We start from the raw sequence: 57671 nt of genomic DNA on the forward strand, positions 1-57671 counted from the left end.
TTCAGCATAAATTTTAGCGCCACGAGCTTTAGCGTGTTCGTACTCTTCAAGCACCATGATGCCAGCCCCATCGCCTAGTACAAAACCATCACGGTTTTTATCCCAAGGGCGAGAAGCTTTTTGAGGCTCATCGTTACGAGTTGAGAGTGCCTTAGCTGCACCGAAACCCGCCATACCTAGAGGCGTAGATGCTTTTTCTGCACCACCAGCAACCATCGCTTCTGCATCGCCGTAAGCGATCATACGTGCCGCATGGCCAATATTGTGCAAACCTGTTGTACATGCTGTTGAAATCGCGATATTTGGACCACGTAGACCACGCATGATAGACAAGTTACCAGCTATCATATTTACGATAGTTGAAGGTACGAAGAATGGGCTAACTTTACGTGGGCCTTTCTCTAGAAGTGAGCAATGGCCACTTTCAATAAGTTCTAGACCGCCGATACCTGAACCAATAGCTACACCAACACGTGGAGCGTTTTCTTCAGTGATCGACAAACCAGAATCGTCTAATGCTTGAATACCCGCAGCAATACCGTACTGGATAAATAAATCCATCTTGCGAGCATCTTTTTTAGACATGTAATCTTCGCAATTAAAGTCTTTAACTAGACCTGCGAAACGAGTTGAAAAATTGGTTGTATCAAAGTGTTCAATATTAACAATACCACTTTGACCAGCTAGCAGGGCTTTCCAAGAAGATTCTACTGTGTTGCCCACTGGTGACAACATACCCATGCCAGTGACAACGACACGACGCTTGGACACGATCATATTCTCCGGGAATTGAAAAATTCTATGAGAGGTAAAGATGAGTGAGAAAAACTCAGGCGGTCAGATGACCGCCTGGGAAGAGACATTACTGAGCGCTGTTTACGTAGTCGATCGCAGCTTGAACAGTAGTGATTTTCTCTGCTTCTTCATCAGGAATCTCAGTGTCAAATTCTTCTTCTAGAGCCATAACTAGTTCTACAGTGTCTAGAGAATCCGCACCTAGATCTTCAACGAAAGAAGCTTCGTTTTTAACTTCTGCTTCGTCTACACCTAGCTGTTCAACAATGATTTTCTTTACGCGTTCTTCGATGTTGCTCATTTTTTCTTTTCCTTTACAGATTTCGCCTAATGCGATGATTCCGTAGTTTATTCTAACTAGGGAAAGTTGCAAGGGGGTCCTTGCTGGTCAAACCACAAATTTGGCGATTTTAACCGAAATTCACACCATTTTTGACATATATCATGCACAGATCTTGCGCATTTTTATGTCAATTTATGTACAAAGTTGGCCACATTTAAGACTCAGTTTCCAACTTAGCACAAAAATGGCATTAAACCATATACATGCCGCCATTTACGTGCAAAGTTTCGCCCGTAATGTAAGCACCTTCTGGTGAAGCCAAAAATGCAACTGCAGAAGCAATTTCACGTGGATCACCCAAACGACCAGCTGGTACTTGTGCAAGTGTAGCAGCACGTTGCTCATCGTTCAGTGCTTTTGTCATATCTGTTTCGATAAACCCTGGTGCAACTGTGTTCACAGTTACGCCACGAGAAGCAACTTCACGCGCCATAGACTTAGTAAAGCCAATTACGCCAGCTTTTGCAGCTGCGTAGTTCGCTTGTCCTGCGTTACCCATTGTGCCAACAACAGAACCTACGTTGATAATGCGACCATTGCGTTTTTTCATCATGCCACGTAGTACAGCTTTTGACATACGGAAGATAGAAGTCAGGTTGGTATCTAGAATATCTGACCATTCTTCATCTTTCATACGCATAAGTAGGTTGTCACGAGTGATACCAGCGTTGTTTACTAGAATATCGATAGCACCAAACTCATCGTTAATCGCTTTCAATACAGCTTCAACTGATTCAACATCTGTAACGTTAAGAGCAAAACCCTTACCGTTGCTACCAAGATATGCGCTGATCGCTTCTGCGCCACTTTCACTTGTTGCCGTGCCAATTACTGTGGCACCACGTTCAACAAATAGTTCAGCAATCGCTTTACCAATACCACGGCTTGCACCTGTAACTAGTGCAACTTTGCCTTCTAGACTCATGAATTGACTCATGTTTGGTTCCTATATTTACTTAGCTGCTTCCAGTGAAGCGATATCGTTCACTGCTGCTGCATCTAAGGTTTTTACAATACGTTTAGTTAGACCAGTTAGAACTTTGCCCGGTCCCATTTCTAGCAATTTCTCTACGCCCTGCTCGCTCATCTTCTCTACACCTTCAGTCCAACGTACTGGGCTGTAAAGTTGGCGAACAAGCGCATCTTTAATTTTCGCAGGATCAGTTTCTGCAATTACATCTACGTTATTGATAACAGGTAGTTGTGGAGCGTTGAATTCAATTTCAGCCAAAGCTTCTGCTAAACGCTCAGCTGCTGGCTTCATTAGCGCACAGTGTGAAGGAACAGAAACAGGTAACGGAAGTACTCGCTTAGCACCAGCCTCTTTACACAATGCACCTGCGCGTTCTACTGCATCTTTCTGACCTGCAATCACAACTTGACCAGGTGAATTAAAGTTTACTGGAGAAACTACATCGCCTTGAGCCGCTTCTTCACATGCTTTTGCAATAGCCTCGTCATCAAGACCGATGATAGCGTACATAGCACCAGTACCAGCCGGTACTGCTTCTTGCATCGCCTTACCACGAAGCTCAACTAAGCCAATCGCTTGTTTAAAGTCGATAACACCTGCACACACTAAAGCTGAGTATTCACCTAAGCTGTGACCTGCAAGAACTGCAGGTTGCTCTAAACCAAGCTCTTGCCATACACGCCAGATGGCTACAGAAGCAGCTAGTAATGCAGGCTGTGTACGAAATGTCTGGTTTAAATCTTCAACAGGACCGTTTTGAACCAACGCCCATAAATCATAGCCCAACGCTTCTGATGCTTCTGCAAAAGTTTGGTTAACCACATCATACTGCTGTGCTAGCTCAGCAAGCATACCGATAGCTTGAGAGCCTTGACCTGGAAATACGATAGCAAACTTGCTCATTGCTGTTTCCTCAAAATGATTAAGGCGTTATTTCAACGCCTTAAAGACTATAGTAACGATTAAATATTACGAAAATCGAACTGCTAAATTAAAATTTAACTAAAGCTGAGCCCCAGGTGAAACCGCCACCGAAAGCTTCTAAAAGTAAGTTTTGACCGCGCTTAATACGTCCGTCACGAACTGCTTCGTCTAGAGCAGTTGGAACCGTTGCCGCAGAAGTATTACCGTGTTTATCCAAGGTCAATACAACTTGGTCTAGCGACATAGACAGCTTCTTCGCCGTCGCTGAAATGATGCGATAGTTTGCTTGGTGCGGAACTAACCAATCCAATTCAGACTTGTGCATATTGTTGGCTTCTAAAGTGTCTTTAACCAGTTTAGACAGTTGAGTTACTGCAACTTTAAACACTTCGTTACCAGCCATATATAGCCACTTATCAGCATCCCCACCACGCTCAGGCACAGGCAGGCTTAGTAAGTCACCAAACTCACCATCCGAATAAATGTGAGTTGAAAGAATACCTGGCTCTTTACTTGCTCCAAGCACAACTGCACCCGCAGCATCGCCGAATAAAATAATGGTAGAGCGATCAGTAGGATCACAGCTTTTTGACAAAGCGTCAGCGCCAATCACTAGTGCATTTTTACACATACCAGTTTTGATATGTTGGTCAGCCACTGACAGTGCATAGATAAAGCCCGAACATGCCGCCGCCAAGTCAAATGCTGGGCAGCCTTTAATGCCTAACTTACCTTGCACCTGACACGCAGACGAAGGAAATGTATGGCTGCTACTTGTGGTTGCCACGATAATGAGATCGATGTCGTTTTTATCAATACCCGCCATTTCGATCGCATTCTGTGCTGCATAAAACGCCATATCCGCAACTGTTTCATCTTCAGCTGCAATGCGACGCTCGCGAATACCCGTACGAGTGACAATCCACTCATCGCTAGTATCTACCATTTTCTCTAAATCAGCGTTTGTACGCACTTGAGATGGCAGGTAGCTGCCAGTACCTAAAATTTTGCTATACATGAAGACTAATAATGCCTCTCGAGTAAAACCGCTTCCAAACGATCGCTTATACGGCTGGGTACTTGTCGTTTAACTTCATGCACCGCCTCTGAAATCGCGTTAACGACAGCGGGTACATCAGCACTTCCATGACTTTTTATTACAATGCCGCGCAATCCTAGCAAACTTGCGCCGTTATACTGGTCGGGGTTCAGTGTTTTTAGCTCCGTAAATAGTTCAGAAAACAGCTTTTTCGCAATCCAACCTTTTATAGATGAGCCTAAAAACTTATTTTTTAGCCTATCGATAAAAAGTTGTGCTGTTCCTTCACATGCTTTTAAGCAAACATTGCCAACGAAACCATCACATACAACAACATCTGCTGCATCAATTAATAATTGGTTCCCTTCAATGTAGCCGATAAAATTCACAGCGTGTGTTTGACTGAGCATTTCTGCACAACGTTTAACTAAATCATTACCTTTAATCTCTTCAGCGCCGATATTCAATATCGCTACGCGAGGAGGTCGACTTAGATGTTGTTCTGCTAATGCTGCACCCATCACTGCAAATTGAAATAAAGAATCAGCGTCACTAGACACATTCGCGCCTAAATCCAGCATCCATGTTTTGCCACCTGATGCAGTAGGCAAAGCTGAAACCAATGCTGGACGATCAATACCAGGCAAAAGTTTTAATCGAAAACGAGACAATGCCATTAACGCACCAGTGTTACCTGCACTAACACAGGCATCTGCTTGACCGTCTGCGACGAGGTCAATAGTCATACCCATGGAGGTACCGACACTGTGGCGAAGAGCCAATGAGGGTTTTTCTGAATTCGAAATGACGCGGTCACTATGTACGACACTCAAGCGAGCGTTCGGTTCGTAACCTAATAAAGAAAGTTGTTGGGCGATCTCAGTTTGATCACCGATGAGAGTCACTTTTAGCTCTGGGAAATGCGACAGTGCCTGCACGGCGGCAGGCACTGTTACGCGAGGACCGAAATCCCCGCCCATTGCATCAAGTGCAACGGTTAAATTTTGCAAAGGTCAACCTTACTTGTTGATAACCTTTTTACCACGGTAGTAACCTTCAGCAGTTACGTTGTGGCGTAGGTGAGTTTCACCTGAAGTCGCGTCTACAGATAGTGCAGCTGCAGTTAGCGCATCGTGTGAACGACGCATACCACGACGTGAACGTGTTTTACGGTTTTGTTGTACGGCCATTGACCCTACTCCTATGTTAATGGTCTCAAAGAATTACTTCTTCAAACTTTTTAAAACATCGAATGGATTCGGTTTATCTTCCAAAATCTCTTCTGGAATCTCACCAAACACCATATTGTCTGATTTAACGCTACAATCCGCATCTTCGTGCATTGCTACTTGAGGCAAACTTAAGATGAACTCGTCTTCAACAAGCTGAATCAGGTCTACTTCACCGTACTCATTAAGATCTACCAAATCGTAATCGTCGGGAATTTCTTCATCACTTTTTTTCCCAGTAATAGGAGAATAAGTGAATTCAACTTCACACTCGTGTGTGAAAACCTCATTACAGCGCTGACACTCTAAATCAACTTCGATGTTAGCTTTACCAGAGATAACAACTAGTTGCTGTTCATCAAGCCCAAATGACAATGAGACTTGTGCGTCGCGTTTTACGCTATCGACTGACTCCTCTAAGCGCTTCAAAAGACTCATTTGGATGATGCCATCGTAATCAAGTCGTTTTTGAGCCGCTTTGCCCGGATCAATCGTTCGCGGTATCTTTACCTTTTGCATAGGGCGCGAATATTATCTTCCAAAACAGATTTAGTCAAAGAAAAAGGTAAAAAATACAATTTTTTCCCTTTTCACGGAGAGAATTATGGTCAGCAGCATTGAATCCTATATGCTGCACATAAACTTAACGATAATTGTAAAGTAAAATGCAAAATTACCAACTAGTTTTAGCTTCCACTTCACCATTTCGTCAGCAGTTATTAAGCAAGCTGAGCATTCCATTTATCATTGCTCAGCCTGATTGTGATGAAACACCACTGCAAAACGAATCACCTGAAACATTAGTGCAAAGGCTTGCTGATCAAAAAGCTCGCTCTTGTATGATTGATAAACCGAGCTTGATCATTGGTTCTGATCAAGTTTGTGTTATTGAAGGAAAAATCGTTGGCAAACCGCATACAAAGCTGAAAGCAATTAAACAATTAATGAGTCAAAGTGGCAAAGCTATTACGTTTTATACAGGCCTTTCGCTTTACAACTCTCGTACTCAACAAAGTCAGATCACGCTTGATACATTCACCGTACATTTCCGACAGTTGACGCATTCAATGGTCGAGAAATATGTAGAGACAGAAATGCCTTTGAACTGCGCTGGTAGTTTTAAGAGTGAAGGTTTAGGTATCGCTTTATTTGAAAAGCTCGAAGGTGATGATCCGAATACACTCGTTGGACTGCCACTGATTAAGCTAACACGACTACTTGAAAACGAGGGCTTTCCTGTTTTGTAAACATCACCCATTTCACTAATTAAAAAGGCTTGTTCATCACAAGCCTTTATTCATTCAATTAGCATTTCGCATCTGAGCTAGTGCATTTTCTAACTTGCTATCTAGAGGCGCGTTCACCTCCATAAGTTCTTCCGTTGCTGGATGAACAAAACGTATGTTCGCAGCATGTAAGAATAGGCGGTCAATACCGAATTGAGCAGTGTAAGCATCAAATCGTCTGTCGCCGTAGCGGTCATCCCATGCAATAGGATGACCCATATATTGGGTATGAACGCGGATCTGGTGTGTACGCCCAGTAATAGGGCTCGCCTGAATCAAGGTTGCCTGCTCAAATTTTTCCAGGATCTTAAAGCGTGTCTCAGATGGCTTACCGTTGGAACTTACACGAACAATGCTGTTCACTTCGTTCTTTAATAAAGGCGCATTAACAGCTTTCCACTTACTTTCCCACTCCCCCATAACCAGAGCAAAATAGTATTTCTGTACTGTTTTTTCTCTAAATTGAGCTTGAAGGTGACGTAAAGCCGAGCGTTTTTTCGCTATTAACAAAATTCCCGATGTGTCACGGTCAATTCGATGCACCAGCTCTAAAAAACGTGCTTCTGGTCGAAGAGCTCGCAACGCTTCAATAGCGCCAAACTTCAATCCACTACCGCCATGCACCGCAGTACCAGAAGGTTTATTAAGAATGAGAAGATGTTCATCCTCATGGAGAATGCAACTTTCCAACTCCGCTACTTTATTTAGTTTCGTGCTCGGTGCAGCCGCTTCGTCAGCTTTTACTTCAACAGTAACAGGAGGTACTCGAACCACATCCCCCGCTTCCAGCTTATACTCAGCTTTCACTCGCTTTTTGTTTACGCGCACTTCACCCTTTCGCAAGATCCGGTAAACCATGCTTTTAGGAATTGATTTTAATTGGTTACGCAAAAAGTTATCTATGCGCTGACCAGCCATGTCTTCATCTATGTCGATGAACTGGACTTGAGTTCTGATTTCGTTCATGGTGGCTATTCTAACCGAATCTGCACGAATTCACATTTTCTTCGTGATTAAAAATCTCTTTTCGGATGCTTTTTTTTAATAACTGGTTGAAATAGACATCACAGTGCTCTTTGCTCCCGAAAATTGGGCAATTTGTTATTGATAAAATACAAACTTCTTGCCCATTTTGCTTAAATTTGACACGGACTAGGAAGCACTTTTGGACACGGCTAGAAATTTTTAAGCGCTTTCTAATAAAGCACATTGCTGTGACTAGCAGTCACTGCTATAGTTCACACCTGCAATAAGTGAACTGGTATGTTTCTATTTTATCGTTTACTTAAAGCAATGTATGAGTAGTAAACCTATAGCCGAATGCTGCATTGGCGTAAGACATTTTAGGTTTAGGTTTCTTGTTGCTCTACTCTTCGACTTTTCATGATGAGTATTTCCGCCTCTACGCGGATCACAGGCTGTTTCAGCTTGTGATGACTGACGTGCCCTCAGAGCATCCCCTCCAGCCGGGAGGCTGTAATGAATTAAGCCATGGGATCTGGCACCGTGAAATCGAACCAAATGCGACAAGAACAATAATCAAAACAAAGAAAAAATTACGAGATTTTTAAATGAAAAGAATGCTTATTAACGCAACTCAGAAAGAAGAGTTGCGTGTCGCTTTGGTCGACGGCCAGCGATTATTCGATCTTGATATCGAAAGTCCTGGACACGAATCGAAAAAAGCGAATATCTACAAAGGTCGTATCACACGTATTGAACCAAGTCTAGAAGCCGCTTTCGTTGATTACGGCGCTGAAAGACACGGTTTCCTTCCTCTTAAAGAAATTGCCCGCGAATACTTCCCAGAAGGTTATACCTACCAAGGTCGTCCAAGCATTAAAGAAGTGCTTAAAGAAGGCCAAGAAGTTATCGTTCAAATTGAAAAAGAGGAACGTGGTAGTAAAGGTGCAGCTCTAACTACATTCATTTCTCTTGCAGGTAGTTACTTGGTTCTTATGCCAAATAACCCTCGTGCTGGCGGTATTTCTCGCCGTATTGAAGGTGATGAGCGTACTGAGCTTAAAACTGCATTAAGTACATTAGAGCTACCGCAAGGTATGGGTCTGATTGTTCGTACTGCTGGTGTTGGCAAAAATGGTGAAGAGTTGGAATGGGATTTAAACGTTCTGCTAAACCATTGGGCCGCTATCAAACAAGCATCTGACGCGAATCCTGCGCCATTTCTAATCCACCAAGAAAGTAACGTTATCGTACGCGCGATTCGTGACTACTTGCGTCGTGATATCGGTGAAATCTTAATTGATAGCAACACTATCTATGAACGTGCCCTTGATCATATTCGTCTAGTGCGCCCTGATTTCGTAAACCGTGTTAAGAAATACGAAGGTGAAGTGCCTCTATTCAGTCACTTCCAAATCGAAAGCCAAATTGAATCTGCGTTCCAACGTGAAGTTCGTTTGCCTTCAGGTGGTTCAATTGTTATTGACCCAACAGAAGCACTAACCTCTATTGATATCAACTCAGCTCGCGCAACTAAAGGCGGCGATATCGAAGAAACTGCGTTAAATACCAACTTAGAAGCGGCAGATGAAATTGCACGCCAATTGCGTCTACGTGACCTAGGTGGTCTGGTTGTTATCGACTTCATTGATATGACGCCAGTTCGTCACCAACGTGAAGTAGAAAACCGTCTACGTGATGCGGTTCGCTTAGATCGTGCTCGTGTACAAATCGGTCGTATTTCTCGTTTTGGTCTATTGGAGATGTCTCGTCAACGTTTGAGTCCTTCTCTAGCTGAAGCAAGTCACCATATTTGTCCACGTTGTTCTGGTACAGGTGTAGTTCGTGATAACGAATCTCTAGCACTTTCTGTTCTTCGTTTAATCGAAGAAGAAGCGTTGAAAGACAACACGTCACAAGTTTTGGCCGTTGTACCTGTTTCTATCGCTTCATACCTATTGAACGAAAAACGTCGCTCGATTAACCACATTGAACGTATTCAAGAAGTTCGAATCACTATCGTTCCAAATTCAGACATGGAAACACCTCATTTTGAAGTAGTTCGTGTTCGTGAAGGTGAAGAACATGAGATTCTTTCTTACCTGATCCCTAGAAAACTTGAAGCGTTAAAAGAAGCTGAAGGTAAAGATACGAACGAACAAGATTTTCGTCCTAAACGTATCGAAGAGCCGGCTCTAAAAGGCTTTGCTTCACCTGCACAATCAGCGCCTGTTCCTGCTCCAGTTGCAAAACCAAAGCCTGAAGTAGCGGTAGAAACACCAGCAACTGAACAAAAACCTGGCTTAGTAAGCCGTTTCTTTAAAGCACTAGCAGGGATTTTCTCTACTTCTGAAGAAGAGAAGAAAGACCAAGCGAAAGAAGCAGTTGAAACGGATAACGAACGTCAAAAGCAACCTCAACGTCGTGAGCGTAATGACCGTCGTCGTAACAACAACTCTCGTGACAGAAACCGCCGTAAACCAAATGATAAGGCGAATGAAAAAGTTGAGAGTGAACAACAAGTTGTTGCTAGTGAAAACAAACTGCAAGAACGCAAACCTAAGCAAGAGCGTCGCAACAAACGCGATCGCAATGAAGCAAAATCAAACAAGCTTCAACAAGAAGGTCTGCAATTAGCAGCTGAAGCGCAGCAAGAAATTGCTGAAAAACCAGCAACTGAAGCTCAACAAACAAAAGCTGCTGCTGTTAAAGAACGACGTCAACGTCGTAAACTTAATAAGCAAGTACGTGTGAAAAATCAACAAACTGAAGAAACAGAGGTTGTTGATGAGTCTTTCACTGCAGACCTAGTTGCACCTGTTGTTGAAGAGCATAAGACAGAATTTGTTCAATCTGATGTAGATGCTGACAACGCAGAACAGCAAGATGAACAGAAACAACGCCGTAACCGTCGTTCGCCTCGCCATCTTCGTGCAAGTGGTCAGCGTCGTCGTCGTGGTCGTGATCGTCGCCCTAACCCATTCCGCCTACGTAAAGGTGGTGTAGCATCTCCAGAGATGGCAATGGGTAAAGTAATGCCACGTTATGACCTTGCTAAACCAGTTGTCAAAGCTCAGCCTCAAGTAGAAGCAGTAGTTGAACAAGCAGTTGTATCAACCCCAGTACTGGGCGGCTACGCATTCCCTGAAATGGCAATGGGTAAAGTGATTGTTCGTCGTGAAGTTACTGTTGCAGAATCTCCGGTTATTGAAGCACCAGCTGTGACGGTTGTTGAATCAATCATCGAGCCAAACATTGTTGAGGTAGCTGCTACAACACCAGTAGAAACGACCGTAGCTTCTTTCGAAGCTGTTCAACAGCCAGAAGTCGAAACTCCAGTTGCTGAAACTGTGGTAGAAGAAGTAACAGAGCAGGCGCCCGTTGTTGTAGCTCCAATCGTAGAGCCAGTAAAAGTAGCGAAAGTAGCTTCTCCAGCGAAAGGTCATGCATCGTCACCAATGACTAAAGCATCTGGTTCGCAAGAAGTGAGAGAAATTGCTGTCAACGCAGCTCCTTTCCGCACTGAACGCTATGCACTTATTGGTGCTGGTAGCCAAGTGGCACGTAGCCAAGCAGGTTCTGCAATGGCTAAACCTCAAAGTTAATAATACATACCTTTTTAAAAGCCACCTTCGGGTGGCTTTTTTATTATTCGCACCAACTCATTGATCACGATTATTGGTTCATTATTGAACTTCATCACACAATTCTGTAGCATCCGCCATTCATCTTTAACTTGATGCGTTCAGCCTTTGAATACACTTTTTGCCCTATGAAGTTTCATTCGGTACATCCCATTTCGATTCATTGAGCGTTCTAATTAAAGTCGGTTCATCTCATTAATCAGGAAAAACTCTCGAGTCATGTTTGAATTTCCCCAGTTTTCCAAACACTCTGTAAAAAATGACGTACTTTCAGGTCTTACTGTTTCTTTAGCTCTGGTACCAGAAGCCGTTGCGTTCGCTTTCGTCGCTGGTGTCGACCCTATGGTTGGCTTGTATGCAGCATTTATCGTTGGTCTTATCACTTCGATTTTCGGTGGTCGTCCTGGGATGATCTCAGGCGCAACAGGCGCTATGGCTGTGGTGATGGTAAGTCTAGTGTCTAGCCATGGTGTTCAGTATCTGTTTGCAGCTATATTGTTTACAGGGATTCTGCAAATTGCAGCAGGCCTATTTAAACTTGGTAAGTTTATTCGCATGGTGCCACATCCAGTGATGATTGGTTTCGTGAATGGTCTTGCGATTGTTATCTTCCTTGCGCAGCTTGGTCAATTCAAAGCTCCGGATATCAACGGCATGCTAACTTGGTTACCTAGCGATCAACTATTCCTGATGCTGGGTTTAGTTGCCTTAACTATGGCGATCATTCACTTTTTACCAAAGATTACGACTGCAGTACCTTCTTCACTCGCCGCTATTGTCACTGTAACTCTATTAGTACAAGGGCTAGGCTTAGAAACTCGCACTGTTGTTGACTTCTTACGTGCAATGTCTGGCAACGAAAGTGCAACCCTAGCTGGCAATCTTCCGACCTTTGCTTTCCCAGTCGTTCCAATGACTCTTGAGACGTTACAGATTATTCTTCCATACTCTGTCATTCTCGCGGCTATCGGCTTGATCGAATCGCTTTTGACCTTGACCGTCCTTGATGAAATGACTAATACCCGTGGTAAATCTAACCGAGAATGCATGGGACAAGGCTTAGCGAACATCACCTGTTCTGTGTTCGGAGCTATGGGTGGTTGTGCGATGATAGGTCAGTCGATGATCAACATTAATTCCGGTGGCCGTGGTCGCCTATCAGGTATTGTTGCAGCCGTGATGCTGTTGTTCTTCATTCTGTTTGCTGCTTCACTTATTGAGATGATCCCACTTGCTGCATTAGTCGGTGTGATGTTTATGGTTGTTATCGGCACATTTGAATGGGCAACGTTTAAACTCGCTCGTCGTGTACCTAAACAAGATTTCTTTGTTATTGTTTTAGTAACGGTTGTGACTGTCTTTACCGACTTAGCTATCGCTGTAGGTGTGGGAGTAGTCGCTTCTGCACTTATGTTTGCTTGGGAACATGCAAAGCATATCTACGCGAGTAGCCAACTTAATGAAGAAGGATCCAAAGTCTACAAAGTGAATGGTCCAATCTTCTTCGGCTCTGCGGCAAACTTTCTAGAGCTATTTGACGCACAAAATGATCCTCAAGATGTGATTGTCGACTTTGCACAATCACGCGTAGCAGACCACTCGGCAATAGAAGCGATTGAAACTCTAGCAGAGCGCTACGCTTCAGTCGGTAAAACGCTTCACTTACGTCATCTGAGCCAAGACTGTCGCGCTTTGTTAGACAAAGCAGGTAGCCTAGTCGAAATTAACGTGAAAGAAGACCCTAGCTACAAAGTGGCGACCGATGTGCTAGCAGGCTAATCGCCACAAATCTGAAAACATTTCTAAGCCTCTCTTTCGAGAGGCTTTTTCTTACCCATTCATTTGATATAGCCCAAGATTAATTGCATAGTGATATGCCAGTGAGCGTCTTGTTTGAAACAGACACCGCTATTCCCATTTTTCGTTGGATATTCTTATCATGACATGGATTTTGTTCACTCTTTTTGCTGCATTTATGCAGTCATGGCGCAATGCATTTCAAAGCCATCTGTCTGGTGATGTAAAAACGGCAGGTGTCACTCTAGCCCGTTTTATTTGGGCAAGCCCTATCGCTGCAATCTATTTAATCTCTCTATATGCAATAGAGCCTATTTCTCTGCCTGATTTTAATTCTCTCTTTATCACCTATATCGTGGGTGCAGCTACGATGCAGATCCTTGCTACCGCTCTGATGGTGAGACTATTTAAGTTCAACAACTATGCGGTAGGTGCAGGGCTAGCAAAGAGTGAAGCTTTGGTCGCTGCACTACTCGGCATGCTTTTCTTCGGCACTCATTTAACATTGTTAGGATGGGTTGGCGTATTTATCGGAGGAATCGGTGTCTTTTTGCTTAGCACCCAAGGCAGCTTTCGCCAGATATCTCTGCCTACTGTTCTATTGGGAATAAGCTGTGGCAGTGCTTTTGCTCTCACCTCACTCTGGGTTCGTGAAGCGAGCATCGCATTAGGGCTACCCTTCCCTTATGGAGCGGCTTGGGTATTGTTATTGGTCATATCGCTACAAACACTTATCCTTGTGGGATATTTGATTGTTAGGGATATCGATACTTTAAAATCCTTATTTGCACGCCCTAAAATCGTATTTTTAACGAGTTTAACAAGCTGCTTAGGCTCAATCGGCTGGTTTAGTGCGATGTCACTACAAGCTGTACCTTACGTTAAAACACTTGGTCAGGTAGAAATATTTTTTACCATGTTGATATCAGTTTTGTGGCTCAAACAGAAAGTCAGAATAAAAGATGGCTTTGGACTGGTTCTCGTTGCTCTAGCCGCAATTTTGGTAATGTGGACTTAATTCCTCACGTTAGTAGCTAGCAACTCCCACAGGCTAACAGATAACAATAAAAAAGCCCCACCGAAGTAGGGCTTTTCATTTCTTGATAAGGTTATCGTGCTAGCGAAAACCTATCTCATATTAAGCTTTTACTTTCTTGTCAGCTTTAGCTGCTGGAGCAACTTGGTCAGCTTTCTTCTTGATTACAGTAGTACCTTCGAAAGTTTCACCTTCAACGAAAGCTTTACCGTAATAAGAAGCGATAAGTACTTCTTTTAGCTCAGTGATTAGAGGGTAACGTGGGTTTGCACCAGTACATTGGTCATCAAACGCGTCAACCGCTAGTTCATCAACTTTTGCAAGGAAGTCAGCTTCGTTAACACCCGCAGCTTGGATAGACATTGGGATATCAAGATCTTTCTTAAGCTCATCCATCCATGCTAGTAGACGTTCAATCTTCTGAGCAGTACGGTCACCAGGTTGAACTAGACCCAAGTGCTCTGCAACTTCTGCGTAACGACGGCGTGCTTGTGGACGGTCGTATTGAGAGAAAGCAGTTTGCTTAGTTGGGTTATCGTTCGCGTTGTAACGTACAACGTTAGAGATAAGCAGTGCGTTCGCAAGACCGTGTGGTAAGTGGAACTCAGCACCAATCTTGTGAGCCATTGAGTGACATACACCCAAGAAAGCGTTCGCAAATGCTACACCAGCGATAGTTGCTGCGTTGTGTACTTTTTCACGAGCAATTGGGTCGTTTGCACCATTCTTGTAGCTTGATGGTAGGTACTCTTTTAGCATCTTAAGTGCTTGAAGAGCTTGACCATCAGAGTATTCGTTCGCAAGAACAGATACGTATGCTTCAAGAGCGTGAGTCACTGCATCGTAACCACCAAACGCTGTTAGAGACTTAGGCATGTTCATAACAAGGTTCGCATCAACGATAGCCATGTTAGGAGTTAGCTCGTAGTCAGCTAGTGGGTATTTAGCGCCAGTCTTGTCGTCAGTAACAACCGCGAATGGAGTAACTTCTGAACCAGTACCTGAAGTAGTAGTAATACATACCAACTCAGCTTTTTGACCCATTTTAGGGAACTTGTAGATACGTTTACGGATGTCCATAAAGCGCATTGCTAGTTCTTCAAAGTGAGTTTCTGGGTGCTCGTACATTACCCACATGATCTTCGCAGCATCCATTGGTGAACCACCACCTAGAGCTAGAATCACGTCTGGTTGGTAGCTAGCCATTTGTGCAGCACCTTTCTCTACTACAGATAGAGTTGGATCAGCTTCTACGTCAAAGAATGTTTGAACTTCCATGCCTTGAGCTTTAAGAAGTTGAACTACTTCGTCAGCGTAACCGTTGTTGAATAGGAAACGGTCAGTTACAAGGAATGCGCGTTTTTTACCTTCAAGGTCGCTAAGAGCGATTGGAAGGCTACCACGACGGAAGTAGATTGACTTAGGTAGTTTGTGCCACAACATGTTTTCAGCTCGCTTAGCAACAATTTTCTTGTTGATTAGGTGTTTTGGACCAACGTTTTCAGAGATAGAGTTACCACCCCATGAACCACAGCCTAACGTTAGAGATGGAGCTACGTTGAAGTTGTAAAGGTCACCGATACCACCGTGAGTAGTCGGAATGTTGATTAGGATACGTGCAGTCTTCATTTTGTCACCGAAGTAACGAATACGATCTGCGTTTACGTCTTGGTTAGTGTATAGACCAGACGTGTGACCGATACCACCGATTTCAACCATTGTTACTGCTTGTTCAACAGCGTCTTCAAAGCTGTCTGCTTTGAACATACCTAGACATGGAGATAGTTTCTCGTGTGCGAATTCATCGTCGTAAGAAACTTTGCCCAGACCTTCACCGATAAGAACTTTAGTATCAGCTGGAACTTTAACCCCTGCCATTTCTGCGATAGCTGAAGCAGGTTGACCAACGATTTTCGCGTTTAGCGCACCGTCGATAAGAATTGTTTTACGTACTTTGTCAGCGTCAGCTTTGCTTAGTACGTGAGCTTTATGAGAAGCAAAACGCTCTTTAACTTCTTCGTAAACGTCTTTATGAACGATTACAGCCTGTTCAGAAGCACATACTACGCCGTTATCGAAAGTTTTAGACATAAGTACAGATGCTACTGCACGTTTGATGTCTGCTGTTTCGTCGATAACAACTGGAACGTTACCTGCACCTACACCGATTGCTGGTTTACCAGAAGAGTAAGCTGCTTTAACCATGCCTGGACCACCAGTCGCAAGGATAAGAGCGATACCTTCGTGTTTCATAAGAGCATTTGAAAGCTCTACAGATGGTTGGTCGATCCAACCGATGATGTCTTTTGGTGCGCCAGCTGCTACTGCTGCATCTAGAACTAGTTTAGCTGCATCATTTGTAGAGTTCTTAGCACGTGGGTGTGGTGAGAAGATGATACCGTTACGAGTCTTCAATGAAATCAAAGATTTGAAGATTGCAGTAGATGTTGGGTTAGTTGTCGGTACGATACCGCAGATGATACCTACAGGCTCTGCGATCGTCATTGTGCCCATGCTGTCGTCTTCTTCTAGAACACCACAAGTTTTCTCATCTTTGTATTTGTTGTAGATGTATTCAGACGCGAAGTGGTTCTTGATTACTTTATCTTCAACAATACCCATGCCAGATTCCGCTACCGCTTGTTGCGCTAGAGGGATACGAGCTTGGTTAGCTGCTAGAGAAGCTGCTCGGAAGATTTTGTCTACTTGCTCTTGAGAGTAAGTAGCAAACTCAGCTTGAGCCGCTTTAACGCGAGCTACTAGAGCATCTAGTTCAGCCAGATTAGTTACAGGCATAGTGGATCTCCTAAAATAAAAATATAAAAATTAAAAAAACTCTTTATTAAGCATGTTGCATGTGTGTTTTTGGTACAACTTCAAAGACTTAGTATCAACGAACTTAGTAAATTGCTTTCATGGCTGAGTATAATATTTCACTGCGTGAAAAAAATTGACTCAGATCAGTTCTGAAAAACTAATTATCCCTTTATAGGTAGAAACCCTGAGAGACACCACCTAACCAATTGTATTTATTAAATAATACTTCCAAAAACCAACTGATTAAAAATACCGCATTCGAACTAAAAAACTAAAAAAAATACAACATCGTGTAAAAAAGTTTCATTTTTGTACAACATTACTACATGTAGACAAGTTTTCATGTGCTACTCATAGTATATCCATTTCACTTTTACTCTCCAGTAGATGAGCATTTTTTTATCAAACATATAGAAATGTTAATAAATCCCATCAACCAGCTAATTTATAAACACATATTTGAAACAACTAATTTTCAATTATCGACCATAATTAGTTTTTCTCACGTATAAGCGTGAGAAAACAGCAAATTTTTTCATTCGTGATTTTGCTATCTTTACCTTAGATTACGCGCAATCCATTTCAATCCTATGAAAAATAAGAGAACCTGACATGTCGTTCGAAATTGCTATTTTTCTCCAGTTCTTTCTGGGTTTAGTTGCAGCGGTTAACCCAGTAGGGATCATGCCGGTGTTTGTTTCACTCACTGGGCATATGACGCCAGAAGAAAAAAACAAGACCGCTGCTACCGCGAATATTGCTGTCGCTATCATTCTGATTACTGCTCTTTTGGGCGGACAAATGCTGTTAGACATGTTCAGCATTTCTCTGGATTCATTCCGTGTGGCGGGCGGTTTACTGCTTATGAGCATCGCCTTTTCGATGATGAGTGGTAAGTTAGGTGAAGATAAGCAAAACAAACAAGAAAAATCAGAATACATAAGCCGTGAGCAAATTGGTGTGGTGCCACTTGCAATGCCACTCATGGCCGGCCCCGGTGCAATCAGTTCGACCATCGTTTACGGCTCGCGCTACCCTGGATTAATGGATACCACAGGTATTGTCGTAACTATCGCTTTCTTCGCGTTGTGCTCATGGTTACTGTTCCGTTCAGCACCCTATATCGTGAAGTTGCTAGGCCAAACAGGTATCAACGTAATCACTCGTATTATGGGTTTGATCCTTGGTGCATTAGGTATTGAATTTATTACCAATGGCCTACGCAGCCTATTCCCAGGATTAGCTTAAACGCTAGCATAAGGCTATGATAGAGCGATAAAAACACTAGGTCGTTCTATCATGTCTCTCTCAAATGAAAATTTAAAACATCAGCTTTATGTCATCATCTTTGGTACTCATACCAAAGCTGGAAAAATTTTCGACATCGCCCTAATCATCGCCATATTTACCTCATTGACGATTCTCGTATTAGGTTCAATACCTAGCATTAGTGCCCAATGGAGTAACGAGCTTAGGCTTATCGAATACGGTTTTACCGCACTGTTCACCATTGAATATCTCACCCGACTCTATTGCTCCCCTAAGCCCTCTGCTTATGCAAAAAGTTTTTATGGAGTCATAGATCTTGTAGCAATACTGCCAACCTATCTCGTTATCTTATTCCCATCGGCATCGTTCATGGGTGTCATTCGAGCACTTCGAGTCATGCGTATTTTCCGTATCCTGAAATTGGTTCGTTACCTTCAAGATTCGAATATGCTGCTTAGATCACTATTAGGAGCTCGTCGGAAAATCATCATTTTCTTCAGCACAGTAGCGATATTGGTGACGATTTTGGGATCCTTTATCTATGTTATCGAAGGCCCAGAACACGGATTTACCAGTATTCCGCAAAGTATTTATTGGGCGATAGTGACTATCACAACGGTTGGTTATGGCGATGTCGTACCGCAAACAACCTTAGGTAAAGGTGTTGCGGCGTTAACCATGCTATTAGGTTATTCGATACTTGCTGTACCTACAGGTATTATCACCGCAGAGCTTCACCAAGAGATGAATGCACACAGAGCACTGGTTAAGTGCCCCAATTGCTCGCTGTCAGGACACGAATCAGACGCATTGTTTTGTAAACATTGTGGGAGTGAACTGGCAGACCCAGACAAACGTGTTGTTCCGGTCGAATCAGAGAAAATGTAATAGAACAGGCGCTTCTACTATCAAATTTGAAGCGTGGAATCAGGTTAATCAATAACGGTGATTGGTTTCTTACAATCACCGTTTTTTTAGGCGATGGCTAACTGTGCTCTCCAAAAACCTCATAACCACCTTCTGGGTAGTTACGTTTCGCCAAATACATCATTTGGTCAGCTCTTTGAATTAACGACTCTGCATCTAGCCCATCATCCGGATAGAAAGCGACACCAATACTCGGTGGAACGATAACATTCGTATCTCGAATCCCCTCTAAGACGTGTGGTTCAGATAAGGTTTTAACAAACTTATTAGCAATGACAGATGCATCTGCGCGAGACTTTAATCCCTTTACGATGACAGCGAACTCGTCGCCACCAAGCCTATAAATGTTATCTGAACTACGAATAACACCTTTAAGTCGCTGACCTACATTTTTGATGACAAGATCGCCTGCAGCGTGACCATATTTATCGTTCACATTTTTAAACTTGTTTAAATCCATATAAAACAAGCCATAGTGATGCTCTGCGTCTTCCATTTTATCAAGCTGATTATGAAACGATCGTCGGTTCGGGATCTCTGCGAGCTGATCGGTGTTGGCATAGAGGTATAGCTGAGAGTTGAGCTCTTTCTGCAATGTTATATCTTGATAGGTGCCAGCAACAGCCAAAGGCTTACGAGTACTATATGCCCGCTTGATGATTCGGCCTCGGACTAAAATCCATACCCAATGACCAAGTCGATGCCTCACCCTAATCTCAGTTTGAAAGAAACTCGCCTTTCCTTCCAATTTCGCCACCATATTTTGTTGGGCAACAACCCAGTCATCCGGATGACAAATAGGTTGCAAGCTTGCTCTCTTAACTGGGAAATCCGCCCATCTTTCATATCCCACCATCGCATAAGCAAAATCATTCAGAGTTAGACGGTCGCTGCTTAAATCCCATTCCCATGTACCGATGTTGGCAGCCCAAATCACATCAGAAAGACGTTTCTTCTCATCTTCTAGCTGTGCTTTGGTATTGCGCTGGTTGATCAGTAGCCTAAATAATGCTGCCAACGCCAAAGCTAATACTATTGATAATGCTGTAAAGATTAGTAATTGACGTTGATGAGTAGCGGTTAGCTGAGATGATTGCTCTTTTACCATATCATCAAGCCGATGTTGAAAGTGCCAAAGCCCCTCTTGAGCGGCTCGGTATTCTGAAATATCTCGGATAATCGAATAGAGGACGGGTTTACTTTGATAGGTTACGGGAATTGATGAGACTTCAACGGTTTTTAAGCTTCCATCTTTAAGGCGATGCTGAAAAATGAAGTAGTTTCTTTTCTCTTTTCGAGCAAGATGCATCTCTGCGCGTGTTGCTTCAGAGCTTAGTGTATTGATCTGCTGAATTTTCATCGACTCTAGCTCGGTTTGAGAATAGCCGTAAAACTCCGCTGCCGAAGCATTCGCTTTAACAATGCTGCCCGAGTTTGGGTGGATAAGTAGCATCACCATCTTATGTTCTTCAAACGCCTTGTTTCCATCTAATGCATAAGCACTCAACGACGAAAAAAGAACAAGCAACATAATGAAAAAGCGATTTTTTACACAAAGATAAAGAGACATAAACCTAATTTCAGCGATTAACAACCATGTGGAACGAACTATTCACCGAACACATAGTAATCATTCAGCAAAATGATTTTTTTGTATTATTTAGTTCTTCTATTTATGACTGACAATGCTAGCAACCCTATACATAATAAAAATAGGTGCTCACCTTTTGCGCTGTAGGATTAGTCTTTCGTTGCGTAGGTATTGAACTACAGGGATCGAGCATTCCCTGTAATGAGAGTTAAACGATGCAAGAAAAGCGCCCTAAGGCGCTTTTATAAATCTGAAACTTTCATTTCGAAGCGAATATTATTTCTCAGAAAGAATAATACGCAGTGTACGACGTAGTGGCTCAGCTGCACCCCAAAGAAGTTGGTCACCAACTGTGAATGCATTTAGGAAATCATCACCCATCGCCATTTTACGCAGACGGCCAACAGGAATAGACATAGTGCCCGTCACTTTAGCTGGTGACAGTTCTTTAGCAGTAATGTCTCGCTCGTTTGGAATCACTTTTACCCATTCGTTGTGCGACGCGATGATTTCTTCGATCTCATCCATTGGCACACTTTGTTTTAGTTTGATCGTTAACGCTTGAGAGTGACAACGCATCGCACCAATTCGAACACACGTACCGTCAATTAACACAGGAGAGTCTTGAGTACCTAAAATCTTGTTCGCTTCTACGCCGGCTTTCCATTCTTCTTTGCTTTGACCGTTATCGCGTTTCACATCGATCCAAGGAATCAAAGAACCCGCCAGAGGAACACCGAACTGATCTGTTGGGAATGAAGATGAACGCATTGTCTCAGCTACTTTCTTGTCAATATCAAGGATAGAGCTAGAAGGATTTGCTAGCTCAGAGCTCACAGAGTCATTAATAACACCCATTTGAGAAATAAGTTCACGCATGTTTTGCGCACCAGCACCAGAAGCGGCTTGGTAAGTCATTGCGCTCGTCCATTCAACGAGGCCTTTCTCAAACAGACCACCAAGACCCATTAGCATCAAGCTTACTGTACAGTTACCACCAACAAATGTGTTAGTACCCGCGTGGATACCGTGTTGGATTTGCTTCAAGTTCACAGGGTCGAGAGTAATAATTGAATCTGCAGTCATACGTAGAGTTGAAGCCGCATCGATCCAGTAGCCCTTCCAACCAGCTTGGCGAAGTGCAGGGTATACTTTCTCAGTATAGCTACCGCCTTGACATGTAATGATCGCATCAAGTTGTTTAAGACTATCGATATCGAAAGCATCTTGCAGCATTCCTGCATCTTTACCTAAATTTGGCGCAGGAACGCCAATCTGTGAGGTACTGTAGAATACTGGCTCAATTAGATTAAAATCACCTTCTTCAACCATACGTTGCATGAGTACCGAACCAACCATGCCACGCCAACCCACTAAACCTACTCTCATCGCACTAATTCTCCGTGTGTTCTTGATAAAAACAATCCACCATCTATAAGTGGTTCAAACAAAAATCTCAAGCGTTTCTTATAAAAATGATTGTATTGTTGATTCATGAAAAGAAGCACAACCAGATCAGCCTCGTTTTCATTATTAAATCTTATAAGTAATTTAACTTAACATATATTTTTAGCTTTAAAAGGTAAATTAGTAACAAAATATTCCTTATATCTTGAGATTTCATCAATGAAACTTTGAATATGAGTAAAAACACGCCATTAAGCCATATCACTTAGCGTACAAAAAATTAAAATGGGAAAGGGAAAATATATCTTAAAAACATAAAGTTAAATATTTAAAAGCATCAACATCAGTGAAACACCCTTAGCACGGGAACACATATCGACTAAGGAACTAAAATTTTACAGACGTTGAGACAATTGCACCAACCAAAGATTCAAAAACCTAACGAAAGTTGCCAAAAATCAACAAATAACAGCCATTAATAAATTGAAATAGCGATTGTTACTAGAGAAATCTCACCATAACTGAAATTGGCCGTTAAAAAGATGTCTGCTCCAACCAAAATTGAGCACTTTTAACCGTTTGGTCTAGACACTGCCCCAAGTCTTGGATTTCAGCTTCTGTAGGTACTTCTTCTTGCTTGAGTTTTGCTTCGATATCTATGGCAATGATTCTCAACTCATTCGCACCAATCGTTCCCGCAACACCTTTTAAACTATGCGCTGTCCTCATGGCTGCTCCTAAATCAGAAGCTATTTGCCCTCTGAGTTTTTCGCAATCTTCGTAGTGGTCTTCAATAAAGACCCGAAGTAACATTTTTACCGACTCTTTATCATCGTTCAAAGAACTTAACATTTGTTGAATATCGATTTTTGATTCAACTGGAAGTTCGGCGATAGGCAAATGATCACTGCTAACGAGTACTTCACTGCTCTCTTTTTTCGGTATTGCCGCATTCTTTTGGGCAGCATTGTGCTTTTGGTCAACATTGTGGTCAGCCGACATCGTTTGTTCATATTCAAGTTGAAATGCTTCTAGCATTCGTCTGCAACGTCTACGTTCAACCAGGACAAGCACCAACAAACTGGCAAATAGTCCTGTGCCGACAATAAACATCAGCAAGTTGATAAGACCAAACATGCCATAATACTTATGCTCTAGAGTATGCAGTTCACGATAAATTTCATGCTGCAATAGTCTGTCGACCAAGTTTCCACTTTCCGCATACTGGCTTAATAATTTGGAAACTTTGGCTAGGATAAGTTGCAAATGTTGTCTGTCGTCAGAGGGCATTGACTGAGAAGCCACCAATATTTTGTCTAACGACCGATAGATTTCCGGGCTTTGCTCGCCTTCAGTAAATAAGGCTTCAAAAAGGTATGCACCTAATTCTACGTAATACCGTCTAATTTCGGGTCTATTTTCATACTCGGCCCGCAAAGACTTGAGTTGCTCGACCATAGTCAAGATATCTAAGTCTGTGTTTAAAAACAGCTGACTCTTTTCTATGAATTTATCAACCACGTAAATAAGATGAGTAACATCAGGCTGAAGCCAAGATTCTTCATAATCGGCTTCCAATTGAACTCGTAACGAATAAATCAACTGGAGATTGAGAGACATATCATTGGTATGAGTAACACGATAAGGTGACTGAAAGTGGAGTGAGTTATGAAAAGCCATGATGTTGTTCCCCAGTTCAACAACATTGCCACTCATTTTTGCCGTTGCTCTGTATTGTGAAAAAATGACCAATAGACAAAACAACCAAACAGCCCCAATGGCCGCCAAAGCTTTATAAACAAATTTACCCTGCTGATGTTCTAAAACCATTCCTTGTCCCAGCATTCAATATTCATTAAATACAATCATATACCTTACACATCTATCTTGCGTAGGTCGTATCTCAAAACCAGCATTTAAATCTGAATAAAAAAGAGAGCTCATCTGGCTCTCTTTTGAAATTTCTAACTTTTACGTGTTAACTGGTCACGTAGATTAGGCGGAGTGCCTTTAATGGTCAGAGTATCAGTTTCTGGGTCATAGAATACACGCTCGCCCATCAATAAACTGTCAAAGCTGATGTTTAATCCACCACCCGCACCAACATATTTGGTCAGTTTTCGCATTGTCGAGCGGTCGCCAGGGAAACTTTCCTCTAACTCATAACCATGCTCACGAGTAAAGTCCATAAAACTGGTTCCGTCTTGAGCCGGAGGAAGCTCACCGGACAGTTCTTTAACCTGAACTTCTTCACCCGCTTTAATTTGTTCATTGCAGTAGTCATAAACTTGCTTCTTGTAGCTAATCGCTTCACTTTTTTCTAACTTGGAATCACTACAGAAATCCTCGACAGCTTGCATCAGTACTTTGTTCTGAACTTTTGTATCCAAACCCACTTCTGCCTGAAGGAAATCTAAAAAGAAATCTGAAACTTTACGTCCAACACGACCTTTGATGTAAGACAGGTAGCGATTTGACTCTTTATCCGTTTCATAACTTGAAAGATCAATACGTGCGACAATATCCATCTTATTGATATCCAGATAATCTGTCGCACTAATATCCAACCCTTCTGTCACCTTCAGACTTTGGTTCAAAGGTAAAATCCCAACTAGCAAGAAATCGGTCGCTAAAGACTGATATTCCGCCATTACCAAGATCCCTTCATCGGCAAATGGGTACTTTGACAGTTCATCTTTGAGACGTTGCGCACTGATTTGAGAAAAATCGTAAAACGAACGCTGACTTTGACGCATTTCTTGCAACCAGCTTTGAAAATCACTGTCAGACTTGAAAGAGCCAAAACCTTTCCCGGCTTTCGCGTTAAAAACGCGATGTAATTCGGATACTAGGTTTTCTGTTGATGTATCATTATCAAGAGATTGAGCGCGGAAGTTAACCGTTAACTCGTCGTTATTGTTTTTGCTAAGTTGATGCAAAATGACATTGGAAAGGTGCAGACTCATAGTGAAATAATCATCGTTCTGGTTTCAGTTGTAAGGCATAGTAGGTTATCATAAGCCGTTTTTACTATCATCATTAGAGTATTTATGCCTATAACATCGAAATACAGCGACGAAAAAGTTGAAACTATCTTGACTGAAATCGCTGCCGTTCTTGATAAACATAATGCGTCTCCTGAACTTTCCCTTATGATCGCGGGAAATGTTGCTACAAACGTTCTAAACCAAAACGTTGCAGCATCACAACGCAAAACTATCGCGGAAAAGTTTTCTCAAGCATTGATGTCTTCATTAGCAGACTGAATTTAAATATAAAAACGGATAAATAGAAAAGTACATGGTAGATAGCGGAAACACATACGGCGAACGCGTATCACGTCTAGTAGGCTGGGGGCATTGGTTTGCCTTCTTTAATATCATCGCAGCAATGCTGATTGGTACAAGATACATCGCACAATCGCCGTGGCCAGAAACTTTCTTAGGTCAGCTCTATCTAGCGCTTTCATGGGTGGGTCATTTTGGCTTCTTAGTGTTCGCTATCTACTTATTAACACTTTTCCCGCTAACGTTCTTGATTCCATCAAGATCACTATTCCGTTTTGTGTCCGTCTGTTTTGCTACGTTCGGACTCACCGTACTTCTTATTGACACCCAAGCTTACCAAACCATCAATCTGCATCTGACGCCAGTAGTATGGGAATTGCTATTTAGCGATGAAAGCAGTGCGGTAAGAACCGATTTACAACATTTGTTTGTGGTACTTCCACTCGTATTCCTGCTGCAACTGGGTTTATCCGAGTGGGTATGGCGCAAACAGCGTAGACTTAGCCACAAACGTATTGGTCGCCCTCTCGCTGCTGTATTTTTTGTTAGCTTCATCGCTAGTCACCTAATTTATGTCTGGTCTGATGCGTATTTCTACAGCCCTGTCACTAGCCAAAAATCGAATTTCCCACTGTCATACCCTATGACGGCGAAATCGTTTATGGAAAAACACGGTCTGTTAGACAGAGATGAATATCTCAAGCGTTTGGAAGAAAAGCAAAACAGTGTAGATTTGGTGAACTACCCTATCGAAGAGATCAAGTTTGGTCGTCGAGCTAATAATCTTAATATTTTGCTGGTCAGCGTAAATAATTTACGCGCAGACGTTTTAACCGCTGAAATGATGCCAAACACTTATAAGTTTGCAGCTGAAAACCTCAACTTCACGAATCATTACAGTTCAAGTAATGACATGTTTGGTTTATTTGGTCTTTTCTATGGTCTACCAAGCAGCTATGCAAGTAGTATTGAGGCTCAAGGCACCGCGCCAATCATGTTGGACGTGCTTGAATCGCAAAAATACCAATTTGGCTTATTCAGTGGGGTGAACTTCGAAGATCCTCTCTATCAAGAGACAATTTTCCGTAAGATTCCTATGTCTAAGGCTCCGTTTGATCCGGAAACAAGTAATGACGAACAAACTATCGCGCGTTGGTCATCTTGGGTTGAGCAAAAGAAACAGCCTTGGTTTAGCTACTTAGAACTTTCAACCGTTGATAACTTCGACCAATATGATGGAGCGGCATCAAACGGTTCAACCAGTGATAGACTACGTGAAGGTTATAACCACTCTGTCGCTTTAGCAGATACCGAGCTTCACTTACTCTTTACTAAACTGAGTGAGCTAGAACTATTGGATAACACAGTCGTGATTATTACTTCTAATCATGGTACTGAGTTTAATGAGACAAAAACAAACAGTTGGGGTGCGAACAGCAACTACAGTCGTTATCAACTGCAAGTTCCTATGATCGTACATTGGCCAGGAAGAGTGGCAGGCGTATATAACCACCGCTCAAGCCATTTAGATTTGTCTGTCACTATCATGCAAGATTTGTTAGGAGTCTCTTCGAATCCAAGTGATTTTAGTAGTGGCCGTAATCTGTTTAATGAAGCTAAGAGAAAATGGATTCTAGCCGGTGATTCTCGTGAGTTGGCATTGATTACCGACGAACAGACCACGGTGATTGATAAGTTTGGCAACTTCAAACTTTATGACGACAGCTACCAAAGATTAAAAGACGAGAACCCAACTCTGCCCGTCTTAATGCAAGGATTTACTGAGTTACAGCGTTTCTACGCGAAAGATAATTAAATCAGCGACTTAAAATACTTTCGTATTGACGGCTAATTAAAAACTGATTAGATTACGCGAATCGGACTGTAGCGCAGCTTGGTAGCGCACCGTCATGGGGTGTCGGGGGTCGGAGGTTCAAATCCTCTCAGTCCGACCATACACCTAAAGCCCGTAGCTGAATAAGCTGCGGGCTTTTCCGTTTCATATGCTAAAAATGTATTGTGCAAAAAAGACACGCTTTGTTTTCTCATCCTAACTCTTCCTCCATTTCCCCAATAATTGTTCAACTTATTCATAACATTCAATCTGTTAAAAATGGGGATAAATAAAAATTATCGCAAAAACGTTCATTATTAGAGCAAACAGTTAATTAAGGGCTTTACAAGATTCCAAGAGGTCGTTAATATTCGCATCAACAACGGAGAGATGGCTGAGTGGTTTAAAGCACCGGTCTTGAAAACCGGCGATGGTTAATAGCTATCCTAGGGTTCAAATCCCTATCTCTCCGCCACATTCTAGAAAAAAGCCTCTGATTACAGAGGCTTTTTTCTTTTCTAACTCATAAGAATTTCATTTACAGAGATTCGTATCCTATAACGACCAACTAGAATTCGTTCGACTATTGATCGCTTTTTTCTGCTCATTATCAAAATAAAATAGAGCCCAAATGCTTCTCTATTTCTCAAGAACTAAAGATATGTTCTTTTTGGCGATTTCATATTGCGATAAATAACTTGAGTCTCCCAGCTCCTCTTCTGCCGATAATTTAACGATTACTTCGTGACACTCTTTTATCTTGTCGAAAATCTTATAATTCCCGTCGTACGCAAAAGGACATTGAGCTATAAATTTCACGATAGCCAAACATAGCCTTCTTGAGTTTGGTGAAAGCTCATGTAGTCGAAAATAGAGGTCAATGTATTGCGTCATAGCCTCTGAGTCACCAGACGGAATTACAGCATCAGTAACTTGCTTGCGTAGTGACTCAATTTCCTCAATCGCGCTCTGTAAGCGTGATTCAAAGCGCAGCAGCATATGTGTTTGGCTACGCAAAATGCTTGGGTGTTGGTTATTATCCATAGCCACGCGGCAATGAGGGAGTATTTGCTTTACTTCATTGAAATATGAGCACTGCTCTAGGAGATACCCTAGATGGTATATGTCATAGAAATGCATGCTTTTTATATGCTGCATCACCGGTTTGAGCTCGTTGATAGCTGACTTGAGATCACCTCGAATCAATGCAATATGAGAAATAATCAAGCGGTGGACATGTTCAAGGCTAGCTCGCTTTCTTATTTCATCAATCATCGGATTCAAAGTCTGCAATTGGCGTTCAAACAGGCTTTTATTTTTTATGCCTTCAGCTTTATACAAATAGCAACGAACCAAATTGAGCTGAGTATAAACATTCCCTCTAAAGGTGTTTCTGTTCTTCTCGTAGTAACGCGTCATATAGGTAACGGCGTCGTCATAATTCTGATTTGCTAATGATAAGTTAGCAATCACTAGCTCTCGCTCAGCGCCAGAATCTAATAACATTGCTGATTGCTTTAGGTGATTGATAGCTTGAGGCAAATCATTATTCAGCACAGCGATGCTCGACATTTCATCGTGATAATAAGGGTTTTCATCCTTGCTCTTGACGGTTTCGAGGATTTCTTTTGCTCGATTAACTTCATCGGTTTCTATAAACGTGTTTGCGAGCGCGGTTTTGATCCAATCAAAATTATCTTCACTGAGCATCTCTTCATATTCTGTTCGAGCACTGTGGTATTCCTTACAACGAACAAGAGCATTAGCCTTAAATTTTCGGATCAGTTTAAAGTATTCAGGTCGAGTCTCTATACACTCTTTACATGCTTCTATTACTCCGTAGTAATCATGCTTGATGAGCTGCTCATAAATAGGTAATAGGGCTAATTTGCGCTTCACGGCATGTGTCAAACGGTCGATAAAAAACTGCTTTTTGAAAGGCTTGAGCAAATAGTCATCTGGTTCCGCATCAATAATAGAGCGAACAACGCGCAAGTCATTTTCGCCTGTAAGAAACATAAAGACGGTATGAGCCGGAAGGAGGTTTAAGTGGTTCAGTTCTTCGAGCAGCTGAAATCCGTTTATCTGGCTTTGGAAATTGTAATCACAAATAATGAAGTCAAACTGGTTCTGCCTACATTTCGCAAGCACATCTAACGGCTTATACGCGCAATGAACTTGCTCGCAACCAAGCTGTTTCAGCAAAGCTGTAATGCTCCCCGTCACTAATCTAGAATCATCAGCGACAAGAACAGTGTAATTTTTGAAACTTAAAGACATATGAACCCCTCCGAGGCTCATAGTATCAGATGGTTTTACTACGTAAGATAAGGGCTGACAAAACAGGAAAATACTTACGCAGAATGATTTATTTCTCCACGCTGAACTTCTCAATCACTGACTAATAATCCACCAGCAACCACTTCTACTGAATAAGCTTTCCTGATGGGAAAGCGGGAGTGAACAACAGAGTTGTTCCGCTTTACCGATACTCGTATTAGCAAATGAAAAAACCGCAGCTTCTCATAGAAAAACTGCGGCTGTGATTTGCTTTAACTAATACCAGAGAAACTAGACTGATGATTCAGCGGTTGTTAGCTGCTCTTCGCCTTTCTCGGTGTAACGCTTCTTACATTGATATGCAGCTGCCATTACAACCATCCACACAGGTAAAAGATAAACAGACAAGCGCATACCCGGAGTCATAAACATCACAACTAAGATGCCACACAAGAAAACCAAACAAACCCAGTTAGTTATTGGGTAGCCCCATGATGGGAACAGCGTCTTTTGACGTTGTTTAATTTTGCTCAATTTGAACTTCATGTGAGTAATCGAAATGATTACCCAGTTTAGAACTAGCGCAGCGACAACAAGAGCCATTAGAAAACCAAAAGCTTCATGAGGCATAAAATAGTTCACGACCACTGTCATACCAGTAGAAATGGCCGAAACCGCAAGAGCGATAAATGGAACACCCCGCTTGTTCACCTTTAACAGCGCTTGTGGTGCATTTTTTTGTTTTGCAAGACCAAACAACATACGGCTGTTTGAGTAAACACAACTGTTATAGACGGATAAAGCAGCAGTCAAAATGATGATATTGAGGATATTGGCTATCCATTCACTGTTTAGTGCATGGAATATCATTACAAACGGACTTCCCCCTTCCGCCACTTTCTGCCAAGGATAAAGCGATAGCAAAACAACCAATGAACCCATATAAAAAATTAGGATTCGGTAGATAACCTGGTTTGTTGCTTTAGGGATGCTTTTCTCAGGATTCTCAGCTTCAGCGGCTGTAATACCGATAAGTTCTAATCCACCAAAAGAGAACATGATTGCTGCCATAGCCATCGTCAAACCTGAAAGACCATTTGGCATAAAGCCGCCTTGCGTCCAAAGGTTGGAAATTGAAGACTCAGGATTGCCACTATCAGTTGTAAGTAGATACACCCCGAAAGCAATCATACAAACAATGGCTGCGACTTTGATGATCGAGAACCAAAACTCAACTTCACCGAACATTTTTACGTTCGTTAGGTTAATCGCATTAATCAAAACAAAAAATACCAGTGCCGATACCCAACTCGGAATCTCCGGCCACCAGTATTGAACGTAAATACCTACAGCAGTGAGCTCAGCCATACCAACAAGTATGTAGAGAACCCAATAGTTCCAGCCAGACATAAAGCCAGCGAAATCGCCCCAGTATTGTTTCGCGAAATGGCTGAATGTACCTGCAACCGGCTCATCCACTACCATTTCTCCCAGTTGACGCATAATCAAGAAGGCAATAAACCCTGCAACTGAGTAACCCAACAGAACTGAAGGCCCAGCACTTTGAATTGTTTGAGCTATCCCTAAAAATAAACCTGTACCAATAGCACCACCGAGAGCAATCAACTGGATATGTCGGTTTTTCAAACCTCGATGCAAATTGTCAGGTTGAGAGTGTCCTTTCATAGAATTTTCCAAAAAAATAGTGATGATGATTTTGAAATCCAAAAGCCAAAGAGGTTTTGATTTCAATGCAAACCATCAGCCCTAAGGCAATTCCTATGCCAGCTAAAATTGAACTTATCAAAATGAACTATGGTGTGGCTAAAACGGAGTTGTTACACTCCCTCTCCTATTGAAAAGGAGAATCGCTTTACATGACCAATCAATTGGACGATTACGACGTAAAGATACTGCAACTGCTGCAAGACAATGGACGTCTAACAAATCAAGAGCTTAGCGAGATAATTGGGTTATCTCCATCACAATGCTCCCGCCGAAGAATTACTTTAGAAAACAACAAACTCATTTTGGGCTATCACGCTCGACTTTCGCCTAAAGCTTTACACCAAGAAGTTATCGCCATCATCGAAGTAAAATTGCTTAACCATGAGACAGCGAAGACACATAACTTTCTGACTTTTATAAATAATGAGTCCTCAATTATTGATGTATTCAAAACGACAGGCGAATCTGATTATTTAATCAAATGCCTCGTCTCCGATTTAGACATGCTAAACGACCTCATCAATCGCATATTTACCACTCAACTCATCTCTCACATTAAAACTTCTGTTGTTCTAGAAAGGGTAAAAGAACACGGTAGTCTCTTCGATCACTAAGACTATATTGCACCAAATTGGATATTTTCATTACACATTTGGTGCAACAAATTAAATAATTACGCACATAAAATTCATATTTAAGTTTTTAATTGCACATATTTTTCACTGTGATATTAATTACGCACATTTTATGCATTTGCTTAACATTTATATTTTAGGGATAGAGAGATGTCTGAGGCAGCAGTTGCAAACACAAACCACAAATGGTTTGAAGACGCGTTTGCGCTATTGATGGGAACAAGCCTAGTATCATTTGGCGTACTTTTTTTAAAACAAGTGGGAATGGTAACTGGCGGCACAGCTGGATTATCACTTTTTCTAAGTTACAACTTCCATATTGAGTTCGGAACCATTTTCTTTCTGGTCAACCTACCGTTCTACTACTTGGCCATTCGACGTATGGGTTGGCTATTTTGCCTAAAAACCTTCACGGCAGTGGGTTTAGTTTCCTTCTTTACCAACACTCAAGCACAGTTTATTCAAATCAGTAACGTCAACCCTCTGTATGCGGCTGTATTTGGTGGCTTCCTTTTCGGTACAGGCTTTATCATTCTATTTCGCCACAAAGCGAGCCTCGGCGGTTTTAATATTCTCGCCTTATATCTGCAAGACAAAATAGGTTTGCGAGCAGGCTGGTTTTTGATGGCTGTCGACGTGACAATTATGTTAGTGTCGCTATCCGTTGTTGGATACTACGAACTCGCTCTTTCCATTTTATGCGGACTAGTGCTCAACCTTATCATCGGATTAAACCATCGTTCAGATCGTTATCAAGTAACAAATTAATTAAGGAGAATTTCTGTGCTTAACCATGTAACCGCTTATGCAGGAGACCCAATTCTGTCCCTTATGGAACAGTTTATGGCGGATGACAGATCTGAAAAAGTGAACTTAAGTATTGGTCTTTACTATGATGAAAACGGCAAAATCCCGACATTAGATTCTGTCGCTCAATCTCAAGCACAGCTAGCTCAAGCTGAAAGCCAGCCTTGTATTTACCTTCCAATGGATGGTTTAGTTCAATACCGATCTGCAGTACAAGAATTAGTATTTGGTGAAAAACACCCTGCCCTTGAAGAAAAACGAGTAGCAACTATTCAATCTTTGGGTGGCTCAGGCGCATTAATGATTGGCGCGGATTTCCTTCATCACTATTTTCCAAAATCAAAAGTTTGGGTAAGCAACCCAACGTGGGAAAACCACAATGCCATTTTTTCCGGTGCAGGTTTCGAAGTAAATACTTACCCTTACTTCAACCCAGAAACAAAAATGCTTGATTTTGATGGCATGCTATCCACCATTGGTTCGTTGCCAGAACAGAGTATTGTACTGCTTCACCCATGTTGTCATAACCCTACCGGTGTGGACTTAACCAACGCACAGTGGGATCAAGTGATTAACGTGCTTAAGAATAACAAACTGATTCCTTTCTTCGATATGGCTTATCAGGGATATGGCGAAGGTATTGGGGAAGATGCGTACGTCATTCGTAAAATTGCATTAGAAAAAGATGTAGTCAGCTTTGTAAGCAACTCATTCTCAAAAACATTCTCTCTTTACGGTGAGCGTGTTGGCGGCCTTTCAGTGGTTTGTGGCAATGACGAGGAAGCCTCTCGCGTTTTAGGTCAGCTGAAAGCGACAGTGCGTCGCAACTACTCTAGCCCAGCTAAGCATGGTGCTGTAGTGGTATCGAATGTATTGAATACCGAATCACTTAAAAACATGTGGTTTGGTGAAGTGGAAGGTATGCGCACTCGTATTGAAACAATGCGTAAAACGCTACACGACAAGCTAACAGTGCTACGTCCTGAATCAGACTTCAGCTTCCTGATTAAACAGAAAGGCATGTTCAGCTACACTGGTTTTAGCCAACAGCAGGTAGAAACACTACGCAACGAACACGCGATTTACCTTATCAACAGCGGTCGTATGTGCCTTGCAGGTCTCAACGAGCAAAACGTTGAACGCGTTGCCAAAGCGTTTGCCACATTGTAAAAAGCAATTTATTTGATGAATGATAAAAAGCCACTGTTTAAAGTGGCTTTTTTGTTTCTGCTACAGTGTTGTACTTAACGCTGCTTCAAATAATTGCATGTGGATAGGCACTAGCGTTTGATGATCGCTTCGGTAGCCACCACCGACCACACAAGCGATAGGTATCGCTTTGCTCTGCGTAAGTTGCATCATGAAACAATCCCGCTGGTAAATCGCATCTGTTGAAACGTTAAAATACCCAAGTTCATCATCACAATGGATGTCGATACCCGCATCATAAATGACAAGGTCTGGTTGGTAGAGGTTAACCGCCATTTCCACCACCGATTTGAAATGACTGAGAAATTCCTCGTCACCTGTTTCTCTGGGAAGCGCAACATCTAGATTCGATTCTGGCTTGCGAGCGGGAAAGTTCTTCTCACAATGAAATGAAAGCGTAATGATGTCATCACGTTCTGAACAAAGCGTTGCCGTACCATCGCCATGATGCACGTCGCTATCAATGATCAACACTTTATCAATATCAAAGCGCTCTAAAGCATACTGAGCCGCCAACACCAAATCATTGAACAGACAAAAACCACTGCCGAAGTCTTTATGAGCATGGTGATAACCACCACTCAAGTGCAATGCTTTACCATGCTTTAAAGCCAGCTCAGCCGTTAGGCATGTGCCCCCAGCAGACGTCAAGGTTCGTTCTATTAGTGCTTCGCTCCAAGGAAATCCGATGCGTCGCATCTTGGCAGCGGGAAGTGTTCCTGATGTCAGTTCATCAACATAATCCGCTTGGTGAGTCTGTTTCACCTCAGCCAAAGTCAAAGGACTCGGTTCAAAGAACTGGAATGCTGCCTTCCAATCAGGGCTGGCTGTTTGCTTCTCCACAATAGCTTCAAATAACAGCCGATACTTGTTAATTGGATATCGATGACCATCAGGTAATGGCAACTGAGAATAGATTGAGTGATAGACCAAAGGAATCATGATGGGCACTAATTAATTCGGCAGATAGATTCTAGATATAGAGTTTGATAGTTGCGTAAAGTATTCATTAAGATGCCCCATTTGCTCTAGGTTTACCTTTGGTATAACTGCGCTTTTTCCGCTTAAAAGCTGGGCGTTCTACCGCTGGTAGTGATCGCAATGACTCAGGTACTGGACCCGTTTTTACTTGAAACATGAGTTGATCAATACGTTCTTGAAGCGCATGCATAAAAGGCTGATAAGCTTGGCCTCTTTCAGCCATCGCTTGCAGTTGGTGTTCCCAATGCGCTGTCATATCCGGATAAGTAGAGTCACTCGGTAGAGCATGAATTAACCCCCGACCCGCAGGCGTACTTCGAATAATTTTACCGTCGCGTTTTAATAACTGGCGCTTAAACAAAGTATCCAAAATTCCCGCGCGAGTTGCCTCTGTTCCTAATCCATCAGTTTCTCTTAATATTTTTTTTAGCTCTTTGTCTTCGACAAAACGAGCTATACCTGTCATCGCTTGTAATAGCGTAGCTTCAGTAAAGTGCTTGGGCGGCTCTGTTTTTCTATCCTTAATTTCACCTTCTCGGCAGGTGAGTTCGGCACCAACAGGCAACGGTGGCACGGTATCGACACTTTCATCTTGTTCTTCTGATTTACCCGTTAGGGTTTTCCAACCAGCAGAGACTAGCTGACGGCCAGAGGCAACAAAAACACCACCAGCAATATCGAAAACTAGCTTAGCTTCGGCATAGATTGCAGGCGGGTAGAATTGCATCAGATATTGACGCGCAATCAGCTGATATACGTTCATCTCGTAGCTTGAAAGTGCATTCACAGAAGCCTTTTTAGGTGTAGGGATGATCGCATGGTGAGCATCGACCTTCGAATCATTCCAAGCTTTAGATTTCAAAGACAAATTTGCGCCAGAGACTGCTGAAACAAGATCTTTCGCATTATTAGCAATTGTGTCGACGACCGAGCTAGCCTGGGCTAAATGCTCTTTCGGTAAGTAACGGCAATCGGAACGAGGATAGGTAATCAGCTTATGTTTTTCATATAGGCTCTGACAAGTATCAAGTACCTGCTGCGCACTCATGTTATAGCGTTTGGCAGCATCAATCTGTAATGCTGAAAGCGAATACGGCAATGGCGCTGATTGCTTGGTTTGAGTCTGCTCAGACTCAACAACTTTTGCAGGTTGCCCTGCAATACGCTGGGCGACATTTTCAACCAGCTTACGATTGAGAACTCTTCCCTCTTCATCTTGCCAAGGCTTGCAAGCTTCACTCGGTTTCCAGCGAGCGCGAATATCAAAAGCGCCGTTACTGTCTTGATAAGGAATAAGCGCATGCAAGGTGAAATAGTCACGGGGAATGAAGTTTTCAATTTCTTCGTCACGACGAACGACTAACCCAAGAATCGGTGTTTGTACTCTTCCCACCGACAACACGCCCTGATAACCAGCTTTTTGCCCAAGTAAAGTGTAAGCACGTGACATGTTCATACCATACAGCCAATCAGCGCGAGAGCGTGCTAAAGCGGAAACAGAAAGTGGGATGAATTCTCGGTTGCTACGCATGCTTGAAAGAGCGCGCTTTACCGCCGGCAAATTGAGATCACTAATTAGAAGGCGTTGAATAGACGCTTTTTTATTACTCGCGACTTTGCAGTATTCAATTACTTCGTCCACCAGCAGTTGCCCTTCTCTATCAGGGTCACCAGCGTGAATGATTTCACTGTGCTCTTTAATCAGTTTTTTGACAACGCTAAGTTGCTTACTGGCGGTTTTACGAGGTCTTAATTGCCACTGCTGCGGCACTATAGGTAAATCGGCCAAATTCCATTTTTTATAGCGTTCGTCGTAAACATCCGGTTCGACTTGCTCAAGTAAATGTCCGATACACCAAGTCACCACATCGCCGTTTGCGCATTGAATAAAACCCTGATCTTTTTTATGTGGCTTTGGCAATGCATCTGCGATTGCCCGACCTAGGCTCGGCTTCTCAGCGATGAATAATCGGCTCATAGTATCGTTACAAGTGACGGAAAAAATTAAGGCCACATTATCGAATGTGGCCTTAGTAAATCAAGAAAAACTGTAAATTTAAACAGTATTATTCTTCGTTACTTGCAGAACGAGCTGCCGCTTCTTTGATTAAAGGTTGAAGTTCACCTTTTTGGAACATTTCCAAAATGATGTCACAACCGCCAATCAACTCACCTTCAACCCAAAGTTGTGGGAAAGTTGGCCATTGAGCATAAACAGGTAATTCAGCACGAATGTCTGGGTTTTGTAGAATGTCTACATACGCAAATTTTTCACCACAAGCCATTAGAGCTTGTGCTGCTTGAGAAGAGAAACCACAGCTTGGTAGCTTAGGTGAGCCTTTCATGTAAAGAAGGATCGCGTTTTCTTCAATTTGCTGTTTGATCTTATCGATGGTTTCCATTGCTTCCTCTTAATGGGGTTCGTACTTGATGCCCCATATTCTAAATCATTAAATGAGAATAAAAAGCACATTATCAGTATGGACTTTAAAGTTCTTCATCACCATATCATTCGAAATTATTAAAACCTTAGCCTACTATTTTTGTGGGCTATCAGGCCATTGACCTATGGCAGATATAGGATTTGTGTTTATACCGCCTTAGTACATCTTGTTCTGATATAAAACACTTTTATTATGAATTGGGGTTTTAATAAAGTAAAAAGTTGCTAAAATAGCAAACAGTCAGTCGTACCGACGAAAACAAAAACGACATTGGAAGCAATCGAGAGAGTTCTCTCTCTTCACCTATATGGAGAATCGAGCAATGGCATTTGAACTACCAGCTCTTCCTTACGCAAAAGACGCACTAGAACCACATATCTCTGCAGAAACTCTTGAGTACCACTACGGTAAGCACCACAACACTTACGTGGTTAAGCTAAACGGCCTAGTACCAGGAACTGAATTCGAAGGCAAAACTCTAGAAGAGATCATCAAAACTTCTACTGGCGGTGTTTTCAACAACGCAGCTCAAGTTTGGAACCACACTTTCTACTGGCACTGTCTAGCGCCAAACGCAGGTGGCGAACCAACAGGCGCAGTTGCTGAAGCAATTAATGCAGCATTCGGTTCTTTCGCAGATTTCAAAGCAAAATTCACTGACTCAGCAATCAACAACTTCGGTTCTTCTTGGACTTGGTTAGTGAAGAAAGCTGACGGTTCTCTAGCTATCGTTAACACTTCTAACGCAGCAACTCCAATCACAGAAGAAGGTGTAACTCCACTTCTAACTGTTGACCTATGGGAACACGCGTACTACATCGACTACCGTAACCTACGTCCAGACTACATGAACGGTTTCTGGGCTTTAGTTAACTGGGAATTCGTAGCTGCTAACCTAGCTAAGTAATGGTTAATTGCCCTAGCGGTGATTACAAAATAAACAATCCTAAGCCTGCAGATTTGCAGGCTTTTTTTGTTTTTTAGTTGAGGTAATAACTAAAGATTTTGCGTCCGTTGCCGTTATAAGTGCATCAAGCGGAGAGCAAAATGCAAGTACATACTTTAGATAAGGCAGGAATCATCAATGAACTGAACATAGGTTCAGGGATTTGTCATGCCGTCCATCAGGGACGACGTGCCGATTTTTCTTTGCTTGTCGCTCTCTTCTCAAACGATGTCAGGGATAACACGCCCGTTGAGCTTATTGAGCAACCTCAAACGACCGATGAACTTCTTAGGGAGCGTTTTGAACTTGCTGCGCCACAATCTCTGCGCAATGACCAAAGCTCTTATGCGGTATCCGCTCGGCAAGCTGAGCTCTTTCATCATGGTGGGCTTGCAAGTGCTAAACTCTGTCACTACCTGACTCCTGAAGTGCTAACCTACTTACCAGAAGATACTCAAGATCTGCCAGAAGATGTTTATCTAAACTTATCTGGGCATGAGCGACGGCATCTGGCGGTTAAGTCACCGCCTAAGACACTGCCTTATGATCTCTACAATAAGCTCACTACTGCTTATCGTCACGATCAGCTACGTGCACAAACTTAGCTCTGAACTCAAATTTAGTGCGACGATTCTCATTGGATTACCACATTGTGTGAAACACAGCCCAAATTGGTAACGCGCAATCAAATCTAGACCTTTTATTTGAGTTCTTTCACACAAAGTGTCACATGCTTCGCCCATTCTTACAGTTCGAAAGTTAAGCAGAATAACTAAAGACACAGCAGAAGGTGCGCATTATGGAAATTAAAAGCGCCATTGTTTTAATTACATCAGCAAGCTCACAGTTGGGACGTACGCTAGCGACACATTTCACCTGCCTTGGCGCAACTGTGATTTTGTGTGATAGCGATAAACAAGGTTTGTTTGAAACATTTAGCCACTGCAAAGAGCTGTCAAATCACGTTGACTGCTATCACCTTCGCGATTATTCACCAGAGAGCTTGAGTACCATGCTCGACAACATTGAGTCGAGTTATCACACAGTGCCAGATGTTCTTATTAATAACTGGCCTTCATCCCCTATGCCTTCCCTAATTGATGAAAAACCGACGGAATTATTTATTCAAAGTCTCGCGTTAATGGCTTCTTCGCTATTTTCATTTGGACAAGTGTGTACTGAACGAATGCGTCAACACCAGATCAAAGGCGTGATTGTGAATGTAATTTCACTCAATGAAAGCCAAGACTTTTCTGGTATTGAGAATGCAACGTGTATGGTGTCTGGATTTACTCAAAGCTGGGCAAAGGAACTCGTTCCTTTCAATATTCGAGTGGGTGGTGTTGTACCTATGATTTCATCAAGCAAGCAAAAAAATCATTGGGCAGAAGTCCAGGACGATCTCATTCGCAACACGGAATACATTGTTGCGAATGAGTATTTCAGCGGACGCGTAATGTCAGCGTAACTACTGCGGTGAGCTTTGTTTAGAAACCTTCTTCAATATAGGAATCAAGGTAGTCTTCCTCTTTGTTATCCACTTCTGTCGTGGTTTCCACCTCTGCAGTAAAATCTCTGCGTTGCAAATACGCAGCGCGGGTAAACAAGTAAGAATCTGGCGAGTTCTCTAATAACGCTTCTTGGTTTACCAATGCAGCGCGAGTTTCCATACCTTCCAACGCCCATTTGCCGAGTGAAGCCCAGATGTTTAAATACGAGAGTGGCGCATATAGTCCATCAACAACATCTCCAGCTTCCCGAACCACTACAGGGCCATAGCCCGGAATCATCACATAAGGGCCTTTACCGACACCATGATGCCCGATAGCATCACTAAAAGCTTTTTCACCATGTTTGGTAATTCCTGCTTCAGAGGCAATATCTATCAACCCTAGCAAACCAAAGGTTGAGTTAATCCAGAAGCGGTTGAAGTGATCAAGAGCTTTGCTGCCATTGCCCATCAACAGGTTGTTGATCATACTCGATGGTTCATCAAGGTTAGAAAGGAAGTTGGCGATACCATGGCGCACAGGATCTGGCGTGTATTCTACATATGCAAGAGAAACAGGACGTACAAAATAAGGGTCTAAATAATCATAGTTAAATGACCACATAGCACGGTTAAACCCTTCGAGAGGATCATTGACTTGAGAATCTGACGCACTTTGATCATCAGGAACAGAGCTACACCCCGTGATGACAACCATTAAGCTTAGTAAGACAATCCTTGTTAATCGGCTGATCATTATTATTATTTCCTTAACCAATCGACATAAGGCCAATGTAAACATTGGCCTTTGTTGTTTTTATTAAGTTACAGTATTAAAACTGCTTATTGATTTCAACCTTTACCGAACTTCCTAATTCAACGACTTGGCTTTCTCCAAACCAATCGCCATCTCTGGTTGCAACGTTACCGTCAGAGTCCACACGCACACGTACAATCAGCGACTGTAGATCAGACAACTTACGCCCCTGCATCATGCTGTTTGAATCATCCAAAATAACCGTAAATGGGAAACTGCCTAATGGGTATCTTGCGGCTGCAATTGGCATTGGAGCACCATCAGCAGAATGCACTGAAACAATCACTACACCCTGCTGAGGAAGTACTACCTCATTACCTAGCGAAATGGTGACTGAAACAGCATGGTCATCCAGCGTTGCAGGTTCCATCTTAGCTTTCGCACTGGCAATACTACGTGACAACATTTCATAGCGAGCATCATTAGGCCCGATCATCTCTTGCATTGATTGCCAATGGGCAATTGCCGTCGGGAAATCTTGACGTTCAAATGCGTCAAATGCGAGTAGAGAGTAGACACGTAAATCAACATAGTCCGCTTTCAACATTTTATTCAACAAAGTACGCGCGCTTTGTTGATCCATCTCGTCATTGGAAAGCATTAAAGCCTGTGCGTAACCGAGTTTAATATCCCCGTCTTGTGGTTCAAGCGCATAGGCTTTTTTCATCGCTCCAATGGCCGTTTCCATATCACGATTCGCCAAACCTATACGGCCTAACAGTAACCATCCTGTTGAATCTTCAGGTTCGTAATGTAAACGTGTTCTTAAGGCTAACGTTAAATCTTCCATTTCTTTGTCTGTAAGCTCAACCCCTTGCGGATTCATCAGCTTCTTAGAAAGTTCAGGAAGATTCTGGCTAATGTCTTGCCAGTGTTTCACTTTCTGGTAGTTACCGAAGGTTGCATACAAGGCATAACTCAGTGCCACCACAAGAATCAACGAAGGGACAAGAACCATCATCGTCGACAATGAGCGTTCTTCTGCTTTGTTGGATTCGTTAGGAATATCGTCGAGCAGAGATTGCTTAAGATCAGCGACTAACTCTTGTTGATCATCCACTAAACCTTCATCAGCCTCTACAGCTAGCTCAGCAAGGCGATCTTTATAGAAAGCTTTGTTGAGTTCATCACGCAGCGCTGCATCATTATTAGCTTTTGGTTTTAACAAAGGAATTGCGACAAAAACACACGCAATAGCGACAAGGATTAGCGTTAATACCCAAAATAAAGTCATTACTGCTTATCTCCGTCTTTATCTTCTTCTAATAAGGCTTTTAAGCGTTGTTCTTTGCTCTCGTCCCATTCACCCGTTTCAACACTGACTTTGCGACGTTTGGTTCGAACAACTATCACAATAAACCCGACCACCAATACAGACAGAGGCGCTAGCCATAAAATGGCTGTTGAAGCTGTTAATGGGGGATTGTAGGTAACAAAGTTACCGTAGCGGGCAATCATGTAATCGACGATTTCGTCTTTTGATTTTCCTTGCTTAGTCATCTCGTAGACTTTCTGACGCAAATCTTGCGCCAGTGCCGCATTAGAATCAGCAATGGAATTATTCTGACACTTAGGACAACGTAGCGTATTACTTAATTCGTGAAATTGAGCCTCCTGATCAGGCGTCTCAAAATCATAAACATCAATCGCGGCAACAACTGAAAAAGACAGCACTACGGAAGCAACTAAAGCAAATAGCTTAGCTCTCATTTCTTCGCCTCCTGCAATAGCTGCTCATAAATAGGTGCGAGAGTCTGTTTCCAGTTTGTTGGGTTTACATCACCGACATGGCGATAACGGATCACTCCATTAGCATCAATAAGAAACGTTTCAGGTGCCCCATAAACCCCCAGATCCAAGCCCAGCATACCGTTACCATCAAACAGACTGATTAGATATGGATTGCCTAACTCGTTTAACCATTGGACAGCTTTATCACGCTGGTCTTTATAGTTTAAACCGATGATTTTCACATCTTGGCCTGCAAGCTGATTCAGATATTGGTGCTCGGCATAACACGTTGGACACCATGTTGCCCACACATTGAGCAACAGTGGTTCACCACGAAAGATAGCCTGATCGTAAAGCTTGCCCGGTTCGGCAAGATCTTCTAAACGAAACTCTGGCACTTCTTTGCCAACTAACACAGATTCCAGTTTTGTTGGATCATCACCACCGGCATTTCTAACTAACTGTGTAGTGAAAATTGCCACTAAACCAAGAAAAACAACCAGAGGAATAAATAATATTTTTTTGTTCATTTAAGCCTCCTTCACTGCTGCTTTTCTAAAGCGATAACGCTTATCGCTGATTGCGAGAATGCCACCAATCACCATCAATAGACCACCAGCCCAAATCCAGCGTACAAATGGTTTGTAGTACAAACGCACCGCCCACGCGTTGCTGCCTTCTAAACGTTCGCCCATTGCGATATAGAGATCTCGCGTTAAACCACGATCAATTGCAGCTTCAGTCATCATTGATTTAGCCGTATTGTAGAAACGTTTTTCTGCATTCAATGTGTTGATGTACTTGCCGCTCTTTGTCACTTCAAACTGAGCAACATAACCGTCGTAGTTTGGACCATCACGGTCAAGCAAACCTTTGAAATAGAAATCGTAATCGTTGAGTTGGAAATGTTCACCCGGCGCTAAACGTACGTCACGTTCAATGCTGTAGTTCTGCACCATCGCGATACCAATGATACTTACAGCCAAACCGATGTGACCCAATACCATTGACCAATGGCTACGATGAACTTGCTTCACACCAACCATAAAGCTGTGACGGTGAGTAGCACGTTGGTAAATTTCATAACCGTGTAGCAGAATAATCCACCAAGCCATTACCCAGCCCATGAATGCCAGACCAGTAAAATGCTCAGCCGTTACGAAAACAAGAGCTGCCGCCAAAACTAAAGAGGTAATCGCGCAGATGATTAAAGGTTTGATTACGCCAGCTAGATTATCGCGCTTCCAACGCACCAAAGGACCAATACCCAGTAACAAGGCAAATGGGATCATCAACCAGCTAAATAAGCTATTGAAGAATGGCGCACCAATTGATACAGAGCCCAGACCTAACTGTTTGTGAACCAATGGCAACAAGGTACCAATAAGAACCACAACCAGTGCAGTGATAAGTAATACGTTGTTTGCTAGCAGAGCGTTTTCACGTGATACCAGCTCATAGTTACCGCGCGCTCTTACTGACGCTCCTTTTACGGCAAACAGCAGTAAAGACCCACCAATCACAAAGACAAGGAAGCCTAAAATGAACATACCGCGTGCAGGATCTGAAGCAAATGCGTGCACGGAAACTAAAATGCCTGAACGTACTAAGAATGTACCAAGCAGACTTAACGAGAATGCAGAGATAGCAAGTAGCACAGTCCACGCTTTGAACGTGCCGCGTTTCTCCGTCACAGCTAGAGAGTGAATGAGTGCTGTACCCGCAAGCCAAGGCATGAAAGAGGCGTTTTCAACCGGATCCCAGAACCACCAGCCACCCCAGCCTAGTTCGTAATACGCCCACCAAGAACCAAGTACGATACCTAAGGTCAAAAATAGCCATGCCGCTGTTGTCCATGGACGAGACCAGCGAGCCCAAGCAGTATCAAGACGACCAGTCATCAGTGACGCAATCGCAAAAGAGAACGCTACTGAGAAGCCAACATACCCCATGTATAGCATCGGTGGATGGATGATTAAGCCTGGGTCTTGTAGCAATGGGTTCAAATCACGACCATCAATAGGGAAATATGGCAGCGTGCGTAGGAATGGGTTTGAGGTGACGATGATAAACAGCAGGAATCCCACTGAAATCATACCCATCACTGCTAACACGCGTGCAACAGACTCTTGTGGCATACCGCGACTAAAGCTCGCCACAGCCACTGTCCATGCAGCCTGAATCAATACCCAAAGTAGCAGAGAACCCTCATGAGCTCCCCAAACCGCAGTTAAACGATAATACCAAGGCAGAAGGCTATTCGAGTTACTTGCTACGTATTTAACCGTGAAGTCATTGGTATAGAAAGCCCAAAGCAAAATACCAAATGACAATAGCAGAAACGAGAACATACCCCACGCTAATGGGCGAGCTGAGTTCATCAGCAAGGTGTTGTTGCGCGACGCCCCAACCAGAGGTAAAAGGCTTAGCAGTACCGCCAAACCTAAAGAAATGATAAGTGCGAAGTGACCAATTTCTGCAATCATTGACCACTTCCTTCTTTTTGTTCTGACGTGTAAGTCAGAGGTGCATGGTTCTTCTCCATCGCATCTGCAATTTCTGGCGGCATATACTCTTCGTCATGCTTCGCTAATACTTCGAAAGCTTCTACCGTCGTTGCATCAACCAAAACACCTTGCGCGACAATACCTTGCCCTTCGCGGAATAAATCTGGAAGGATACCTTCATACACCACAGTTACCGATGGGCCGACATCATGCAGTAAAAAGCTGACTTTTAGAGAATTAGGATCGCGTTTAACAGAGCCTACAGTTACCATACCGCCAATACGTAAGCGCTGACCAACCTCTGGCTTCTTACCGTCCTTGCCATGAACTAATTCAGTCGGCGTATAGAACAAGTCCATGTTTTGACTTAGGGCATAAAGAATCAAACCTGTCGTGGTACCTAAACCAATAAGAATAGCGAGGACGATACTGAGCCTCTTTTTACGTCTTGGGTTCACAGTGTGTTCTCCATATGTTTAGCCGCTTCGATACGCTCTTGACGTTTGATTTTATTTCTTACTTCTTTCATTAGCGCTTTACTGCGATTGATGCTCATAAACCATAAAATGGCCATCGATAAATAGGTAATACCAAAACCGCCCCACACATAACTGGCGTAGCCACCCATTGCAAAAAAGTCAGACCAAGTTTCAAAATGCATGGTTAATCCCCTTTCTCAGATTGGGCAAGTTCGATCACCCAAGGACGGTGGCTCTCTTTGCTGATAATTTCGTTTCTCAAACGAGCAACGGTCAAAGCGCCAAAGAAGAAGGCAAAGCCGAATATATTTAGAAGCAACGGCCATAACATACTTGAAGAGATAGAAGGCTTCTCAAATTTGGTAATCGTCGCGCCCTGATGAAGCGTGTTCCACCATTCCACAGAGAAATGGATAATTGGCAGGTTAATCACTCCCACAATCGCAAGAATACCAGCCGCTTTCGCAGCGGTTTTCTGGTCGTCAAATGCGTGATAAAGAGCAATAACACCTAAGTAGAGGAAAAGAAGAATCAATTCTGATGTTAAGCGAGCATCCCAAACCCACCAAGCCCCCCACATAGGTTTGCCCCATACAGCCCCTGTAATGAGAGCGATAAATGTGTATACCGCGCCAATCGGTGCCATGGCTAGAGCCGCCATATTAGATAAGCGAACCTGCCAGACAATCCCTATAAACGCAGCGATCGCCATAGACATATACGCACCCATCGACCAAATCGCCGATGGCACATGGATATAGATAAGTCTAAAGCTATCACCTTGCTGGTAATCGGATGGAGCGAATGCAAGCCCCCAAACAGTACCAACTGTCAAACAGGCGAAAGCTAACACAGTGAACCACGGAAAGAACTTTCCGCATAATTGATACGCAGATTCTGGCTTAGCGTAGGGATGGAGCCATTTCCACATTGTTTATCCTCACTTTGCTTCTAGTACTTAACTTATTGCTGTTAAGTTTTTTATGTACATTTAGGCTAAAAATACAAATCTAATAATAAAAGTTAGTTAACACTTACTCGTAATGCTGCACTAATGGCAAAAGGTGTTAACGTCATAGCTCCAACCAGCATGGCAGCTAATATGGCAAGTTGACCGTTATAGGCCATTCCCAAAGAAGCAGCATCAATCGCTGAAGTAGCAAAAATCAAAATCGGTATATACAAAGGCAGAACTACAAGGCTAAGCAGCACACCACCTTTTTGCAGGCCTACGGTTAATGCCACGCCTATTGCACCAATAAAACTGAGTGTTGGTGTTCCCAACAGCAAGGTCCCAACGACCCCTAGCCAAGTGTCAAAATTCAGTGACAACAAGATAGCCAGAAGCGGACTAATCAGTATTAGAGGTACACCCGTCAGTAACCAGTGCGCAATCACTTTAGACAACGCAACTACAGATAAAGGCACAGGCATGATCATCATTTGTTCAAGAGCGCCATCTTGAAAATCATCACGAAACAGACGTTCTAATGAGAGTAATGCAGAAAGCAAAGCTGCTACCCAAACAATTCCCGGTGCAATACGTGTTAGAAGACCCGGCGCTGGACCGATGCTGAGAGGGAAAAGCGTAATAACAATAATGAAAAACCACAGTGGGTTAAAAATGTCTGCCTGACGTCGGAATGCGATTAGGAGTTCACGCTTAATGATCATCGCCATGGTGGAAAACATTAGGCGTCTCCTAGCTTAATTTTGCGTAACTTGTCGTGGTCAGCAAACATATCTTGGTGAGTGGTTAAAATAACAATACCGCCGTTTTCAGCATGCTTTAGAAACAGCGCTTCCAGTACTTTCACACCTTGTTTATCAATGGCTGTTAAAGGTTCATCCAGAATCCATAACTTCTGATCACTTAACCATAATCTTGCTAGCGCCACGCGGCGTTGTTGCCCTGCTGACAACTTTGATACTGGAACATCTTCGCGACCGACTAATCCAACCTGCACTAATGCTTGGTAGATATCATCTTTGCTGTTTTTCGATGAGTGAACAGATTGGTAAAAATGAAGGTTCTCAAATGCAGTAAGCTCACGTTTGATACCGGTCTGATGCCCCAAAAACAGCAAATCGGAATGGTAGCTGTCTCTGTCTTCTTCGATATTCACGTTATTCCAGTAAATCTCACCTTCATCGCGATCAGCAAGTCCAGTAATGATTCGGAGTAACGTAGTTTTACCCGTACCATTACGACCTTCAATCTGAACGAGTTCGCCCGCGTCGATATTGAATGATAGTTGCTCGAACAGCACCTTTTCATCGCGGATTGCAGTGAGATTGTTAACTTCCAGCATGAGCTTCTATATAACAAATTAGGGGCTGCTATATTAACACACCACCGTTTAGACAAAATAGAAGAAGGGTATTACGAATCACGAAACTAAGTAAGAAACTGTTAATTTTTAGCGATTTGTTTTTTCTTTTACCACTTTGTAGTTACAAATTGGTATTTGGGAAAACGAAAAAAGGAAGCTATTTGCTTCCTTTTATGTATGCGGTCTCACTTAACGGGACTGTTTTCTCACTGGCGGTCGATTGGGCACAACACGCGTTTTCCCCTCAGGATGGCTGGATAGTGGCGGAATCGCCTCTTTTCCTTGCAACTTTTTCTGCAAGGACATCATCAGTTCTGCTTCAGCTTTTGGTAACTCACATTCTTCAATGAGTTCATCAAGATCAGCGCCAAGTTTCACCATTTTGCTCGCTCTACTGTATAGACGAGCATCGGTGTCTGCATTCTCAAGCTCTTTCAATCTGTCATTCAAGTGCTTGATAATGTCTTGTTGATCGTTGACTGTTTTCCCCAAACCAACAACAACAGAGCGAACTTCAAGCATTTGCTTGCTCACTTTCTGCTGCTCTTTATCAGCATGTCGAAGTTGTTGTCTGAAATAATCCGCTTGACGAATCATGGCTCGGCGCAGGCAAACCCACACCAAACCAATCAGCATTACTACCAGTGCAACACCACCCGCTAATATGGGAGATGCATAGGACATCAACTCATTCATTATAGATGAGCCATTTCATCCCATTCTTCATCAGAAAGCAGTTTGTTTAGATCAACCAAGATCAGCAACTTACCGTCACGGTTACTTACACCTTGGATGAACTTAGAGCTTTCATCAGTACCAACACTTGGAGTGGTATCGATTTCAGAAGAACGTAGGTATACAACCTCAGCAACGCTATCCACTAGGATACCAATTACTTGACGCTCAGATTCGATCACGATGATACGCGTGTTATCACTAGTTTCGCCTGGCATTAAACCAAAACGAGCACGAGTGTCGATAACAGTCACAACGTTACCACGCAGGTTAATAATGCCAAGAACATAGTCTGGCGCACCTGGTACTGGAGCGATTTCAGTGTAACGAAGTACCTCACGTACTTGCATTACGTTGATGCCATAAGTTTCTTCTTCTAGTTGGAACGTCACCCACTGAAGTACTTCGTCCTTCGAGTGTTCTTTTCTAACTTCAACTCCGTTAGCTTGAGACATACCTTTTCCTCTCTAAGTCGTTACCGACAAAAATATTATTTTATCCAGAGCTATTTATCTAATGCTTTTACATCAAGCCCTGCATTAAGCATAGCTATCAATGCTTCAACATGGATCAAAGCACACATCTTTTCTTTAACCATACCAGCGAGCCAAGGACGTTTGCCTACTTGTTCTCGCCAGCGAATTTTTTCAGTGCTCAGCGTTTCTGTCCCCAACAGTTGAGAACATGCTAGACCCCACATGCTCTCACCCAACATAACAATATATTGGTACGCTTCTTTATAGCTGTCATCACGCAGTTTTTCAGCCATAACCCACTTTGCAGTATCTACAACATCCAGTTGAGAGTCACGGTTTGTTTGTAAACCTAAGTACCAAGCAGGGCGACCAATCAAATGGTTTAGTTCGGCCTTGCGGTGGATGCCACCTAGTTCGTCGAGTGGAACAGCAAAAGTTACACCATTTACATCGAAGTATAGAACTTGGAAATTCTGCTCTCTGACAGGCGTTTCCCATGTACCAAGCGCCGCAGCACCGGATTGAGTTTGAGGTTCAACAGCAACTTGTTCTTCAACCACAATCTCTGGTTCAATTTCTATCGTTACTTCTGGTACTTCGACCTCAGTTACTTCAACTTTAGCTTCAGTTTCAACTTCTGTGATGTCAGTTGCTACATCCCATTCCTGAATTTCTTCAACAATCGGTTGAGTCGCAACCTGTATATCAATAGTGTTTTGTTCTAATACCTGCTCAAGTTCGAGTTCTGCGACTGGGTTACTAGCTTCCATCTGACTTAACAGACGTTGTACATCCTCCAGATTCGGCATCTCTAGTTCTTGTAAACCATCTAGAGGATCATCCAAATAACTCTTTTCTGGAACAGATTGAACCATAGGAACCAGTTCCGGTTCCTTTTCTACAGGCTGCTCTATCAGCTCTTCTTCAAGAAGGGCTGTAAAATAATCATCTAATGCTTGTTCACTTGATAGTGAATGGCTACTACTCATTAATAGCAAGCCTCTCCAAATACAATAGCAACTGTTTATAAGCAAATACGCCGCGACTACCGTCGGCGAAATGGGATGCGGGTAAGCGCTTCAGACTCGCATCTCTAAATTTTGTATCAATTGGAACTGCTGAAGACCAAACTTGATCTGGATAATCTTTCTTAAGTTGAGTCAATGTTTGCAAAGACGCTCGAGTACGCTTGTCGTACATCGTCGGTACGATGGTGACTTTGAACTCGCGACTGCGTGATTTTTGCATAATCGCCAAAGTACGCACCATGCGTTCTAAGCCTTTCATTGCAAGAAACTCTGTCTGTACCGGGATAAGAATACGGTCACTCGCAGCCAGTGCATTCACCATCATTACACCTAAAATCGGTGGGCAATCGATGAGTACATAGTCATAACGCTGACGCAAAGTCATTAGTGCACGCTTAAGAATCAAGCCCATACCGCTGCGGTTACCCATCACACGGTCTAATGTCGCCAGTGACATGTGTGCAGGAATGAGATCAATACCTTCAACATCGGTCTTCAATATCAGTGGTTTAACGCTCTGCTCGTTAAACTCTTTTAATTGAAACATATCGAATAAGCTGGTTGGAACGCTATCTGAGTCATAACCCAGATAGGTCGTTAACGATGCGTGTGGGTCAGTATCCACCAGCAATACGCGCTTTCCTTGTTTACTTAACAAACCGGCTAACGTAATCGTTGTTGTGGTTTTACCTACGCCACCCTTCTGGTTTGCAACGCTCCAAACAATCATTAAATATCCTTATGCAAGACCTACTTCAACCAGCATTCTTTCTGCGATGCGGTCTAGTGGTAGATCTTCAGATGAAATACCCGATTTCGCGACAGCTTGCGGCATACCGTAAACCACACAGCTAGCTTCATCTTGTGCCCAAATGGTCGAACCTGCGGACTTCAGCATGCGAGAACCTTCACGACCATCCGCTCCCATACCTGTCAAAATCATCGACAATACTTTGTCGTTATAGACTTTTGCCGCCGAGCCAAAGGTCACATCCACACATGGCTTGTAGTTCATGCGCTCGCCACCATCAAGAATACGTAGTTTTGCTGCACCTGGGCGACCTTCAAGCATCATTTGTTTGCCGCCAGGCGCTAAATAAGCAACGCCCGGACGCAGTACATCGCCATCTTCCGCTTCTTTCACTTCGATTTTACACAGTGTATTCAATCGACTTGCGAAGGCAGCCGTAAACGTCGCAGGCATATGCTGAACCAAGACGATCGGATGAGGATAATTCGCAGGCAACTTAGTTAGAATTTTTTGTAATGCAACTGGCCCACCAGTCGAAGTACCAATAGCCGTCAACTGATAGCTCTTACCCGACGATTTAAAGCGTGCAGGAGCAGATGCAGGTCTAGCAGAGGGAGCTGCTGGAGCTGAAGTTGTTGTTCGACCTAATGTACGAGCAAATGGGCTGGTAGTCGTTGACTCTGATGACGGTGTAGCTGGACGAGAAGAAGCCAGTGGACGACGCATAAAGCTCTTTTTCGCTGCGATTTGAATAACACGCTGCTGCAATAAACTTACTGCTTCATCACGATTTCTAGCAATGTCTTCAAACTTCTTCGGCAAGAAATCTAAAGCACCCGCGTCTAACGCATCGAGAGTAGCTTTCGCTCCTTCTTGCGTTAACGAAGAGAACATCAAAATCGGTGTTGGATTGGATGCCATAATTTGACGAACGGCCGTAATACCGTCCATCACTGGCATCTCGATATCCATAGTAATCACATCTGGCTTTAGACGTTCGGCTTTTTCTACCGCCTCTTTACCGTTAGTTGCTACATCGATGACTTCAAGGCGCGATTCAGCGTTAATGATTTCGCTTACTCGGCGTCGGAAAAAACTTGAGTCATCTACAACTAATACTTTAATCGCCATAGTTTTCCTTAAAATTTATACTCTTACTTAGACTCTTGAAGCCGCTGCGTAACGTTTTAGTAGATCTGGAACATCAAGAATCAAAGCAATATGGCCGTCACTGGTAATTGTTGCACCAGCCATACCTGGAGTACCTTGTAGTAACTTATCCAATGGCTTGATAACCACTTCTTCTTGGCCAATAAGAGTATCAACTACAAAACCAACACGTTGACTACCAAGCTGAACAATCACCACATGTCCGTGACCTTTACGAGCTTCTACTCGACCTGCTTGTGGTGCTAACCAGTTTTGCAGATAGAAAAGCGGGATCGATTTTTCGCGAACAATGATGGTCAACTGGCCATCAACAACGTTAGTTCTGCTCAAGTCTAAGTGGAAGATCTCGTTTACGCTTGCCAAAGGAAGTGCGAATGGATGCCCCGCAACACCAACCATAAGAGTTGGCAAAATTGCTAGGGTCAGCGGTACTTTAATCGTGATCTTAGTACCTTTACCCAATTCTGAATCGATGTCGATTGAGCCATTGAGTGTGTTAATTGCAGTCTTAACTACATCCATACCTACGCCTCGACCAGAGATGTCGGAGATTTTCTCTTTACTAGAGAAACCAGGCATAAAGATTAAGTTAAAACACTCTTTGTCTGTTAGACGAGAAGCGGCATCTTCATCCATCATTCCACGCTTAACAGCGATAGAGCGAAGTTTATGAGGATCCATACCAGCGCCATCATCAACGATAGCCAGTTCGATATGGTCACCTTCTTGTGAAGCAGAAAGAATCACTTTACCCGTAGGAGATTTACCGGACTTAGCACGCTCGTCTGGCATTTCAATACCGTGGTCAACAGAGTTACGCACCAAGTGAATCAAAGGATCCGCTAGTGCTTCAACCAAGTTTTTGTCTAGGTCTGTCTCTTCACCGCGCATTTCAAGAACGATGTCTTTGTCTAAGCTACGCGCTAAGTCACGAACTACGCGAGGGAAACGACCAAACACTTTCTTGATTGGCTGCATGCGCGTTTTCATTACTGCGCCTTGCAGATCGGCAGTGACAACATCGAGGTTCGCGACTGCTTTAGACATTTCTTCGTCGTTGCTATTTAAACCTAGACTGAGTAAGCGGTTACGAACTAATACTAGCTCGCCGACCATGTTCATAATGATATCTAGAGTTGAAGTATCAACACGTACGGTTGCTTCAGCTTGTGCCTGAGGCTTCTTAGCTGCTGCTACTTCGCGTTTTTCTTCCACTGGCTTAACTGCAGGAGCCGCAGGCTTTTCTGCTGCTGCCACTTTAGGTGCTGCTGCTTTTGGAGCTGCGACAGGTGCTGCTGGCTGTGGCTTAGCAACCGCTGGACGAGTTGCCATCTCTAATTCTTCAACAGATGGACCTTTTCCTGCACCGTGTAGTTCATCCAATAACTTTTCAAACTCTTCGTCAGTCATCAGATCGCCGTTTGCGCCAACCGCACTTGGTGCAGCTGGTTGAGCTGGTTTACTTGGTTCAACAGGTTTCGCTGGTGCTTGAGGAGCACTGCTATTGGTTGGACTCTTACCCTTACCATGAAGTTCATCAAGCAGCTTTTCGAACTCGTCGTCCGTAATATCGCCACTCAGTTCAGAACTTGCAGCGACGCTAGGTTGTGCAGGCTCAACTGCAGCTTCTGTCTTCGCTGTTGGACTATTGCCTTTGCCATGCAATTCATCCAACAGTTTTTCAAATTCGTCTTGGGTAATTTCGTCTATAGAGTCAGCTGATAGCTTACTTTCTTCAGGTTGAGATTGAACAGGAGCTTGAATCACTGGCTCTTCAATCACCACTTCTTCAACGATAGGTTCTTCTACGACAGCCGCAGGAGCATCTTCAGACTCTGGTTTACACAGATCATGTAGCTCATCAAGGAGTGCCGGATCAGCAGGAGTCAGTGGTTCACCATCTTGAACTGCACGGAACTGCTCATTCACCGTATCAAGTGAACGGAGCATAGTATCCATAAGACTTGGAGTAACACTGCGCTGACCGTTACGCAGAATATCGAACACGTTTTCTGCACCGTGACAGGTTTCAACCAGTTCAGTGAGCGACAGGAAGCCAGCACCACCTTTTACTGTGTGGAAGCCGCGGAAAATTGCGTTTAGCAGGTCTTTGTTTTCAGGGTCATTTTCTAACTCTACTAATTGCTCAGAAAGCAATTCGAGGATTTCACCTGCTTCAACCAAAAAGTCTTGAAGAATGTCTTCGTCTAAATCGTAGCTCATACGTTACCCCTAAAAACCAAGACTCGATAATAAATCGTCTACTTCGTCTTGAGATGCGACTGCGTCTACTCGTTCATGAGGATTCAGAATTGGTCCTTCCGCTTGAGTAGAAGCTTTTTTCTCGCTAACTATTTGTTGTTTCTGTTGTTCTGATTGTTCTTTACCAAACGCCGTCAAAATGTCGACTAAACGTTGTTCTACTTCGTTAACCAAAGTAATCACGCGGCGAATGATTTGACCGGTCAAATCTTGGAAGTCTTGCGCCATCAGTATTTCGGTAAGTTGACCACGCAACTCGCTACTGTCACCTTCAACTTGAGACAACAGATCGTCTACACGATGACACAACGCTTTGAATTCGTTGAATTCAATTTGACCACGCATGAGTTCGTTCCACTGAGGGCGAACAAGCAGTAATGTTTCATGTAAGCTGTCAGCAATAGGCATACAACGGTCAACGGCATCCATGGTTTTGTTTGCTGCAACTTCCGTTTTTTCTATTACGTAATTCAACCGAGTTCTTGCATCAGGAATTTCATCCTTTGCAATTTCTGTAATCCGATCGTCAATTTGGAACTGCTTCAGTGAATCATGCAGATCTCGGGTCAGTTCCCCGATCTCTTTAAACATCGGGTTACGTTCAGACTCAAAGATTCGCTTTAGAAGTAGATTCGCTTCGTCTTGCAATCCATTCTCTAGCAATTCAACGAGTTCTTTGGCTTTTTCTAATGAAATCATTCTGATATAGCCTTACACGCGTAATGAATAGAGCACCTTCGTCCTAGCAAAAGTGTTTATAGACGTTCGAATATTTTTTCTAATTTTTCTTTAAGAGTTGCAGCAGTAAATGGCTTAACAATGTAACCATTAACGCCAGCTTGAGCGGCTTCGATGATCTGTTCGCGTTTCGCTTCTGCAGTGATCATCAAAACAGGAAGATGCTTCAATTCAGCGTCTGAGCGAATATGTTTCAACAGATCGATACCCTGCATACCAGGCATGTTCCAGTCTGTTACAACAAAGTCAAACTCACCCTTTTTGAGCATTGGCAATGCCGTCAAACCATCGTCTGCTTCTTGTGTATTATTGAAGCCCAAATCACGAAGTAGATTCTTTACGATACGGCGCATTGTTGAAAAGTCATCAACAATAAGGATCTTCATGTTTTTATTCAAAATTGCCTCCACTGAGTTCGAAATCAGTGATATTTAGTCATTTTGTGTCCAAGAACTTAACTTTGTTCTTAGACGTTGCATAGATTGGCTTAGTATTTGGCTGACTCGAGACTCACTCACACCAATGACTTCACCAATTTCTTTCAAGTTTAACTCTTCATCATAATAGAGCGAAAGTACTAAGGCTTCACGCTCCGGAAGTGATTTTATTGACTCAACTAATGCTTTACGGAACGATTCATCAGCAACACCTTGGAATGGTGAGTTGTTCTCGTCATCATCCAGTGGGGAAATAGCGTCGTCCGAAACACCTAAGTCATCAATGCCAACAATTCGAGAGCAGTTAATATCACTTAACACCGTATGATACTGGTCAAGTGGCATGTTTAAATGCTTCGCGACTTCGGCATCGGTTGGATCTCGATTTAGTATTCCTTCTAATTCAGAGATCGCCTGGCTAATTTCTCGGTTGTGTCTATGAACCGAGCGCGGAACCCAGTCACCGCGTCGAATATCGTCGAGCATAGCTCCACGGATTCGAATTCCTGCATAAGTTTCAAAGCTGGCGCCTTTACTCCCATCGTAATTCTTTTGAGCTTCAAGTAGACCAATCATCCCGGCTTGGATTAAGTCGTCAATCAAAACGTTGGGCGGCAGGCGTCCAATCAAGTGATGTGCAATACGCTTAACCAATACAGAATATTGCTCAAGAAACAGCTGTTGGCTGTTCAAAGCTCCATATTGATTGTAAGTAAGCGCTTTATTCACCAAATGGTTCCTCTACTGTTTCTGATCGATTAAGTAGCCGCTCAACAAAAAATTCTAAATGACCACTCGGCGTTTTCGGTATCGGCCAGGTCGTTGCTTTGTTTGCCAGTGAGCTAATAGCCAAAGAAGCCGGTGAGCGTGGGAATGCATCCACCACGTTACGCTGTCTCTTCACTGCCTGACGAACATTATCGTCCAGAGGTATACATGCTACGAGTTCGAGACTCACATTCAAGAACCGTTCTGTGACTAATGTCAATTTAGCAAATAATTCTCGACCTTCACGATAACTTCTCACCATGTTTGCAACAATCTTAAATCGTCTAACTTGGTGTTCTCTGCTTAAAAGTTTGATCAACGCATATGCATCTGTGATTGAGGTTGGTTCATCACACACCACAACCACAACATCTTGAGCTGCGCGAGCAAAGCTGACAACCATATCAGAAATACCGGCCGCTGTATCGACTAAAAGCACGTCCATCTCTTCTTCCAGCGTACCAAACGCTCGAATTAAGCCCACATGTTGCGCATGTGATAGCTCTGTCATCGACTGAGTACCTGAAGTTGCCGGAATAATTTGAATTCCATATGGTCCTTCAGTTATAGCATCTTTAAGCTCACATTCACCAGCTAGCACGTGACCAAGGTTACGCTTAGGTCGAATGCCGAGCATTACGTCGATATTGGCAAGGCCTAGGTCCGCATCCAGAACCATGACTTTTTTACCTTCGCGAGCCATACAGATAGCCATGCCTAAGGTCACGTTTGATTTGCCCACACCACCTTTACCACCAGTCACGGTAATGACTTTAGTTAGTGATGGCTGAGATAAGCGACGTAAGCCGCTTGCTTGGTCATATATCATTTTATTCGTCATATCTGTACGCCGCCTAGAATCTCTCTGAATCACTATTCCAATAGTGAGGTTCATTTTCTGTCGACTTCTCTAGTAATTCGTTTGCCTTCGCCACCATATATTTAGGCTGAGCAAGCACAATATCTTCTGGAACACGCTGTCCATTTGCGATGTAAGCAACAGGTAATGAGTTTTGCACTACTACACTGACAAACTCACCTAAGCTCAAACATTCGTCGAGCTTAGTCATGATGCATCCAGAAAGAGGAATTCTTCTGAAGTGTTCGATGGTTTCCTGTAATACCTTTCTCTGCGCTGTCGCAGGTAGAACAAGGTAGCTATGAATCACTTCTCCACTCTCTTGCATCAAGGTATCTAGCTGTTCGGATAAACGAACATCACGTTGCCCCATACCAGCGGTATCGACCAAAACGAGTCGGCGATTTCTCAACTGATATATTACTTCGGCTAACTCTTTGGAATCTTTAGCGACTCTTACAGGACAACCCATAATTCTTCCGTAAATCGACAACTGTTCATGTGCGCCGATTCGGTAGGTATCTGTCGTAACAAGGGCTACGTTGTCTGAGCCAAACTCCATTGCAGCGCGTGCAGCGAGCTTAGCGACAGTCGTCGTTTTGCCTACACCAGTAGGGCCAAGCAGTGCAACAACACCACCACGTTTTAATATGTCCTGTTTCACCACTGGAATTTGGTCTGAAACCAAGCCTAACAAGGCTTTCCAAGCTTTAGGTGGTGGGGTATCTTCAGGAATATAACAAGCAAGTTGGTCAGCTAAATCGAGTGATACGCCCATACGTTCTAAGCGCTTAATCAGCATTGCTCGCAGTGGTTCACGACGTTCAACTTCTTGCCACATGAGTCCTGAAACTTGATGTTCTAAAAGACGACGGATTGAGGTCATCTCTTCGCGCATAT

The 57671-nt window shown here is 43.0% G+C and carries 54 protein-coding genes and 2 tRNA genes (2 of these 56 running past the window's edge); 16 read left to right on the top strand and 40 right to left on the bottom strand.

Annotated elements, in window-relative coordinates:
- The 8 genes from fabF to yceD all read right to left on the bottom strand — a co-directional run.
- Positions 1 to 771 carry the 5' portion of a beta-ketoacyl-ACP synthase II gene (gene fabF, locus ACOSVQ_RS04030; RefSeq protein ID WP_491981294.1) on the bottom strand. It extends 474 nt beyond the left edge of the window, so the window shows 771 of its 1245 coding nt (coding positions 1-771); the start codon lies at positions 769 to 771; its stop codon lies off the left edge, out of view.
- A gap of 91 nt (positions 772 to 862) precedes the next feature.
- Positions 863 to 1096, bottom strand: a complete 234-nt coding sequence (gene acpP / locus ACOSVQ_RS04035) for an acyl carrier protein (RefSeq protein ID WP_014204679.1) — start codon at positions 1094 to 1096, stop codon at positions 863 to 865.
- A gap of 232 nt (positions 1097 to 1328) precedes the next feature.
- Positions 1329 to 2063 carry a 3-oxoacyl-ACP reductase FabG gene (gene fabG / locus ACOSVQ_RS04040; RefSeq protein WP_491981430.1) on the bottom strand — a complete coding sequence of 245 codons (735 nt, stop codon included), beginning with the start codon at positions 2061 to 2063 and terminating at the stop codon, positions 1329 to 1331.
- A 27-nt stretch (positions 2064 to 2090) separates the two neighbouring features.
- Positions 2091 to 3014 (bottom strand): ACP S-malonyltransferase, encoded by a 924-nt coding sequence (fabD, locus tag ACOSVQ_RS04045; RefSeq protein WP_491981295.1) that lies wholly within the window; start codon positions 3012 to 3014, stop codon positions 2091 to 2093.
- Positions 3015 to 3102: 88 nt separating this feature from the next.
- Positions 3103 to 4053, bottom strand: a complete 951-nt coding sequence (locus ACOSVQ_RS04050; protein WP_491981296.1) for a beta-ketoacyl-ACP synthase III — start codon at positions 4051 to 4053, stop codon at positions 3103 to 3105.
- Between the two features lie 5 nt (positions 4054 to 4058).
- Entirely contained in the window at positions 4059 to 5084 is a 1026-nt protein-coding gene (gene plsX / locus ACOSVQ_RS04055; RefSeq protein ID WP_491981297.1) for a phosphate acyltransferase PlsX, read from the bottom strand.
- 9 nt (positions 5085 to 5093) lie between these two features.
- On the bottom strand, positions 5094 to 5264 hold the full coding sequence (gene rpmF, locus ACOSVQ_RS04060) for a 50S ribosomal protein L32 (protein WP_000290732.1): 171 nt from the start codon (positions 5262 to 5264) through the stop codon (positions 5094 to 5096).
- Between the two features lie 33 nt (positions 5265 to 5297).
- Positions 5298 to 5822: a 23S rRNA accumulation protein YceD gene (yceD, locus tag ACOSVQ_RS04065; RefSeq protein ID WP_491981298.1), complete on the bottom strand. Its 525-nt coding sequence runs from the start codon at positions 5820 to 5822 to the stop codon at positions 5298 to 5300.
- 146 nt (positions 5823 to 5968) lie between these two features.
- Here yceD and ACOSVQ_RS04070 point away from each other — a divergent pair, with 146 nt between their 5' ends.
- The gene (locus ACOSVQ_RS04070) at positions 5969 to 6550 is read left to right on the top strand and encodes a Maf family protein (protein ID WP_491981299.1); all 582 of its coding nucleotides are present in this window, start codon (positions 5969 to 5971) and stop codon (positions 6548 to 6550) included.
- Between the two features lie 54 nt (positions 6551 to 6604).
- Here ACOSVQ_RS04070 and rluC read toward each other — a convergent pair whose 3' ends face one another.
- Positions 6605 to 7555 carry a 23S rRNA pseudouridine(955/2504/2580) synthase RluC gene (gene rluC / locus ACOSVQ_RS04075; protein ID WP_491981300.1) on the bottom strand — a complete coding sequence of 317 codons (951 nt, stop codon included), beginning with the start codon at positions 7553 to 7555 and terminating at the stop codon, positions 6605 to 6607.
- A 605-nt stretch (positions 7556 to 8160) separates the two neighbouring features.
- On the opposite strand from rluC, the gene rne reads away from it, so the two are divergent.
- From rne to ACOSVQ_RS04090, 3 genes are all read left to right on the top strand, one after another.
- On the top strand, positions 8161 to 11157 hold the full coding sequence (gene rne / locus ACOSVQ_RS04080) for a ribonuclease E (protein ID WP_491981301.1): 2997 nt from the start codon (positions 8161 to 8163) through the stop codon (positions 11155 to 11157).
- A gap of 258 nt (positions 11158 to 11415) precedes the next feature.
- The gene (locus ACOSVQ_RS04085) at positions 11416 to 12975 is read left to right on the top strand and encodes a SulP family inorganic anion transporter (RefSeq protein WP_491981302.1); all 1560 of its coding nucleotides are present in this window, start codon (positions 11416 to 11418) and stop codon (positions 12973 to 12975) included.
- A gap of 160 nt (positions 12976 to 13135) precedes the next feature.
- The gene (locus ACOSVQ_RS04090) at positions 13136 to 14011 is read left to right on the top strand and encodes a DMT family transporter (RefSeq protein WP_491981303.1); all 876 of its coding nucleotides are present in this window, start codon (positions 13136 to 13138) and stop codon (positions 14009 to 14011) included.
- 120 nt (positions 14012 to 14131) lie between these two features.
- Here the strand turns inward: ACOSVQ_RS04090 and adhE are convergent, their stop codons facing one another.
- Positions 14132 to 16825 (bottom strand): bifunctional acetaldehyde-CoA/alcohol dehydrogenase, encoded by a 2694-nt coding sequence (gene adhE / locus ACOSVQ_RS04095; protein WP_491981304.1) that lies wholly within the window; start codon positions 16823 to 16825, stop codon positions 14132 to 14134.
- Positions 16826 to 17458: 633 nt separating this feature from the next.
- On the opposite strand from adhE, the gene ACOSVQ_RS04100 reads away from it, so the two are divergent.
- Entirely contained in the window at positions 17459 to 18094 is a 636-nt protein-coding gene (locus ACOSVQ_RS04100; protein ID WP_165310721.1) for a YchE family NAAT transporter, read from the top strand.
- 51 nt (positions 18095 to 18145) lie between these two features.
- Positions 18146 to 19003: an ion transporter gene (locus tag ACOSVQ_RS04105; protein WP_491981305.1), complete on the top strand. Its 858-nt coding sequence runs from the start codon at positions 18146 to 18148 to the stop codon at positions 19001 to 19003.
- A 97-nt stretch (positions 19004 to 19100) separates the two neighbouring features.
- On the opposite strand, the gene ACOSVQ_RS04110 is transcribed toward ACOSVQ_RS04105, so the two are convergent.
- From ACOSVQ_RS04110 to yejK, 4 genes are all read right to left on the bottom strand, one after another.
- Positions 19101 to 20612: a diguanylate cyclase domain-containing protein gene (locus ACOSVQ_RS04110; RefSeq protein WP_491981306.1), complete on the bottom strand. Its 1512-nt coding sequence runs from the start codon at positions 20610 to 20612 to the stop codon at positions 19101 to 19103.
- A gap of 297 nt (positions 20613 to 20909) precedes the next feature.
- Complete coding sequence (gene asd / locus ACOSVQ_RS04115; protein WP_491981307.1) at positions 20910 to 22022, bottom strand: aspartate-semialdehyde dehydrogenase; 1113 nt, start codon at positions 22020 to 22022, stop codon at positions 20910 to 20912.
- 552 nt (positions 22023 to 22574) lie between these two features.
- Positions 22575 to 23885: an Hpt domain-containing protein gene (locus tag ACOSVQ_RS04120; protein ID WP_491981308.1), complete on the bottom strand. Its 1311-nt coding sequence runs from the start codon at positions 23883 to 23885 to the stop codon at positions 22575 to 22577.
- Between the two features lie 119 nt (positions 23886 to 24004).
- Positions 24005 to 25006, bottom strand: a complete 1002-nt coding sequence (gene yejK, locus ACOSVQ_RS04125; RefSeq protein ID WP_491981309.1) for a nucleoid-associated protein YejK — start codon at positions 25004 to 25006, stop codon at positions 24005 to 24007.
- An 84-nt stretch (positions 25007 to 25090) separates the two neighbouring features.
- Between yejK and ACOSVQ_RS04130 the strand changes: the two genes are divergently transcribed.
- From ACOSVQ_RS04130 to ACOSVQ_RS04145, 4 genes are all read left to right on the top strand, one after another.
- Complete coding sequence (locus ACOSVQ_RS04130) at positions 25091 to 25306, top strand: YejL family protein (protein ID WP_491981310.1); 216 nt, start codon at positions 25091 to 25093, stop codon at positions 25304 to 25306.
- 34 nt (positions 25307 to 25340) lie between these two features.
- On the top strand, positions 25341 to 27143 hold the full coding sequence (locus tag ACOSVQ_RS04135; RefSeq protein ID WP_491981311.1) for a DUF3413 domain-containing protein: 1803 nt from the start codon (positions 25341 to 25343) through the stop codon (positions 27141 to 27143).
- A 62-nt stretch (positions 27144 to 27205) separates the two neighbouring features.
- A tRNA-Pro gene (locus ACOSVQ_RS04140) sits at positions 27206 to 27282 on the top strand.
- A gap of 263 nt (positions 27283 to 27545) precedes the next feature.
- Positions 27546 to 27636 (top strand) — tRNA-Ser (locus ACOSVQ_RS04145).
- Positions 27637 to 27800: 164 nt separating this feature from the next.
- Here ACOSVQ_RS04145 and ACOSVQ_RS04150 read toward each other — a convergent pair.
- Both ACOSVQ_RS04150 and ACOSVQ_RS04155 read right to left on the bottom strand, forming a co-directional pair.
- On the bottom strand, positions 27801 to 29441 hold the full coding sequence (locus ACOSVQ_RS04150; protein WP_491981312.1) for a response regulator: 1641 nt from the start codon (positions 29439 to 29441) through the stop codon (positions 27801 to 27803).
- 291 nt (positions 29442 to 29732) lie between these two features.
- Positions 29733 to 31127: an amino acid permease gene (locus ACOSVQ_RS04155; RefSeq protein ID WP_491981313.1), complete on the bottom strand. Its 1395-nt coding sequence runs from the start codon at positions 31125 to 31127 to the stop codon at positions 29733 to 29735.
- A gap of 191 nt (positions 31128 to 31318) precedes the next feature.
- Between ACOSVQ_RS04155 and ACOSVQ_RS04160 the strand changes: the two genes are divergently transcribed.
- The 3 genes from ACOSVQ_RS04160 (at position 31319) to ACOSVQ_RS04170 (ending at position 33781) form a co-directional block, all read left to right on the top strand.
- Positions 31319 to 31783 carry an Lrp/AsnC family transcriptional regulator gene (locus ACOSVQ_RS04160; RefSeq protein WP_491981314.1) on the top strand — a complete coding sequence of 155 codons (465 nt, stop codon included), beginning with the start codon at positions 31319 to 31321 and terminating at the stop codon, positions 31781 to 31783.
- Positions 31784 to 31954: 171 nt separating this feature from the next.
- A complete protein-coding gene (locus ACOSVQ_RS04165; protein ID WP_491981315.1) occupies positions 31955 to 32572 on the top strand; it encodes a YitT family protein in 618 nt (205 codons plus the stop codon).
- A 15-nt stretch (positions 32573 to 32587) separates the two neighbouring features.
- The gene (locus ACOSVQ_RS04170) at positions 32588 to 33781 is read left to right on the top strand and encodes an amino acid aminotransferase (protein WP_491981316.1); all 1194 of its coding nucleotides are present in this window, start codon (positions 32588 to 32590) and stop codon (positions 33779 to 33781) included.
- Between the two features lie 60 nt (positions 33782 to 33841).
- On the opposite strand, the gene ACOSVQ_RS04175 is transcribed toward ACOSVQ_RS04170, so the two are convergent.
- The 3 genes from ACOSVQ_RS04175 to ACOSVQ_RS04185 all read right to left on the bottom strand — a co-directional run bounded on the left by ACOSVQ_RS04175 (position 33842) and on the right by ACOSVQ_RS04185 (position 37203).
- Entirely contained in the window at positions 33842 to 34762 is a 921-nt protein-coding gene (locus tag ACOSVQ_RS04175) for a histone deacetylase family protein (RefSeq protein ID WP_491981317.1), read from the bottom strand.
- 67 nt (positions 34763 to 34829) lie between these two features.
- Positions 34830 to 36779: a DNA topoisomerase III gene (locus tag ACOSVQ_RS04180; RefSeq protein WP_491981318.1), complete on the bottom strand. Its 1950-nt coding sequence runs from the start codon at positions 36777 to 36779 to the stop codon at positions 34830 to 34832.
- An 88-nt stretch (positions 36780 to 36867) separates the two neighbouring features.
- Positions 36868 to 37203 carry a Grx4 family monothiol glutaredoxin gene (locus tag ACOSVQ_RS04185; RefSeq protein ID WP_102940789.1) on the bottom strand — a complete coding sequence of 112 codons (336 nt, stop codon included), beginning with the start codon at positions 37201 to 37203 and terminating at the stop codon, positions 36868 to 36870.
- Between the two features lie 364 nt (positions 37204 to 37567).
- Between ACOSVQ_RS04185 and sodB the strand changes: the two genes are divergently transcribed.
- From sodB to ACOSVQ_RS04200, 3 genes are all read left to right on the top strand, one after another.
- Positions 37568 to 38152: a superoxide dismutase [Fe] gene (gene sodB / locus ACOSVQ_RS04190; protein ID WP_491981319.1), complete on the top strand. Its 585-nt coding sequence runs from the start codon at positions 37568 to 37570 to the stop codon at positions 38150 to 38152.
- Between the two features lie 140 nt (positions 38153 to 38292).
- Positions 38293 to 38796: a VC2046/SO_2500 family protein gene (locus tag ACOSVQ_RS04195; RefSeq protein WP_165311915.1), complete on the top strand. Its 504-nt coding sequence runs from the start codon at positions 38293 to 38295 to the stop codon at positions 38794 to 38796.
- A 194-nt stretch (positions 38797 to 38990) separates the two neighbouring features.
- Positions 38991 to 39659 carry an SDR family oxidoreductase gene (locus ACOSVQ_RS04200; protein WP_491981320.1) on the top strand — a complete coding sequence of 223 codons (669 nt, stop codon included), beginning with the start codon at positions 38991 to 38993 and terminating at the stop codon, positions 39657 to 39659.
- Positions 39660 to 39678: 19 nt separating this feature from the next.
- Here ACOSVQ_RS04200 and ACOSVQ_RS04205 read toward each other — a convergent pair whose 3' ends face one another.
- The 21 genes from ACOSVQ_RS04205 to flhF all read right to left on the bottom strand — a co-directional run.
- Complete coding sequence (locus tag ACOSVQ_RS04205) at positions 39679 to 40437, bottom strand: MlaA family lipoprotein (RefSeq protein ID WP_491981321.1); 759 nt, start codon at positions 40435 to 40437, stop codon at positions 39679 to 39681.
- Positions 40438 to 40513: 76 nt separating this feature from the next.
- Positions 40514 to 41731, bottom strand: coding sequence for a c-type cytochrome biogenesis protein CcmI (ccmI, locus tag ACOSVQ_RS04210; protein ID WP_491981322.1), 1218 nt, complete (start codon positions 41729 to 41731; stop codon positions 40514 to 40516).
- Positions 41731 to 42207 carry a cytochrome c-type biogenesis protein gene (locus ACOSVQ_RS04215; RefSeq protein WP_491981323.1) on the bottom strand — a complete coding sequence of 159 codons (477 nt, stop codon included), beginning with the start codon at positions 42205 to 42207 and terminating at the stop codon, positions 41731 to 41733. The genes ccmI and ACOSVQ_RS04215 overlap by 1 nt, the downstream gene beginning before the upstream one ends.
- A complete protein-coding gene (locus tag ACOSVQ_RS04220) occupies positions 42204 to 42758 on the bottom strand; it encodes a DsbE family thiol:disulfide interchange protein (protein WP_491981324.1) in 555 nt (184 codons plus the stop codon). The genes ACOSVQ_RS04215 and ACOSVQ_RS04220 overlap by 4 nt, the downstream gene beginning before the upstream one ends.
- Complete coding sequence (locus ACOSVQ_RS04225; protein WP_491981325.1) at positions 42759 to 44714, bottom strand: heme lyase CcmF/NrfE family subunit; 1956 nt, start codon at positions 44712 to 44714, stop codon at positions 42759 to 42761.
- The gene (gene ccmE, locus ACOSVQ_RS04230; protein ID WP_491981326.1) at positions 44711 to 45193 is read right to left on the bottom strand and encodes a cytochrome c maturation protein CcmE; all 483 of its coding nucleotides are present in this window, start codon (positions 45191 to 45193) and stop codon (positions 44711 to 44713) included. Before ccmE ends, ACOSVQ_RS04225 begins: the two co-directional genes overlap by 4 nt.
- The gene (gene ccmD, locus ACOSVQ_RS04235; protein ID WP_491981327.1) at positions 45190 to 45396 is read right to left on the bottom strand and encodes a heme exporter protein CcmD; all 207 of its coding nucleotides are present in this window, start codon (positions 45394 to 45396) and stop codon (positions 45190 to 45192) included. Before ccmD ends, ccmE begins: the two co-directional genes overlap by 4 nt.
- A 2-nt stretch (positions 45397 to 45398) precedes the next feature.
- Positions 45399 to 46145: a heme ABC transporter permease gene (locus ACOSVQ_RS04240; protein ID WP_491981328.1), complete on the bottom strand. Its 747-nt coding sequence runs from the start codon at positions 46143 to 46145 to the stop codon at positions 45399 to 45401.
- Between the two features lie 92 nt (positions 46146 to 46237).
- Positions 46238 to 46906 (bottom strand): heme exporter protein CcmB, encoded by a 669-nt coding sequence (ccmB, locus tag ACOSVQ_RS04245; RefSeq protein ID WP_491981329.1) that lies wholly within the window; start codon positions 46904 to 46906, stop codon positions 46238 to 46240.
- Positions 46906 to 47526, bottom strand: coding sequence for a cytochrome c biogenesis heme-transporting ATPase CcmA (gene ccmA / locus ACOSVQ_RS04250; protein ID WP_491981330.1), 621 nt, complete (start codon positions 47524 to 47526; stop codon positions 46906 to 46908). The genes ccmB and ccmA overlap by 1 nt, the downstream gene beginning before the upstream one ends.
- A 210-nt stretch (positions 47527 to 47736) precedes the next feature.
- Positions 47737 to 48243 (bottom strand): DUF2802 domain-containing protein, encoded by a 507-nt coding sequence (locus ACOSVQ_RS04255; RefSeq protein WP_491981331.1) that lies wholly within the window; start codon positions 48241 to 48243, stop codon positions 47737 to 47739.
- The gene (locus ACOSVQ_RS04260; RefSeq protein ID WP_416922282.1) at positions 48243 to 48737 is read right to left on the bottom strand and encodes a chemotaxis protein CheW; all 495 of its coding nucleotides are present in this window, start codon (positions 48735 to 48737) and stop codon (positions 48243 to 48245) included. Before ACOSVQ_RS04260 ends, ACOSVQ_RS04255 begins: the two co-directional genes overlap by 1 nt.
- A 50-nt stretch (positions 48738 to 48787) precedes the next feature.
- Positions 48788 to 49747 carry a chemotaxis protein CheW gene (locus ACOSVQ_RS04265; RefSeq protein ID WP_491981332.1) on the bottom strand — a complete coding sequence of 320 codons (960 nt, stop codon included), beginning with the start codon at positions 49745 to 49747 and terminating at the stop codon, positions 48788 to 48790.
- The gene (locus ACOSVQ_RS04270) at positions 49740 to 50516 is read right to left on the bottom strand and encodes a ParA family protein (protein WP_491981333.1); all 777 of its coding nucleotides are present in this window, start codon (positions 50514 to 50516) and stop codon (positions 49740 to 49742) included. Before ACOSVQ_RS04270 ends, ACOSVQ_RS04265 begins: the two co-directional genes overlap by 8 nt.
- 9 nt (positions 50517 to 50525) lie before the next feature.
- Positions 50526 to 51668 (bottom strand): protein-glutamate methylesterase/protein-glutamine glutaminase, encoded by a 1143-nt coding sequence (locus ACOSVQ_RS04275; RefSeq protein WP_491981334.1) that lies wholly within the window; start codon positions 51666 to 51668, stop codon positions 50526 to 50528.
- Between the two features lie 27 nt (positions 51669 to 51695).
- Complete coding sequence (locus tag ACOSVQ_RS04280; protein WP_491981335.1) at positions 51696 to 53930, bottom strand: chemotaxis protein CheA; 2235 nt, start codon at positions 53928 to 53930, stop codon at positions 51696 to 51698.
- Positions 53931 to 53939: 9 nt separating this feature from the next.
- On the bottom strand, positions 53940 to 54668 hold the full coding sequence (locus tag ACOSVQ_RS04285) for a protein phosphatase CheZ (RefSeq protein WP_491981336.1): 729 nt from the start codon (positions 54666 to 54668) through the stop codon (positions 53940 to 53942).
- 56 nt (positions 54669 to 54724) lie between these two features.
- Complete coding sequence (gene cheY / locus ACOSVQ_RS04290) at positions 54725 to 55093, bottom strand: chemotaxis response regulator CheY (protein WP_167413010.1); 369 nt, start codon at positions 55091 to 55093, stop codon at positions 54725 to 54727.
- A gap of 45 nt (positions 55094 to 55138) precedes the next feature.
- Complete coding sequence (locus tag ACOSVQ_RS04295) at positions 55139 to 55873, bottom strand: RNA polymerase sigma factor FliA (protein ID WP_491981337.1); 735 nt, start codon at positions 55871 to 55873, stop codon at positions 55139 to 55141.
- A complete protein-coding gene (locus tag ACOSVQ_RS04300; RefSeq protein ID WP_491981338.1) occupies positions 55866 to 56753 on the bottom strand; it encodes a MinD/ParA family protein in 888 nt (295 codons plus the stop codon). Before ACOSVQ_RS04300 ends, ACOSVQ_RS04295 begins: the two co-directional genes overlap by 8 nt.
- 13 nt (positions 56754 to 56766) lie before the next feature.
- Positions 56767 to 57671, bottom strand: partial view of a flagellar biosynthesis GTPase FlhF gene (gene flhF, locus ACOSVQ_RS04305; protein ID WP_491981339.1) — the 3' portion only. 574 nt of this gene lie beyond the right edge of the window; only the last 905 of its 1479 coding nucleotides appear in the window; the start codon falls outside the window, past its right edge; it ends in the stop codon at positions 56767 to 56769.

It is taken from the genome of Vibrio sp. HM8-C (assembly GCF_058630515.1).

What these genes read in the sequence shown, in the direction of transcription:
- acpP (WP_014204679.1), bottom strand. Translation starts at nt 1,096, where the DNA reads ATGAGCAACATCGAAGAACGCGTAAAGAAAATCATTGTTGAACAGCTA.
- fabG (WP_491981430.1), bottom strand. Translation starts at nt 2,063, where the DNA reads ATGAGTCTAGAAGGCAAAGTTGCACTAGTTACAGGTGCAAGCCGTGGT.
- fabD (WP_491981295.1), bottom strand. Translation starts at nt 3,014, where the DNA reads ATGAGCAAGTTTGCTATCGTATTTCCAGGTCAAGGCTCTCAAGCTATC.
- ACOSVQ_RS04050 (WP_491981296.1), bottom strand. Translation starts at nt 4,053, where the DNA reads ATGTATAGCAAAATTTTAGGTACTGGCAGCTACCTGCCATCTCAAGTG.
- rpmF (WP_000290732.1), bottom strand. Translation starts at nt 5,264, where the DNA reads ATGGCCGTACAACAAAACCGTAAAACACGTTCACGTCGTGGTATGCGT.
- yceD (WP_491981298.1), bottom strand. Translation starts at nt 5,822, where the DNA reads ATGCAAAAGGTAAAGATACCGCGAACGATTGATCCGGGCAAAGCGGCT.
- ACOSVQ_RS04070 (WP_491981299.1), top strand. Translation starts at nt 5,969, where the DNA reads ATGCAAAATTACCAACTAGTTTTAGCTTCCACTTCACCATTTCGTCAG.
- rluC (WP_491981300.1), bottom strand. Translation starts at nt 7,555, where the DNA reads ATGAACGAAATCAGAACTCAAGTCCAGTTCATCGACATAGATGAAGAC.
- rne (WP_491981301.1), top strand. Translation starts at nt 8,161, where the DNA reads ATGAAAAGAATGCTTATTAACGCAACTCAGAAAGAAGAGTTGCGTGTC.
- ACOSVQ_RS04085 (WP_491981302.1), top strand. Translation starts at nt 11,416, where the DNA reads ATGTTTGAATTTCCCCAGTTTTCCAAACACTCTGTAAAAAATGACGTA.
- ACOSVQ_RS04090 (WP_491981303.1), top strand. Translation starts at nt 13,136, where the DNA reads ATGACATGGATTTTGTTCACTCTTTTTGCTGCATTTATGCAGTCATGG.
- adhE (WP_491981304.1), bottom strand. Translation starts at nt 16,825, where the DNA reads ATGCCTGTAACTAATCTGGCTGAACTAGATGCTCTAGTAGCTCGCGTT.
- ACOSVQ_RS04100 (WP_165310721.1), top strand. Translation starts at nt 17,459, where the DNA reads ATGTCGTTCGAAATTGCTATTTTTCTCCAGTTCTTTCTGGGTTTAGTT.
- ACOSVQ_RS04105 (WP_491981305.1), top strand. Translation starts at nt 18,146, where the DNA reads ATGTCTCTCTCAAATGAAAATTTAAAACATCAGCTTTATGTCATCATC.
- ACOSVQ_RS04110 (WP_491981306.1), bottom strand. Translation starts at nt 20,612, where the DNA reads ATGTCTCTTTATCTTTGTGTAAAAAATCGCTTTTTCATTATGTTGCTT.
- asd (WP_491981307.1), bottom strand. Translation starts at nt 22,022, where the DNA reads ATGAGAGTAGGTTTAGTGGGTTGGCGTGGCATGGTTGGTTCGGTACTC.
- ACOSVQ_RS04120 (WP_491981308.1), bottom strand. Translation starts at nt 23,885, where the DNA reads ATGCTGGGACAAGGAATGGTTTTAGAACATCAGCAGGGTAAATTTGTT.
- yejK (WP_491981309.1), bottom strand. Translation starts at nt 25,006, where the DNA reads ATGAGTCTGCACCTTTCCAATGTCATTTTGCATCAACTTAGCAAAAAC.
- ACOSVQ_RS04130 (WP_491981310.1), top strand. Translation starts at nt 25,091, where the DNA reads ATGCCTATAACATCGAAATACAGCGACGAAAAAGTTGAAACTATCTTG.
- ACOSVQ_RS04135 (WP_491981311.1), top strand. Translation starts at nt 25,341, where the DNA reads ATGGTAGATAGCGGAAACACATACGGCGAACGCGTATCACGTCTAGTA.
- ACOSVQ_RS04150 (WP_491981312.1), bottom strand. Translation starts at nt 29,441, where the DNA reads ATGTCTTTAAGTTTCAAAAATTACACTGTTCTTGTCGCTGATGATTCT.
- ACOSVQ_RS04155 (WP_491981313.1), bottom strand. Translation starts at nt 31,127, where the DNA reads ATGAAAGGACACTCTCAACCTGACAATTTGCATCGAGGTTTGAAAAAC.
- ACOSVQ_RS04160 (WP_491981314.1), top strand. Translation starts at nt 31,319, where the DNA reads ATGACCAATCAATTGGACGATTACGACGTAAAGATACTGCAACTGCTG.
- ACOSVQ_RS04165 (WP_491981315.1), top strand. Translation starts at nt 31,955, where the DNA reads ATGTCTGAGGCAGCAGTTGCAAACACAAACCACAAATGGTTTGAAGAC.
- ACOSVQ_RS04175 (WP_491981317.1), bottom strand. Translation starts at nt 34,762, where the DNA reads ATGATTCCTTTGGTCTATCACTCAATCTATTCTCAGTTGCCATTACCT.
- ACOSVQ_RS04180 (WP_491981318.1), bottom strand. Translation starts at nt 36,779, where the DNA reads ATGAGCCGATTATTCATCGCTGAGAAGCCGAGCCTAGGTCGGGCAATC.
- ACOSVQ_RS04185 (WP_102940789.1), bottom strand. Translation starts at nt 37,203, where the DNA reads ATGGAAACCATCGATAAGATCAAACAGCAAATTGAAGAAAACGCGATC.
- sodB (WP_491981319.1), top strand. Translation starts at nt 37,568, where the DNA reads ATGGCATTTGAACTACCAGCTCTTCCTTACGCAAAAGACGCACTAGAA.
- ACOSVQ_RS04195 (WP_165311915.1), top strand. Translation starts at nt 38,293, where the DNA reads ATGCAAGTACATACTTTAGATAAGGCAGGAATCATCAATGAACTGAAC.
- ACOSVQ_RS04200 (WP_491981320.1), top strand. Translation starts at nt 38,991, where the DNA reads ATGGAAATTAAAAGCGCCATTGTTTTAATTACATCAGCAAGCTCACAG.
- ACOSVQ_RS04205 (WP_491981321.1), bottom strand. Translation starts at nt 40,437, where the DNA reads ATGATCAGCCGATTAACAAGGATTGTCTTACTAAGCTTAATGGTTGTC.
- ccmI (WP_491981322.1), bottom strand. Translation starts at nt 41,731, where the DNA reads ATGACTTTATTTTGGGTATTAACGCTAATCCTTGTCGCTATTGCGTGT.
- ACOSVQ_RS04215 (WP_491981323.1), bottom strand. Translation starts at nt 42,207, where the DNA reads ATGAGAGCTAAGCTATTTGCTTTAGTTGCTTCCGTAGTGCTGTCTTTT.
- ACOSVQ_RS04220 (WP_491981324.1), bottom strand. Translation starts at nt 42,758, where the DNA reads ATGAACAAAAAAATATTATTTATTCCTCTGGTTGTTTTTCTTGGTTTA.
- ACOSVQ_RS04225 (WP_491981325.1), bottom strand. Translation starts at nt 44,714, where the DNA reads ATGATTGCAGAAATTGGTCACTTCGCACTTATCATTTCTTTAGGTTTG.
- ccmD (WP_491981327.1), bottom strand. Translation starts at nt 45,396, where the DNA reads ATGCATTTTGAAACTTGGTCTGACTTTTTTGCAATGGGTGGCTACGCC.
- ACOSVQ_RS04240 (WP_491981328.1), bottom strand. Translation starts at nt 46,145, where the DNA reads ATGTGGAAATGGCTCCATCCCTACGCTAAGCCAGAATCTGCGTATCAA.
- ccmB (WP_491981329.1), bottom strand. Translation starts at nt 46,906, where the DNA reads ATGTTTTCCACCATGGCGATGATCATTAAGCGTGAACTCCTAATCGCA.
- ccmA (WP_491981330.1), bottom strand. Translation starts at nt 47,526, where the DNA reads ATGCTGGAAGTTAACAATCTCACTGCAATCCGCGATGAAAAGGTGCTG.
- ACOSVQ_RS04255 (WP_491981331.1), bottom strand. Translation starts at nt 48,243, where the DNA reads ATGAATGAGTTGATGTCCTATGCATCTCCCATATTAGCGGGTGGTGTT.
- ACOSVQ_RS04260 (WP_416922282.1), bottom strand. Translation starts at nt 48,737, where the DNA reads ATGTCTCAAGCTAACGGAGTTGAAGTTAGAAAAGAACACTCGAAGGAC.
- ACOSVQ_RS04265 (WP_491981332.1), bottom strand. Translation starts at nt 49,747, where the DNA reads ATGAGTAGTAGCCATTCACTATCAAGTGAACAAGCATTAGATGATTAT.
- ACOSVQ_RS04270 (WP_491981333.1), bottom strand. Translation starts at nt 50,516, where the DNA reads ATGATTGTTTGGAGCGTTGCAAACCAGAAGGGTGGCGTAGGTAAAACC.
- ACOSVQ_RS04275 (WP_491981334.1), bottom strand. Translation starts at nt 51,668, where the DNA reads ATGGCGATTAAAGTATTAGTTGTAGATGACTCAAGTTTTTTCCGACGC.
- ACOSVQ_RS04280 (WP_491981335.1), bottom strand. Translation starts at nt 53,930, where the DNA reads ATGAGCTACGATTTAGACGAAGACATTCTTCAAGACTTTTTGGTTGAA.
- ACOSVQ_RS04285 (WP_491981336.1), bottom strand. Translation starts at nt 54,668, where the DNA reads ATGATTTCATTAGAAAAAGCCAAAGAACTCGTTGAATTGCTAGAGAAT.
- cheY (WP_167413010.1), bottom strand. Translation starts at nt 55,093, where the DNA reads ATGAAGATCCTTATTGTTGATGACTTTTCAACAATGCGCCGTATCGTA.
- ACOSVQ_RS04300 (WP_491981338.1), bottom strand. Translation starts at nt 56,753, where the DNA reads ATGACGAATAAAATGATATATGACCAAGCAAGCGGCTTACGTCGCTTA.